At 73.0% G+C, this 57671-nt stretch carries 47 protein-coding genes and 2 pseudogenes (2 of these 49 cut by a window edge); 16 read left to right on the top strand and 33 right to left on the bottom strand.

Features of this window, described 5'->3' with window-relative positions; translation table 11 throughout:
• Positions 1 to 407 carry the 3' portion of a PLP-dependent cysteine synthase family protein gene (locus PSED_RS15610; RefSeq protein ID WP_013675217.1) on the top strand. It extends 985 nt beyond the left edge of the window, so only the last 407 of its 1392 coding nucleotides appear in the window; its start codon lies off the left edge, out of view; the stop codon is at positions 405 to 407.
• A gap of 170 nt (positions 408 to 577) precedes the next feature.
• Here the strand turns inward: PSED_RS15610 and PSED_RS15605 are convergent, their stop codons facing one another.
• The 8 genes from PSED_RS15605 to PSED_RS15570 all read right to left on the bottom strand — a co-directional run bounded on the left by PSED_RS15605 (position 578) and on the right by PSED_RS15570 (position 8882).
• Entirely contained in the window at positions 578 to 1345 is a 768-nt protein-coding gene (locus PSED_RS15605; protein WP_049803417.1) for an FAD synthetase family protein, read from the bottom strand.
• Between the two features lie 140 nt (positions 1346 to 1485).
• On the bottom strand, positions 1486 to 2649 hold the full coding sequence (locus tag PSED_RS15600) for a luciferase domain-containing protein (RefSeq protein ID WP_013675215.1): 1164 nt from the start codon (positions 2647 to 2649) through the stop codon (positions 1486 to 1488).
• A complete protein-coding gene (locus PSED_RS15595) occupies positions 2646 to 3170 on the bottom strand; it encodes a VOC family protein (protein WP_013675214.1) in 525 nt (174 codons plus the stop codon). Before PSED_RS15595 ends, PSED_RS15600 begins: the two co-directional genes overlap by 4 nt.
• 80 nt (positions 3171 to 3250) lie before the next feature.
• Positions 3251 to 3535, bottom strand: coding sequence for a muconolactone Delta-isomerase (locus PSED_RS15590; RefSeq protein WP_013675213.1), 285 nt, complete (start codon positions 3533 to 3535; stop codon positions 3251 to 3253).
• Between the two features lie 2 nt (positions 3536 to 3537).
• Complete coding sequence (locus PSED_RS15585; protein ID WP_013675212.1) at positions 3538 to 4659, bottom strand: muconate/chloromuconate family cycloisomerase; 1122 nt, start codon at positions 4657 to 4659, stop codon at positions 3538 to 3540.
• 92 nt (positions 4660 to 4751) lie between these two features.
• Positions 4752 to 5606: a dioxygenase family protein gene (locus tag PSED_RS15580; RefSeq protein WP_013675211.1), complete on the bottom strand. Its 855-nt coding sequence runs from the start codon at positions 5604 to 5606 to the stop codon at positions 4752 to 4754.
• Positions 5607 to 5717: 111 nt separating this feature from the next.
• Positions 5718 to 6257 (bottom strand): flavin reductase family protein, encoded by a 540-nt coding sequence (locus tag PSED_RS15575; protein ID WP_013675210.1) that lies wholly within the window; start codon positions 6255 to 6257, stop codon positions 5718 to 5720.
• A gap of 75 nt (positions 6258 to 6332) precedes the next feature.
• Positions 6333 to 8882 carry an AfsR/SARP family transcriptional regulator gene (locus PSED_RS15570; protein WP_143770491.1) on the bottom strand — a complete coding sequence of 850 codons (2550 nt, stop codon included), beginning with the start codon at positions 8880 to 8882 and terminating at the stop codon, positions 6333 to 6335.
• A gap of 89 nt (positions 8883 to 8971) precedes the next feature.
• Here PSED_RS15570 and PSED_RS15565 point away from each other — a divergent pair, with 89 nt between their 5' ends.
• Positions 8972 to 9865 carry an IS982 family transposase gene (locus PSED_RS15565; protein ID WP_013672241.1) on the top strand — a complete coding sequence of 298 codons (894 nt, stop codon included), beginning with the start codon at positions 8972 to 8974 and terminating at the stop codon, positions 9863 to 9865.
• Positions 9866 to 9877: 12 nt separating this feature from the next.
• Here PSED_RS15565 and PSED_RS15560 read toward each other — a convergent pair whose 3' ends face one another.
• From PSED_RS15560 to PSED_RS15550, 3 genes are all read right to left on the bottom strand, one after another.
• Positions 9878 to 10309, bottom strand: coding sequence for a hypothetical protein (locus tag PSED_RS15560; protein ID WP_041759705.1), 432 nt, complete (start codon positions 10307 to 10309; stop codon positions 9878 to 9880).
• Between the two features lie 205 nt (positions 10310 to 10514).
• Positions 10515 to 11195 carry an NADPH-dependent F420 reductase gene (locus tag PSED_RS15555; RefSeq protein WP_013675207.1) on the bottom strand — a complete coding sequence of 227 codons (681 nt, stop codon included), beginning with the start codon at positions 11193 to 11195 and terminating at the stop codon, positions 10515 to 10517.
• Positions 11196 to 11271: 76 nt separating this feature from the next.
• Entirely contained in the window at positions 11272 to 12855 is a 1584-nt protein-coding gene (locus PSED_RS15550; protein WP_013675206.1) for a 4-hydroxyphenylacetate 3-hydroxylase family protein, read from the bottom strand.
• 470 nt (positions 12856 to 13325) lie between these two features.
• Between PSED_RS15550 and PSED_RS15545 the strand changes: the two genes are divergently transcribed.
• The 3 genes from PSED_RS15545 to PSED_RS15535 are packed head-to-tail and all read left to right on the top strand — an operon-like array spanning position 13326 to position 17719.
• On the top strand, positions 13326 to 14402 hold the full coding sequence (locus PSED_RS15545; RefSeq protein ID WP_013675205.1) for an S-methyl thiohydantoin desulfurase family protein: 1077 nt from the start codon (positions 13326 to 13328) through the stop codon (positions 14400 to 14402).
• The gene (locus tag PSED_RS15540; RefSeq protein WP_013675204.1) at positions 14395 to 15951 is read left to right on the top strand and encodes a hydantoinase/oxoprolinase N-terminal domain-containing protein; all 1557 of its coding nucleotides are present in this window, start codon (positions 14395 to 14397) and stop codon (positions 15949 to 15951) included. The genes PSED_RS15545 and PSED_RS15540 overlap by 8 nt, the downstream gene beginning before the upstream one ends.
• Positions 15952 to 16009: 58 nt before the next feature.
• On the top strand, positions 16010 to 17719 hold the full coding sequence (locus tag PSED_RS15535; RefSeq protein ID WP_013675203.1) for a helix-turn-helix domain-containing protein: 1710 nt from the start codon (positions 16010 to 16012) through the stop codon (positions 17717 to 17719).
• On the opposite strand, the gene PSED_RS15530 is transcribed toward PSED_RS15535, so the two are convergent.
• Both PSED_RS15530 and PSED_RS15525 read right to left on the bottom strand, forming a co-directional pair.
• Positions 17659 to 19260, bottom strand: a complete 1602-nt coding sequence (locus PSED_RS15530) for an N-acyl-D-amino-acid deacylase family protein (protein WP_013675202.1) — start codon at positions 19258 to 19260, stop codon at positions 17659 to 17661. The genes PSED_RS15535 and PSED_RS15530 overlap by 61 nt on opposite strands.
• Positions 19253 to 20596, bottom strand: a complete 1344-nt coding sequence (locus PSED_RS15525) for a purine-cytosine permease family protein (RefSeq protein WP_013675201.1) — start codon at positions 20594 to 20596, stop codon at positions 19253 to 19255. Before PSED_RS15525 ends, PSED_RS15530 begins: the two co-directional genes overlap by 8 nt.
• Before the next feature lie 142 nt (positions 20597 to 20738).
• Between PSED_RS15525 and PSED_RS15520 the strand changes: the two genes are divergently transcribed.
• Entirely contained in the window at positions 20739 to 21113 is a 375-nt protein-coding gene (locus tag PSED_RS15520) for a YybH family protein (protein WP_041759701.1), read from the top strand.
• Between the two features lie 20 nt (positions 21114 to 21133).
• Here the strand turns inward: PSED_RS15520 and PSED_RS15515 are convergent, their stop codons facing one another.
• The 6 genes and pseudogenes from PSED_RS15515 to pdhA all read right to left on the bottom strand — a co-directional run bounded on the left by PSED_RS15515 (position 21134) and on the right by pdhA (position 26777).
• Positions 21134 to 22027 carry an IS982 family transposase gene (locus PSED_RS15515; RefSeq protein ID WP_013672241.1) on the bottom strand — a complete coding sequence of 298 codons (894 nt, stop codon included), beginning with the start codon at positions 22025 to 22027 and terminating at the stop codon, positions 21134 to 21136.
• A 258-nt stretch (positions 22028 to 22285) separates the two neighbouring features.
• Positions 22286 to 22649: pseudogene (locus PSED_RS15510) on the bottom strand (3-oxoadipyl-CoA thiolase); the annotation flags it as partial.
• 175 nt (positions 22650 to 22824) lie between these two features.
• Positions 22825 to 23370 (bottom strand): annotated as a pseudogene (locus PSED_RS15505) (FAD-dependent oxidoreductase); the annotation flags it as partial.
• Positions 23357 to 24703, bottom strand: a complete 1347-nt coding sequence (locus tag PSED_RS15500; RefSeq protein WP_013675199.1) for a dihydrolipoamide acetyltransferase family protein — start codon at positions 24701 to 24703, stop codon at positions 23357 to 23359. The gene PSED_RS15500 and the pseudogene PSED_RS15505, both read right to left, overlap by 14 nt.
• A complete protein-coding gene (locus tag PSED_RS15495) occupies positions 24700 to 25686 on the bottom strand; it encodes an alpha-ketoacid dehydrogenase subunit beta (RefSeq protein WP_041761320.1) in 987 nt (328 codons plus the stop codon). The genes PSED_RS15500 and PSED_RS15495 overlap by 4 nt, the downstream gene beginning before the upstream one ends.
• 14 nt (positions 25687 to 25700) lie before the next feature.
• Positions 25701 to 26777 carry a pyruvate dehydrogenase (acetyl-transferring) E1 component subunit alpha gene (gene pdhA, locus PSED_RS15490; protein ID WP_013675197.1) on the bottom strand — a complete coding sequence of 359 codons (1077 nt, stop codon included), beginning with the start codon at positions 26775 to 26777 and terminating at the stop codon, positions 25701 to 25703.
• 158 nt (positions 26778 to 26935) lie between these two features.
• Here pdhA and PSED_RS15485 point away from each other — a divergent pair, with 158 nt between their 5' ends.
• Together PSED_RS15485 and PSED_RS15480 are read left to right on the top strand one after the other, a co-directional pair.
• Positions 26936 to 27394, top strand: coding sequence for an Lrp/AsnC family transcriptional regulator (locus PSED_RS15485; protein WP_013675196.1), 459 nt, complete (start codon positions 26936 to 26938; stop codon positions 27392 to 27394).
• Between the two features lie 372 nt (positions 27395 to 27766).
• Entirely contained in the window at positions 27767 to 30136 is a 2370-nt protein-coding gene (locus PSED_RS15480; protein ID WP_013675195.1) for a bifunctional lysylphosphatidylglycerol flippase/synthetase MprF, read from the top strand.
• 65 nt (positions 30137 to 30201) lie between these two features.
• Here the strand turns inward: PSED_RS15480 and PSED_RS15475 are convergent, their stop codons facing one another.
• The 3 genes from PSED_RS15475 to PSED_RS15465 are packed head-to-tail and all read right to left on the bottom strand — an operon-like array spanning position 30202 to position 34023.
• Positions 30202 to 30894 (bottom strand): hypothetical protein, encoded by a 693-nt coding sequence (locus PSED_RS15475; protein ID WP_143770489.1) that lies wholly within the window; start codon positions 30892 to 30894, stop codon positions 30202 to 30204.
• Between the two features lie 4 nt (positions 30895 to 30898).
• The gene (gene ilvD, locus PSED_RS15470; RefSeq protein WP_013675193.1) at positions 30899 to 32605 is read right to left on the bottom strand and encodes a dihydroxy-acid dehydratase; all 1707 of its coding nucleotides are present in this window, start codon (positions 32603 to 32605) and stop codon (positions 30899 to 30901) included.
• A complete protein-coding gene (locus tag PSED_RS15465; RefSeq protein ID WP_013675192.1) occupies positions 32602 to 34023 on the bottom strand; it encodes an MFS transporter in 1422 nt (473 codons plus the stop codon). Before PSED_RS15465 ends, ilvD begins: the two co-directional genes overlap by 4 nt.
• Positions 34024 to 34231: 208 nt before the next feature.
• On the opposite strand from PSED_RS15465, the gene PSED_RS15460 reads away from it, so the two are divergent.
• The gene (locus tag PSED_RS15460; RefSeq protein ID WP_013675191.1) at positions 34232 to 34738 is read left to right on the top strand and encodes a L,D-transpeptidase; all 507 of its coding nucleotides are present in this window, start codon (positions 34232 to 34234) and stop codon (positions 34736 to 34738) included.
• 77 nt (positions 34739 to 34815) lie between these two features.
• Here PSED_RS15460 and PSED_RS15455 read toward each other — a convergent pair whose 3' ends face one another.
• From PSED_RS15455 to PSED_RS15435, 5 genes are all read right to left on the bottom strand, one after another.
• The gene (locus PSED_RS15455) at positions 34816 to 36795 is read right to left on the bottom strand and encodes a DEAD/DEAH box helicase (protein ID WP_013675190.1); all 1980 of its coding nucleotides are present in this window, start codon (positions 36793 to 36795) and stop codon (positions 34816 to 34818) included.
• Positions 36796 to 37089: 294 nt separating this feature from the next.
• Positions 37090 to 39585: a Tex family protein gene (locus PSED_RS15450; protein ID WP_013675189.1), complete on the bottom strand. Its 2496-nt coding sequence runs from the start codon at positions 39583 to 39585 to the stop codon at positions 37090 to 37092.
• A gap of 91 nt (positions 39586 to 39676) precedes the next feature.
• Positions 39677 to 40585: an HTD2 family dehydratase gene (locus tag PSED_RS15445; protein WP_013675188.1), complete on the bottom strand. Its 909-nt coding sequence runs from the start codon at positions 40583 to 40585 to the stop codon at positions 39677 to 39679.
• 25 nt (positions 40586 to 40610) lie between these two features.
• On the bottom strand, positions 40611 to 41807 hold the full coding sequence (locus PSED_RS15440; RefSeq protein WP_013675187.1) for a class I SAM-dependent RNA methyltransferase: 1197 nt from the start codon (positions 41805 to 41807) through the stop codon (positions 40611 to 40613).
• Positions 41804 to 43864 (bottom strand): APC family permease, encoded by a 2061-nt coding sequence (locus PSED_RS15435; RefSeq protein WP_013675186.1) that lies wholly within the window; start codon positions 43862 to 43864, stop codon positions 41804 to 41806. The genes PSED_RS15440 and PSED_RS15435 overlap by 4 nt, the downstream gene beginning before the upstream one ends.
• Positions 43865 to 43963: 99 nt before the next feature.
• On the opposite strand from PSED_RS15435, the gene PSED_RS15430 reads away from it, so the two are divergent.
• Both PSED_RS15430 and PSED_RS15425 read left to right on the top strand, forming a co-directional pair.
• Positions 43964 to 44626 carry a potassium channel family protein gene (locus tag PSED_RS15430; RefSeq protein ID WP_013675185.1) on the top strand — a complete coding sequence of 221 codons (663 nt, stop codon included), beginning with the start codon at positions 43964 to 43966 and terminating at the stop codon, positions 44624 to 44626.
• Positions 44627 to 44631: 5 nt separating this feature from the next.
• Positions 44632 to 45288, top strand: a complete 657-nt coding sequence (locus PSED_RS15425; protein ID WP_013675184.1) for a potassium channel family protein — start codon at positions 44632 to 44634, stop codon at positions 45286 to 45288.
• A gap of 30 nt (positions 45289 to 45318) precedes the next feature.
• Here PSED_RS15425 and PSED_RS15420 read toward each other — a convergent pair whose 3' ends face one another.
• Both PSED_RS15420 and PSED_RS15415 read right to left on the bottom strand, forming a co-directional pair.
• Positions 45319 to 46275 (bottom strand): DUF3159 domain-containing protein, encoded by a 957-nt coding sequence (locus PSED_RS15420; RefSeq protein ID WP_013675183.1) that lies wholly within the window; start codon positions 46273 to 46275, stop codon positions 45319 to 45321.
• Positions 46272 to 46649: an OB-fold nucleic acid binding domain-containing protein gene (locus PSED_RS15415; protein ID WP_013675182.1), complete on the bottom strand. Its 378-nt coding sequence runs from the start codon at positions 46647 to 46649 to the stop codon at positions 46272 to 46274. Before PSED_RS15415 ends, PSED_RS15420 begins: the two co-directional genes overlap by 4 nt.
• A gap of 197 nt (positions 46650 to 46846) precedes the next feature.
• Between PSED_RS15415 and PSED_RS15410 the strand changes: the two genes are divergently transcribed.
• Positions 46847 to 47560 carry an alpha/beta hydrolase gene (locus PSED_RS15410; RefSeq protein ID WP_233899408.1) on the top strand — a complete coding sequence of 238 codons (714 nt, stop codon included), beginning with the start codon at positions 46847 to 46849 and terminating at the stop codon, positions 47558 to 47560.
• Between the two features lie 687 nt (positions 47561 to 48247).
• Here the strand turns inward: PSED_RS15410 and PSED_RS15405 are convergent.
• Positions 48248 to 51433, bottom strand: a complete 3186-nt coding sequence (locus PSED_RS15405; RefSeq protein WP_013675180.1) for a DUF3710 domain-containing protein — start codon at positions 51431 to 51433, stop codon at positions 48248 to 48250.
• Positions 51433 to 51942, bottom strand: coding sequence for a dUTP diphosphatase (gene dut, locus PSED_RS15400; RefSeq protein WP_049803687.1), 510 nt, complete (start codon positions 51940 to 51942; stop codon positions 51433 to 51435). Before dut ends, PSED_RS15405 begins: the two co-directional genes overlap by 1 nt.
• Before the next feature lie 74 nt (positions 51943 to 52016).
• Here dut and PSED_RS15395 point away from each other — a divergent pair, with 74 nt between their 5' ends.
• Positions 52017 to 52508: a DUF3093 domain-containing protein gene (locus PSED_RS15395; RefSeq protein WP_013675178.1), complete on the top strand. Its 492-nt coding sequence runs from the start codon at positions 52017 to 52019 to the stop codon at positions 52506 to 52508.
• A gap of 90 nt (positions 52509 to 52598) precedes the next feature.
• Here the strand turns inward: PSED_RS15395 and PSED_RS15390 are convergent, their stop codons facing one another.
• Positions 52599 to 52901 carry a DUF4193 domain-containing protein gene (locus PSED_RS15390; protein WP_013675177.1) on the bottom strand — a complete coding sequence of 101 codons (303 nt, stop codon included), beginning with the start codon at positions 52899 to 52901 and terminating at the stop codon, positions 52599 to 52601.
• 342 nt (positions 52902 to 53243) lie between these two features.
• Here PSED_RS15390 and PSED_RS15385 point away from each other — a divergent pair, with 342 nt between their 5' ends.
• Positions 53244 to 54335 (top strand): phosphotransferase family protein, encoded by a 1092-nt coding sequence (locus PSED_RS15385; protein WP_013675176.1) that lies wholly within the window; start codon positions 53244 to 53246, stop codon positions 54333 to 54335.
• On the top strand, positions 54332 to 54991 hold the full coding sequence (cei, locus tag PSED_RS15380) for an envelope integrity protein Cei (RefSeq protein WP_013675175.1): 660 nt from the start codon (positions 54332 to 54334) through the stop codon (positions 54989 to 54991). Before PSED_RS15385 ends, cei begins: the two co-directional genes overlap by 4 nt.
• A 54-nt stretch (positions 54992 to 55045) precedes the next feature.
• On the opposite strand, the gene PSED_RS15375 is transcribed toward cei, so the two are convergent.
• Positions 55046 to 55936, bottom strand: a complete 891-nt coding sequence (locus tag PSED_RS15375) for an inositol monophosphatase family protein (RefSeq protein ID WP_013675174.1) — start codon at positions 55934 to 55936, stop codon at positions 55046 to 55048.
• Positions 55937 to 56684: 748 nt separating this feature from the next.
• On the opposite strand from PSED_RS15375, the gene PSED_RS15370 reads away from it, so the two are divergent.
• A protein-coding gene (locus PSED_RS15370) for an RNA polymerase sigma factor (RefSeq protein WP_013675173.1) crosses the window boundary here: on the top strand, positions 56685 to 57671 show its 5' portion. The gene runs 399 nt beyond the window's last position; only the first 987 of its 1386 coding nucleotides appear in the window; it begins with the start codon at positions 56685 to 56687; its stop codon lies beyond the right edge, outside the window.

Raw genomic sequence — 57671 nt, 5'->3', positions numbered from 1 at the left:
TGGGGTTCGTCGACGCCGCCACCGGCCCGTTGGTGCGCGACGTCCTGCCGCCCGCCGCGCCCGGGCTCGCCGTCGTCCCGCTCGGGCGCCGCGTCGGCGAGGTCGCCGCGGCGCTGCCCCCAGGCCCCGACCTCCGCCCCGTCGTCGCCGACCGGCAGACCACCTCGGCCGACCGGGCCTCGGGCGACGTCGTCGGGTCGGTCTCGGTGTCGGCGCTGCGGCACGCTCCCGCAGACGGGTCGGTCGCCGACCACCTGCTGGAGCCGCTGGCGACGATCGGGATCGGCGAGTCCGTCGCCGGGGCGCTGGCCCGCGTCCCCGACGACGGCCGGCCGCTGCTCGTCCTCGACGACGGCCGGGTCGTCCGCTCGACGTCGCGCCACGACCTCACCCGTGAGCGGCGATAGTCGCCAGGGCGGCTATCGCCACCCACGAGCCCTGAGCCGTCCCGGGCCCCCCGCCGAGGCACTGGCGAACACGGACGCCAGCGGCGCAAGGCCCACGGAGTCGGCCGGGCCGCCAAATGCCGCACGTGCCACATTCATGAGGGCTCGACCCTGACGGTGCCGTCGTCGGGTCAGGCCTCGCGCACATGCCTGAGAAAACTCAGACGCACCTGCCCGTCGACCGGTGGCCGGGCGAAAGAGGGAGGCGCGAGGATGCGCGCCGAGCGAGCGGGGCCGATGGTGGCGGCGGTGGTTTGCCGGGTCCTGTTCAGGCTGGTCAAGTCCTCGACGGCAACCTCGTAAACACCCGGCGCGGGTGGCATCACGCCGGCGCGGAAGCGGGCGGTAATGACGTCCTGGCGGTGGGCCGTCACCACTGAATCGAGGCGATGTTCCCGACCGAGAAGGCGCGCGGCGGCATGCACGTGGCCCGCTGCGATGAGTCCCCGGATCCGGGTCGACGAGACGGGGCCCTCGTCGACATCGAGCAGGTCCACGATCAGCACGTCCGTGCCGTGAGCTCGGCCGATGTCGCGCAGCAGCCCGGCGTCTCCTACGGCTTTGTGACCGAACCGGAAGTTCGCCCCCACGACGATCGATCGCGCTTGCAGATCCCGCAGAAGGGTCGTCGTGACGAAGTCCGCCGGCGGGGTCTGAAGCAGCCGGGCCGAGACCGGCAGTGCGACGACGAAGTCCGCGCCGGACTCGACCAGCATCTCGACCTTGTCGTGCAGTGTGCACAACGACGGCGGTTCCTCCAACGGTCTGAGGAGCGAGGCCGGGTGACGGCTGAACGTCACGACACCCGCGGCGACGCCGAGTTCGTCGGCCTTCCTCCGAGCGCGGGAGACGAGTTCGCGGTGCCCACGGTGCACCCCGTCGAACTGGCCGATGGCCACGATCCCGGCTCGCAGAGCCGGTGGCACGTCTTCGACTCCGCTGTGGAGTCTGGCGCCGTTCGGCCCACGCAGGTCGCCGGAACTGGTCGCGCCTGCGCACCTCGGCCGGCCATCGGCGCGCGCCAGAGGGCGGAGAAAGCTCATGGCCGCTGTCCGCCGGAGGCGTACTGGTGCGAGGTGCGGGCGATCCCGGCGACGACTGCGAGCTCCTCGGCGTCGCGGGGTCCGTAGATCAGCACCATCCCCGGAGTGAGCCGGGTACCGGCGAGTGGATGCGCGACCGCCCATCCCTTCTCGACCGCGTCGGCGGCCAGGCGACCGGGTAGCGCGAGGTGCATCGAGCCGTCGTACGACGGATGCAGGTGAGCGAACTCGCCGGCCGGCACGACGAGGAAGGCGTCGGCCGGTCCGTTGCCGTCGGCGAGCATGAAGCCGCGCGCGCCGGGCACGGACAGGACCGACTGCCTGGTGGTCACCCCCGGCAGTGAGCTGAGCTCGGCGAGCAGCTGCTGCTGAATCTCGAGTGGCGCGTTGTCGGAGGTCTGCTGTTGCGGAATCGAGGTCGACACCTGGGGCCGGGGACCACGCCGTGGCGGTAGCGCTTCGAAACCCGCCCACCGGCATGAGTCGTCCGCCGCTGCGCCGTCACCGGTCGACCGCATCGCAAGGTGCGACACCCTGTCCTGGAGCCACCCTGACAAATGCGTGAGTGCCTCCGTTGCGAGTGAGTGACCGACTGCGTCCTTCCGCGCGACGGTCGGTGCGCCCGACTCGGTGGTGAGATAGCGCCAGGTCAGGTCCTGCAGGTCGCGCGGGATCACCGTGTCATCGGCGCCGTGCGCGAGGAAGATGGGCAGACCGCTGAGTCGAGCCGGTGTTGTGGGCACACCGGCGTCGAACGGAATAGTTCCACATAGGATCGCCGCGCCTGCGAACCGGCCGGGATCGTCGAGGACCAGACCACCCGCGAAGGCGGCGCCGCCGCTGAAGCCGATGAGCAACACGGGTCGCTCCGCCGACGCGACGGGCTCGAGCCAGTCGCGGAACCAGTCCATCGTTGCTCGCAACGAGTCCGGGTGGGGGCGTCCGATGCCACGATTCGCGAACCAGGCGAAGCCATGACCCTCGGCGATGGGCGCCCGTACCGCCACGTAGGCGGGGCCGATCGGAAGTTCATCGGCAAGGCCGATCACATCCCGTTCGTCCGCGCCTCGTCCGTGGAGGAGCACCACCAGAGGATCTGCAGCGTGGGGGCTCCCGCCCGTCAGAACGACCGGCGGGGGGAAGGCCGGGGCAGGGGTCATGACGCGCCGCCGATGAGTCCGCTGCCGACGGCGCCGGTGGACACCCCGGACCAACGGGCGACCTCGGCGCCCAGGTTGAGGTGGTCGACCGGAGCGAGCCGTTCGTACTCGCCCCACTCTTCGCGCGGCAACATCCACATGACCTCGAACTCGTTGCCGTCCGGGTCCGTGCCGTAGATGCTCTTGGTCGCGCCGTGGCTCGACTCGCCGGTGTATGCGCCGATCTGGGCGAGGGCGAGGCGTGCGGCCTCGAGGTCGTCGATGGTGTCGACCTGCCATGCGATGTGGTACATGCCGACGGTGCCGGGACGCCGCCGGGGAGCACCGGCGCCGAGACCGAACAGGCCGAGGTCATGGTGGTTGGGTGAGAGCCGAAGACGCAGGAACGCCGCGTTCGCCCGCGGCTCTCGCGCAACCACGTCCATGGCGAACGCAGTGGTCCAGAACGTCACGGAACGCTCGAGGTCGGAGACCATGAGCACCACGTGGTTGGCACGTAGCGCCAGGATCGGTTCCGACATTGTATCCTCCTAGGTCGGGAACTCGAGGAGCTGTACTCGCGGGAACTGCGCGTATGTGGGTGACCTCGAAATAGTGCTCACTATGTGCTCTTCCGGCGCGACGGATGCTCGGCCAGCGGCGTGACATCAATTGTCATGAATGGGAACAGCGGCAGCGTCCACAGGATCTCGTGGAGTTCGTCGGAGGACTGGACGTCGAACACACTGATATTCGAATACTTTCCCACGATGCGCCAGAGATGCAGCCAGGTACCGGCTTCCTGGAGCGCGAGTGCACGCTCCCTTTCAGCAGTGACGAGCCGGGTGCGCTCAGCGGGGTCGATCTGGCGCGGGATCGCGACGTCCATCCTGACGTGGAACAGCATCGCTAGCTCCTGGTGAAGGCGCGGACCTTGTCAGCGTCCAGCTCGACACCCAGGCCGGGTCCGTCGGGGAGGTGCAGCGAGCCGTCCGCGTAGCGCAGCGGTTCGACGAGCATCTCCTCTGCCATGAGCAAGGGCCCGAACAGCTCACTGCCCCAGGTCACCCCGGGATGTGCGCAGGCCAGATGCAAGGAGGCCACGGTGCCCACCGGGCTCTCGATCGAGGTGCCGCCATGGCACGGGATGCCGGCGGCGGCGGCGACGTCGGCAATCGCGCGTGTGGCGCGGAGCCCGCCTGACTTGGTGGTCTTGAGCGAGTAGACGTCCGCAGCGCGCATCCGGGCGAGCCGTAGCGCGTCGCCGGGGGTCCGCAGGCTTTCGTCGGCCATCACTGGAACCGGCAGTGCAGCGTTGATCTCGGTCAGCGCCTCGAGCTCCCTGGCGGGAACCGGCTGCTCGATCAGCTCGACGCCGGCGTCCACGAGTTTCGGAAGGTAGGTGAGCGACGTGAGCAGGTCCCAGCGGGAGTTCAGATCGACGCGGACTCCGGCGACGCCGGCAAGCTTCCCGGCGATCTCGCACACGCGCGCCACGTCGTCTGCGGGTTCCTGGGCACCCATCTTCAACTTGAAGCTGCGGTGCTGTCCGGTGTCGATCTTCCCGAGCGCCTCTTCGACGACGACCGGGGCCGGCTCGGTTCCCAGGGCCCAGGTAACCGGGATCGCGCGCCGACTGAGCCCACCGAGCAGCGCGTGGACAGGGACGTCGAGGCAGCGGGCCCACGCGTCGTGCAGGGCGACCTCCACGGCAGCCTTCGCGTACAGGTTCGCCGCGACAACGTCGTCGACGTCGCGTCGGATACGTGCGACGTCGTCGACGTGGCGGCCGAGGAGGACCGGCGCGACGAACCGCTCCACAACGAGCTGCATCGTCTCCACCGATTCTCCGCCCCACCACGGGCCACCGGGAACCACGCCTTCGCCGACCCCCGTGACGCCGCCCGCGACGTGGACGAAGACATACAGCACGGGTTGTGCGGTTATCGAGGTCCGAGCAAAGCGGTGGGGGCGGCGTAGCGGAATGTCGAGCAGGGCGGTCTCGACCCGATCGATCCGCAGGTCGCTCATGGTGTTCCTTCCAGGATCGGGGTGGCGGAACCAGCTTCCGGTTCTGCCTGGAGGACGCCGGCACGGTGGCTGCTCCGGCCCGGCGACGACGATCAGTCCCGTTCGAGGACGAAGTCGTACTCGGACCGGTAGGTGCCGTCCGGCAGCTTCTCGGGGTCGAGGATCAGCTCGGCCTTGGTTGCGTGCGCCACGTCGTCGTCGACGTATCGACCGCCGCTGAAGTACAGCTGCGTCGTGATGGTGCGATGCTCGGAGGCTCGCACCAGGAGGTGAAGGTGCGCCGGCCGCCATGGGTGCCAGCCAGCGGCTGCGATGAGCTCGCCAGTCGGTCCGTCGGTCGGCACCTGGTAGGGCACCGGCAGGATCGTGGTGATCTCGAACCTACCGTCGTCCCCGGTGACTATGACGCCGCGCAGGTTGCCGTCGGGCAGATGCGGGGCGAAGCCCGAGTAGAAGCCGTCGGCGCTGTTCTGCCAGACGTCGAGCTCCGCACCTGCGACCGGATTCCCGTCGACGTCGCGGACCTGGCCACTGAGCACCCAGGTCGAACCGGGCTCGTCGGGCCGGGCAGGAAGGGCCGCCACCGCCGGCAGTCGTTTCTGGTCCGGAAGGTAGTACGGCCCAAGGATGGTGCCGGGGGTGCCCTGCTGCGATCGCGCAGCGACCTCCTCGACGACGTGCTCGACGAACACGTCGAGGAACAGGGGCCACTCACCGCCCTCGCCCAGGTCCATCAGCCATCGCTTCGCGGCCTGGAACTCCGGATACGTGACCTGGTGGTCTCGGATCACGGCGTGGACGGCATCGAGGACAGCCCGAACCACGGTATTGACCCGCTCGGTGGAGGTCTGCGCCTCGCCGAAAGCGGCGGCGCTGCCCGCACGGAACGACGCGGTGGCGGACGAACCCGCGTCGGACGCGGTGGGTGACTGTTTCATGGTAGTCATCGGACTCCTCATTCCGTCGGCGGTGGCTTTCCTCGCGTGACATTGCTGGCAACGTAATTTCCGGTCCTCAGCGGGGTCGGCCCCGGGGACGGCCGGCCGCTGCCGAGATGGCTAGGAGGAGAAGAACGCGCCGACGCCGGTGGGCGGCGGTACGTGGTCTGGCACCGGGATCGCGCTCCGGACCCGGCCGTAGAAGTCGCCGAAACCCGCCCCGTGATAGACGAGTGGGCGGCGGTCGTAGACCCGGGCGGCGTCCACGTGCCCGATGAAGATCGAGTGGCTCCCGCCGGACATCCGCTCGCGGACGGTGCATTCGAAGTGCCCGAGCGCACCGCGGAGCAGCGGTACGCCGTGCCGGGTGTACTCGACATCGACCCCGTCGAACTTGTCGTCTGCCGGCTTCGCGAACTTCCTCGCGAGCCGTTCCTGGTAGTCGGCCAGGACGTTGACGGCGAACACGCCGCTCGCGGTGATGGCCTGCTCCGTCGGTACCTTTCGGTTCACGCAGATGAGCAGTGCCGGTGGCTCGAGGCTCAGTGAGGTCATCGCGCTCAACGTCATCCCGTAGCTCCGCCTACCTGCCCGCGCCGTCACCACGGTCACGCCACTCGCGAACTGACTGATCGCCTGCCGGAAATCTGATTCGTTCATCTGGTCTCCTTCCGAGGCGGCCCGCGAGCTGGTCCTCGAAGACTCCACCGCCGACGTGAAGAACGCCGAAATGCGCTAGCGGCGCAGCCCTCTGAAGAGCTTCGTCGTCGCTGTGTCGGGCCCGGTACCGAGGTCCTGCAGCGCCAGCTCGCATGACCGGTATGCGGCAAGGACACCGTCCGCGTCGCCCTTGGCGTCCGCGAGGCGCATCGCCAGGCGCCACATGGACTCTCGATAGGGGTCGAGGCGCAGGACCAGTCCCAGATGGGCGGCAGCGGCGTGGTGGTCACCCTCGGCGAAAGCCAACTCTGCGACGGAACAACGAACATCGACCAGGACCGAGTCGAGGTCGCGCCGTCGTTCCTCAGCCCACCTGCTCTTGACCCCCGCGGCGAACGGGCCGCGCGCCGCGATGTCGAGTGCGCCGAGCAGGACCCGGTACCGTGCCGTGCCTCGCAGACTCGAGGCTTCCGCCACGATCCGCTTGACATGCTCCGATTCCGACATCAGGCGTAGGTCGGAGTTGATCCGGATTTTCCGGCCGACACCTTCTACTCCGTCCTCGCCCGGCAGGATCTCCCGCAACCAGCGCACGGCCTGTCGAAGGTAGGACGAGGATGACTCCGTCCTGCGCCCCTCGAACAGTGCATCGAGGAGCTGGTCGCGCGTGGCACTGCGGTCGGGTTGGTGCGCGAGGAAGACGAGCAGCTCGGCGCTCTTCTTGATCTGTGGCCGGACGAGGCGGCCGTCCACTCGGACCTCGATCTCGCCCAAGTCCGCGATCTCGATCGAGGCCCCCACATGATGATCGAGTTCGACGTCGCGCGCGATGAGGGCGCGGCCCAGCCGATGCCAGTCGGACTCGCAGGAACTCTCCGCGTCGAGCCGCCGGGACAGCGTCGAGGGAAACAGCTCGATGGCCTGCAGCAGGCTCTGATGTGATCCTTGGCGGTCCGCGGCGTCGAGCGCAACGTTCATGGCCCGGTCGGCGGCGTGCTCATCGCCGAGCCGCCATGACGCCTCTGCCAGGTAGACGGCCGCGGCCGGGAGCATCAAGACCCGCTCGGTCGTGCGCATGCTCCGCACGGCGTGTTCCAGATGCCGGGCGGCCTGGGCCGCGTCGGCCTGCATGAGGTAGCTCAGCCCGAGCCAGGTCTCCGCCTGCTCGACGATGAACCCGTACGAGCCCCCGACAGGATGTGTCCGGAGTCGACCGAGCACCGCCTGCGCCGCGCCCGGGTCCTGGTTCAGCAGTAGTTCCAGCTCGGCCTGGATGAGGTAGCTGAACGCCTCGAGTAGCGACGAGCCGCTCGCTCGGATGCGTTCTCGGCCGTTCAGCAGCGCCCGCCAGGCTTCCGCGTGGCGGCCCTGGGCTCGGAACAGCTGAACGCTGAACAACGCCTCGGACCACACACCGACCGTCCCGGCGTCGCGTGCCTGCTCGTAGAGCGTGGCCGCCTGCTCGAGCTGCCCCATCGCGAGCCGAGCGCCGAGTTGCCAGGATCGCGCGGCGATGGCGGCCCAGCGCGATGCGGGCTCGTCCAGCATCAACGCGAGTCGCCCGCGGTAGTAGTGCGTGCGCATGATGAGGGCGTCGAGCGGACCGCCGCTCAGCGGGACACAATCACCGGTGATGTCCGGGCCGTCGGCGCCGTCGGCGCCGTCGGCGAGAAGGGTCATGCAGTAACGCATGGCATCGATCTCGAGTCCGGGTCGCGCGACGTCGAGGACCGCACGGATCTCGTTGATCCGGCCGGCGTGGAAGTAGCACCAGGCCATCGCGCTCGCGTACTTGCTGGACGACCGCGCGAGCGCGTCGCGGAGTCCGTGTTCGCGGAGCCGGTCGGCGACCGCAAGGCCACCTCCGTAGTCCTCGGTCGCGAGAGCCATCATGAGCTCGGCGCCGGCGAGTGCCTCGTTCCTCTCGGTCGGCAACGGGCCGAACCGGCTCAGCCAGCCTCGCACTATCGCGAAGTCGCCCCTGTCGACGACGGACTCGACCGCCTTCTCCGCCTGGGCGAGCGCCTCGGGCAGGAGATCCGCCTTCAGCAGCTCCTCCGTCGCCTCCTCGTACCGGTGGGCCACGCCGAGCATGATCGCGTGCCGTCGGTATATCTCGGTGACCTCCGACGCGTCGCGGCGCGCGAGCAGGGTGAGCAGATACTCGCGGAACCGGGGGTGACAGCGCAGAGTGTCCTCGTTGGCGGGTACCCACATGGCCGGGATGTGGGCCGACCGCAACGTGTGGAGGTGCCGGGCCGCCGACGACACACCGAGGGCAGCCGCCGCCGGGCCGGTCACCTCGTCCAGCACCGAGGTGCGGATGAGGAAGTCGCGCTGCTCGGGGCAGAGCTGGTCGAGGATGTGCACGGCGAGGTAGCCGTGCAGCGGATCGGCCTCGCCGTTCAGCCCGGTCGAGTGATCTCGAGAACGCCAGGCTTCGAACAGCACACCGGCGACCCATCCGCCTGTGGCGTGCACGACGGCCGGGATGTCCACGTCGCTGCGACCGAGCCGGGCCAGCGCCGATTCGGCTTCTGCGGCGGTGAAGGCGAGATCCCGCTCGTCCAGCCCGACGATCATGGCGGAGGGCATGGAGCGGAAGTCGAGCTCCTGTCTGCTCACCACGACGAGTCTCGCTCGACCCCCTAGACGAGTAAGTCCTAACGGCGTGCCGGCCCGGGACGTGACAGGAGGGTGTTGAAGATCAGTTTGTGACGACCGACCTCAACACCCTCCTGACCGCACTCTACGTCAAGATCGACGACTGGCTGGGCAAACGCACCCGCCCGGGCAGGCCACCGAAGCTCTCCGACGCCGAGCTGCTCACCCTGGCCGTGGCGCAGGTGCTGCTGGGAGTCCGCTCCGAGGCCCGTTGGCTACGGTTCGTGCCCCGGGCGCTACCAGCCGCGTTCCCGTACCTGCCGGGCCAGTCCGGCTACAACAAGCGGCTGCGCTCGGCGGTGTCACTGATCAAGCGGGTCATCCGCGAGCTGGCCGGCGACACCGACCTGTGGGCCGACCCCGTCTGGGTCGTGGACTCCACCCCGGTCGAGTGCGCCCGTTCCCGGCCCACCGCGAAACGCTCGAACCTGGCCGGGTGGGCCGGCTACAGCTACTGCCCGTCGCACTCGCGGTGGTTCTGGGGGCTGCGCCTGCACCTGGTCTGCACCCCGGCCGGACTGCCGATCACCTGGGCATTGGCCGACCCGAAGCTCGACGAACGCCAGGTCCTGATGGCCGTGCTCGACCACGACCCCACCCTCACCACCGACCGGCCCGGCCTGACCATCATCGCCGACAAGGGCTACGTCTCCCGCGAACTCGACACCTACCTGGCCGAGCGTGGCGTGGTGCTGCTGCGGCCCTCCTACCGCAACCGCACCCCACGCCCGGGCGAACACCTGCTCAAACCGATCCGCCAGCTCATCGAGTCGGTCAACGACACCCTCAAGGGCCAACTCGATCTCGAGCTGCACGGCGGACGCAGCATCGACGGCGTCAGCGCCCGGATCGGGCAGCGCCTGCTCGCCCTGACCGCCGCGATCTGGCACAACCGCGCCACCGGACAGCCCATCACCCGATCCTTGATCGCCTACGACCACTGACCGGGTTCGGACTTACTCGTCTAGGTAGCGTCCGAGCCTGCTGACGAGTTCCAGGGCGTCCGGCGAGGAGGCGATCCGTTCGGCGTTGTCGAGCACGACTGTGACCGGAAGGCTCGCGATCGTGTCGGCGAGGATGCCGGCGACCTCCGGGTGTGGGACCCCGGCACGTAGCGCCGACATCGCCTCGGACGTGTCGTGTCCCGCCTGCGCGAGCGCCGCCTGCAGGTAGGTCAGCAAGCGGCCGGGAGCGGCATCGGTCTCATCGACCGACAACCAGGCGATCGAATTGGGCGAGTCGTCGAGAGCCTGGAGTACGGCCGTTGTCTTCCCCGCGCCGGCGGTGGCGTAGACGCAGACGACCGGGTTGTCGTCGATCAGCTCCCGGAGGACCGCGGCGACCCGCGGGCGCGGGACGACGGACTCCTGCAGGCTCGGCGGCGTCACCTTGCTACGAATCAGGGAGGGACGGTTCCGATCCGACTCCGTCATCGGAACCGGTCTCGACGCCATGGTCACCTCCGCGCATCCGCTGCGCATGCACGCAGCTCCTGATCACCGGGGACAAGCGTCGCGGGGCGACGTACTCGCAGGGGCCCGGCGCCGGGGTGTCCGGCGCCGGGACCGCCGTTGAGGCGCAGTGACCCCCAGATTACGAGGTCGCCACCGCCGCCGGGAACGACAACGACTGCCCGGGCAGGAACTTCACCGCGGACTGGAACTCGAGGCCGTACCTGCCCTGGAGCTCGACGAGCAACAGGGTGAGCCGCTCCAGGGTCGCCGAGTTGGCGAGCGGCCCCGCGTCGACGGGCCGCAGGCCCGAGGCGCCGATCAGCTTGGCGACGTCGGCCTTCGCGCTCTCGTGGTCCGACGCGAGGAACACATCGACATCGCTCCCCCCGAACGACCTGGTCCTCAGCGTCGGCGCGAAGTTGGTGTTGAACGCCTTCACGACAGCAGAACCGTCCAATCGGCGCTGCAGTTCCAGACCCGCGCTGTTGCCGTACTCGGTGATCAGCCCGTCGAAGTTCGGGGTGAAGGGGTTCGAGATGTCGATGACCGTCTTTCCCCGCAGCACGTCGCTGAGGTCGACGGCGAGCCGGGTCGACACCGCGAACCAGGTCGCCAGCACTAGGACGTCCGTCCCCCGCGCCGCGGCCTCCGCCGTGGGCACGGCACTGACCTTGCCCGGTCCCCGCGACGCCAGCTCCTGAGCGGCGGCCTCGGACTTCTCGGGGTCGGAGCCGGCGATGTAGACGTCATGCCCGCCATCGGCGAAAAGACCCGCGATCGCCTTTCCCATATTCCCCGTGCCGACAATCCCGATTGTCACGTCACTATCCTTCTTTCGTCGTCTCGACCCAGCTCGCCGCCGGGTCAGGATTCCCATAAGCCGTGGGGTGTGCGCGTCAGGGTGTTCCGATGCGCTTCCATTCAGGCCAGTCCGAACTCGTCCACCCATTGAGGTCGTACTCGCTCATACATTCGTCGACCATCGAGCGGAAGTAGTTGTTCGTGCCGATGTGCTCGGCGGTGTGGTAGGTCTCCACACGGTTCCCCTCGTAGCTGCCCGAGAAGTTCCGCTCATGGACCTCCGATCGGCCGCCGAACTCCGTGGCGAATTCGTCCCATACCAATCGAATGAGCTTCACGCGCTCTTCCGCCGGAATTTCGGCGCCATTCCAGTACTTGTCCAGCCAGTGCCGGGTGGCAGGGTTCTTGAAATCCTCGGCGGAGGACGGAATCTGAATGAAGCCACCGGCCATGAGGTTGTGGAAGACCGTCCGAATCTTCGTGAAGGTGTCCCCATACATGTTCCGCCACTGCAGCGCGTAGTTCACGTTCGGATGCACGTACGGGCCGCCCCCCGGCGCAGGGTTGGGCTCCGCAGCCATCGCCGTGGCCAGGGCCCAGAGGTTGTGCCGGAGCCCGAGAACTTCACCGATCTGCGCCTGCACTCCGCGGAACGAAGAAATCTTGTTCATGTCGGCGACCTTGAGCAACAGACCGCACAGGAAGTCCAGCTTCACCGCCGTCCGGGTACAGGCGTGGAAGATGAATCGCTGGGCGAACCCGCGAGGAAAGAGACCGTTGACGACGTCGGGGTTTCGATAGGCCGTCACGTTCTCCCACGGAATCAACACGTCGTCGAGAATCACCGAGTAGTCCGACTCGTCGAAACGGCTCGACAGGGGGTAGTCGAAAGGCGTTCCATTTCGCTTCGCCATGTATTCGTACGAGTAGCGGCCGATCAGCTTGACGCCGGGCGCGTCGAACGGGACGAAGAACCCGAGCGCGAAGTCCTTGTCGTCGACACCCAGTCCGCTCGCCGGCAGGTACTGGCTGACGTAGGTGACGTTGCTGAACGCCGCGCCCGTGGAGATCATCCGTGCGCCCCGCACGATGATGCCGTCATCGCGTTCCTTGACGACGTGCATGTACGTGTCGCGCTGCTCCGCGACGGACCGGGTCCGGTCCGCAGACGGGTTGAGCAGACTCAGGTTGACGAACATGACGTCGTCGGTGATCTTCTCGTACCACCGGCGGACGTTGCCCGCGAACTCACCGTAGAAGTCCGCATCCGCAGCCAGACCGGCCACCAGAGCGGCCTTGTAGTCCGGCCCCCGCGACAGGCTCCCGTAACTCATCCGCGCCCACTCGGCGATCGCGTCGCGCGATTCGAAGAGGTCCTGCGAGGACGTGGCCATCTTGTAGAACTTGTGCGAGCGCGTCCCACGTTCGGTGACGTAGGTCAGGACCTCCTGACGGGCCGGGTCGTGGAGCGCGTCGTACATCCGCGCCACCGAGTGCGCCGTCGTGGTGAACGCAGGATGCGTCGTGACGTCGTCGACCGGCTTGCCATCGAAGTAGAAGATGCGTCCGTCGCGAAGGCTCTCCAGGTACTGGGCACCTGTCGGGGGAGGCGTCACTCCGTCGGCTGCGGGTACCCGTTCCGGGCCCGTGGCCACAGCAGGTTCCTTCGTGGTGGTCACAGTCAGATCCCTCCTTCTGCCGCCTCCACCTGATGTGATCCAGGCTTCACAGCGGGCGATGGGCAGAGGGTTCCGGTCGCCCGTAAAGCAGCGCGAAAAGTTGGCACCGATCGGTGCCCGATCGGTCGCGTCCCGCCGCCGCGTGTGCTCGGCGGGTCCGCATCGGTCCGGTCAGAGCAGCGGAACCCCTGAGCTCGCGGCGGGACGAGTCGGACGGGAAGCGTGCGGAAGATCTTGCGCAAGTGGCCTCGAGGGTCCGTGGACCGAGGAACGGCTGTGCGCCGACTTTCGCGGAGGGATGCAGGGCCCGGGGCAGCGGCGAGAACGCCTCAGGGACCTGTGCCCGTCCGGGCCGGAACCGCCGTACATGTGCATTCCGTACACCGATGAGTCCGCCGTTGTGCGAGCTGCCCGATGAAGGCACCATGCGACGCCTGCTTCGCTGGGGAACCCGGAGGTCAGGAGTCGACTTGGACGAGATCACGATCGACGACATCCCCGCGCTCACGCTGGGTGCGGGCGTGCTCGCCACCGGCGGTGGTGGCGAGCCGTTCGTGCCCCGGCTGATGGTCGAGGAGGCGCTGCGTCGGCACGGCCCGGTCCCCCTGGTGCAGCCCGGTGACCTGGACCCGGACGGGTTGTTGCTGCCGCTGGCGGTGGTCGGTGCGCCGACCGCGTTCGCCGAGCGGTTCTTCAACGGCAGCGAGCCGCGTGCCGCCCTCACCGCGCTCGAGCGCCACCTGGGCCGCAAGGGTGTCGGAGTGCTGCCGATCGAGGTCGGCGGCGGGAGCACGCTGCTGCCGATCGCCGCTGCGGCCGAGCTGGGCCTGCCGGTCGTCGACGCCGACACCATGCGCCGCGCCTTCCCGCGCGGCGAGCTCACACATTTTCACCTCGCGGGCATCTCCGCCTCGCCGATCGTGCTCGTGGACACCGCGGACAACCTGGTGATCGTCGAGGCCACGGACAACCCGACGGCAGAACGGCTGGCCCGCGCGGCCACCACGGCGATGGGGATGATCGCCGTCGGCGCCCTCTACCCGGTCACGGCGGCGCAGGCCGCCGCGCACGCCATCCACGGCTCACTGTCCTACTGCGCCGAGATCGGCCGCCACGTCCGTGCGATCCAGGAGGGCGCCGCGGACGGCTACACCGCGCTGCTCGCCGCCACCGGCGGCCGGATCGTGTTCACCGGCAAGATCGTCGACCTGAACCGGCGCACCGAGGGCGGCTGGGCACGCGGCACCGTCACCCTCGACGACCTCGACGGTGCGAACCGCACGCTGCGCGTCGACTTCCAGAACGAGAACCTCGTGGCCGGCGAGGACGGCCTTCCGCTCGTGACCACGCCGGACCTGATCAGCCTGCTCGACGTGGAGACCGGAACCCCCATGACCACCGAGACCCTCGGTTACGGGCAGCGGCTCACCGTGCTCGCGCTGCCGGCCCATCCGCGCTGGCACGAACCCGACGGCATCGAGCTCGCCGGTCCGCGGGCCTTCGGCTACGACCTCGACTACGTGCCGTTCGGAGGACACGGTGAGTGAGCTTCGGATCGGGATCGACGTCGGCGGCACGAACACCGACGCCGTCGTCGTCGACGAGGCCGGCACCATCCTGGCCGCGGAGAAGCTCCCGACGACCGCCGCCGTCTTCGAAGGCATCCGCGCCGCCCTCGACGCCGTGCTCGGTCAGGTCGACCCCGGCGCCGTCGGCCAGGTGATGCTCGGGACCACCCACCCCGTCAACGCGATCATCGGGCGGACCGGACTCGGCAGGGTCGGGGTGCTACGGGTCGCCGCGCCCGCCACGACGTCCGTGCCCCCGTTCGCGGGATGGCCCGAGGACCTGACCGCGCAGGTCCGCGGCCCGGTCGCGATCGTGCGAGGCGGCCACGGCTACGACGGCGCCCCCGCCGCCGCGCTCGACGAGGACGCGGTGCGGCTGTTCGCGAAGGACTGCGCCGGGACGGTCGACGCGATCGCCGTGACCGCCATGAGCAGCCCGGTCAACGACGAGCACGAGCGCCGGGCCGCGGAGATCGTCGCCGACGTCCTGGCGGGCACCGTCGCGGTCACCGAGAGTCGGGAGGTCGGTGGGATCGGCCTGCTGGAGCGGGAGAACTCGGCGATCCTCAACAGCGCCCTGGTCGGCATCGGCCGGACAGTGGCCGAAGGCCTGATCACCGCGCTCGGCGAGCGCGGCCTGTCGCCGGATCTCTTCCTGACCCAGAACGACGGCACGCTGCTCACCGTCGAGGAGGCGCTGCGCCGCCCGGTCCTGACGATCGGCTCGGGCCCCACCAACTCGATGCGCGGCGCCGCGTACCTCTCCGGCCTCACCGACGCCGTGGTGATGGACGTCGGCGGCACCTCCACCGACGTCGGGCTGCTGGTCGGCGGGTTCCCACGGGAGTCCGCGCTGGCCGTCGAGATCGGGGGCGTCCGCACCAACTACCGGATGCCGGACCTGATCGCCGTCGGGCTCGGCGGCGGCACGGTCGTCGACGTGTCCGGCGCGGGAGCACCGGTGATCGGACCGCGCAGCGTCGCGCACCGGTTGACCAGCGAGGCGCTCGTCTTCGGCGGCACCGTGCTGACGCTGAGCGACGTGAGCACGGCAGCCGGGCGCAGCGCCATCGGCGATCCCGCCCTCGCGCGCGTCGACCCGCCTGCGGTGCACAGGGTCCTGGCCTCGGTGGACCGGCAGATCGCCGCCCTGGCGGACCGGATCAAGGCATCCCGGGGCACGCAACCGCTGATCGCCGTCGGAGGCGGCGCGCATCTCGTCCCGGAGCACATCGAGGGGATCAGTGCGGTCCACCGGCATGAGCACGGGGGCGTCGCGAACGCCATCGGCGCGGCCATCGCCGAGGCCTCCGGCTCGGTCGACCGAACCTTCGCCTACGCCGACGGCGGTCGCGAGGCCTGTCTGGACGAGGCCCGCAGGCTCGCCGTCGAGCAGGCGGTGCGGGCGGGCGCGGACCCGGCGCGCGTGCGGATCACGATGATCACCGAGGTGCCGATGAGCTACATGCCCGGCAACAGCGTCCGGGTGCAGGCCAAGGCGGCCGGGCCACTGCTCGCCCGGCGGTAGGCTCGCGCTCCCGGAGCGGCCGAGGGCCAGGACAGGGCAGGGCCAGAAGGGGGACGTCGTGTCGATCAGGCTCCAGCGCCTCCTGTCCTCCGACGCGCTGCGGGGGCATCGGATCGTCGCGGGCCGGGGAGGGCTGACCTCGGTCGTGCACCACGTGGTCCGCGGGAGCTCCGCCGGCGGTGTGCGCGAGGCCTCGCCCGGAAGCCTGGTGGTGCTCGGTCGTGGACAGCTGCGGGTGGAGGGCCCCGAGGCGGACCTCGCGATCCGGTTCGGTGTCGGCGCGCGGATCGCCGGGCTCCTGTTCTGCGGGACAGGTGGCGAGGTCATGCTGTCGACGGCCCGGTTGGCCGACCGCCACGATCTGCCCCTGGTGCTGGTGTCCGGCAACGACGTCGACGCGCTCGTCGCGGAGCTCGAGGCCGAGACCCAGGCCCCCGAGATCGCGGCCACCCGTCGGCTGCGGACGCTGCTGCGTGCCGTCGGCCCGCACACCGAGCCGGGCGAGCTGCTGCGCCTGCTGCACGCCGAGCTGCGGGCCCCGGTCGCGCTGCTCGACGCCAACGGCCATCCGCTCGAGGGCGACCGGGCCACGGACTGGGCCGCCCTGCTGGGCGCGGCGGGCGCCGAGCTCGGCGCGGACGTCCCCGTCGCCCGGATTCTCGATGCTCCGGACGGTGCCGAGGTCGTGCTGCTCCCGGTCGTGCTGCCGCCCGGGCGACGGGCCGGGATGTGGTTCGCCGCGCTCGCCGCGGCCTCGGACGCCCTGCCCGGAGAGCAGGTGAAGGACTGCCTGGCTGTCGCGGCGCTCGCGTTCACCGCGCACCTCGCGGGCCGCTCGTTCGCCCGGGTCCATGAAGGACGCGAACGGGCCCTGCTGCTCACCGAGATCCTCGAGACCTCGCCCTTCCCCGACCGCGAGACGGTGGAACGCGCCGCCGTGCTGGGCTGGCGGCTCTCGGGCTGGCACACCGCGGTGCACCTCGCGATCACCGGGACCCGATCGGACCGCCGACCCGTGGGTGCCCTCACCGTGCTCGAGGACGCGCTGGGTCGCGCCGGGCTCCCGGTCGCGATCGTGGACCGCCCGGACGGCTGGATGTTCTGGCGTACCGAGGATGCTCCACCGGACCGCGCAGCCGTAGCGGCGCTGGTCAAGGCGGTGCGCAGCGCGCTTCTCGATCCGGCGGTCCGGGATTCCCTGGGCCGGGTGTGTGCAGGGATCGGGCTCGCGCACACCGGAACCGAGGGCATCGCCGAGTCCGCGGAGGAGTCCCGCCGGGCGGCCATGGTGGCGCGGGCCCGCGAGGTCGACGGCGCGGTCGAGCTCACCGATCCCGTCGGCCTGCGCCGGCTGCTGCACGCCTGGTACGCCCACGAGCCGGTGAAGGAGCTGGCCACCGAGGTGCTGGCGCCGCTGCGCGAGGCCGACCCGACCGACCAGCTCGGCCGCACCCTGGCCTGCTTCCTGGACCACGAGTCCTCACTCGTCACGACGGCGGCCGTCCTCGGCGTGCACCGCAACACCGTCGTGCACCGGCTCAGCCGGATCCGGGCCGCGCTCGGCGTCGACCTCGCCGACCCGGACGACAGGCTGGCCGCCCACCTCGCGACCCGGGCGGTGGTCCTGCCCGACCGCGCCGGGTCAGACGATCAGGGCGGTGATCCGGGCGGTTCGTGGCAAGGCGGAGCCGGGTCGGCACACCGGGCCTATTCGGGCCCGGCGACAAAGCGGGCAGGGGCGTCGGGGCGCCGAGACCGCGGCGAGTGATCCGTCGGACGCCCCTGAGCGCGCAGCACCCGGCCGGCACGCGCGCCGGTCACCTGACCGTCCTCGACCGCAGGCACGCCGGCGACCAGCACGTGCAGGATCCCGGTCGGTTCACCGAGCGGATCGGGGTGCGCCACGCGTTCCGGGTCGAACACGCACACGTCCGCAACCGTCCCCGGCTCGAGCCGCCCGCGCCCGGTGAGGCCGAAGCGGTCGGCGGTGACCGAGGTCGCCTTCCGGATGGCGGTGGGCAGGTCGAGCGCCCCATGTGTCCGGACGACCGTTGCCAGCAGCTCGGGGAAACAGCCGCGGTTGCGTGGGTGCCCCGGCCCGGCCGAGGGCGTGCTGTCCGAACCGATCCCGATCAGCGGATCGGCCAGGATCGCCAGCACGTCGGGCAGGGCCATCGCCTCCAGTAGCACCGTCGCCCCGGGATCCGCCGCGACCAGCCCGCACAGCGTGGTCCAGGGATCGCCGCCGACCTCGGCCAGCGTGCGCCCGCACACCCCGGGGTCCGCGTGTTGCATCAGCCGAACGCCGGCGGGATCGGCCGCCGTCCACAGTCCTTGTCCTGCGTCGGCGGCCGCGCGCAGCCGCTCCCGCGCGCACGGATCGGCGAGCAGCTCCACCAACCGGTCGGTGCCCCCGGCCGTCGCCGCGGGCGGCAGGAGCGCGACCAGGACCGTCGCCCCGCTCGTGTACGGGTAGGCGTCGCCGGCCAGGTCGATCCCGGCCTCGTGCGCGGCGTGCAGCCGGGCGAGCAGGTCCGGGGCGCCGCCGTGGTTGCGCCGGCCGGTGACCTTGCAGTGCGAGACCTGCAGCCGCACCCCGGTGGCCTCGGCGACGGCGATCGCCTCGTCGAGGGCCCGTGGGAGCCGATCGCCCTCGTCGCGCAGGTGGGTCGCGTAGATCCGCCCGTACCGCTGCGCGACGGCGGCCAGCGCGGCCATCTCGTCGGGTGCGGCGTGGCTGCCGGGCGGGTAGACCAGCCCGGACGACAGCCCGGCCGCCCCGGCGTCGAGCGCCTCCGCGAGCAACGCACACATCTGGTCAAGGGCGCCGGGGGCGAGCTCCTCGTCCATTCCGTTGGCGGTGGTGCGCAGGGCCGCGTGCCCGACCAGCGCCATGACGTTCGTGGTCGGCCGGGCCGCCTCCACCTCGTCGAGGTAACCGGCGAAGGTGCGCGGCCCGACCGGCACCCCGCACGTCAGGTCGCCGTAGATCCCGGCGAGGTGCCCGGCGGCGGCCTCGTCGAGCGGGGCGAAGGACACCCCGCAGTTGCCGACGATCTCGGTGGTCACGCCCTGCCGCAGCTTCGTCGCCTGCTCGCCACCGGCGAGCGGGACGAGATCGGAGTGGGTGTGCGCGTCGACGAACCCGGGAGCGACCACGAGGCCGTCGACGTCGACGATCCGGCGGGCGGGACCGAGGTCGCGCCCGACCGCGACGACCCGGTCCGCGGCGATCGCGACATCAGCGGTGACGGGCGGCGCACCGGTGCCGTCGTGGACGTTGCCGCCACGCAGCAGGAGATCATGCATCGGCGCCGACCCCGCCGATCGGCGCCGGTACCGAGGTCGGCTCCGACCGGGCAACCCCGATCCCGCGCACCAGGCCCGCCTTGCCCGCGACGACGTACAGCACGAATGCCGCCACCAGCGCGTTGATACTCGGGAAGCCGACCGGCACGAACGCCCCGATCAACGCCGCCGCCACCCACACGACAAGGGTGGCCGGCACCCAGCGCGGCGCCGTCTCCGGCGGGGCGCCACCCCCGCGGCTCGCGTCGAGGTCGCCGCGCCAGCGCTTGACCACGAAGTACTCGGCCAGCATCACCCCGGCGACCGGCGGGAACACGTAACCCAGCACGCCGAGGACGGTGGAGAACTGGTTCAGCACGCCGAGCGCGGCGGCGAGACTGCCGACGACCCCCAGCACGCCCGTCACCACGGCCCGGGAGGGCTTGCGCCCCGTGATCGACTCCAGGAAGGCCACCGTGCCCAGCCCGGCGCTGTAGAGGTTCCAGTCGTTGATCTTCAGCGTGGCGGCGACGATGATCAGCACACCGACCCAGCCGACCGACGACACCACGATCGCGACGACGTCGCTGGATCGGCTCGCGTGCGCCAACAGCACGCCAGCCAGGCCGATCACGTACTCGCCCAGCGTGATCCCGACGACGGTCTGCTTCACCACGTCGCCGACGCTGCGGTTGAAGCGGGTCATGTCGGGCGTGATCACCGCACCGACGATGAAGCTCCCGGCGACGATCGTCGTTCCCTGCACCAAGGTCAGCGCCGGCCCGGGTGGCGGCGAGGAGAGCAGCTCGCCGACCGGGTGCGCGGACAGCGCGCTCACCACCGACCAGCCGACGAGCACCAGGAAGATCGGGACCGTCAGGTACGCCGTCCACGCCATGGACCGGATGCCGACCACGACGATGGCCGTCACGACCAGGCCGAACACCAGCGACCAGGCCCAGCTCGGGAGTCCCCCGAAGATCGCCACCAGCCCCTCGGCGGAGACCCCGGACTGGATGCCGAACGCGATCGTCACGCTCAGCCCGACGAGGAGTCCCAACACGGCGCCGCCGGCCTGCCCGAAGCCCGTCCAGCGCGCCACCAGCGTGGTGGAAAGCCCCTCGCGCATCCCGATGACGCCGATCGCGATGGCGACGATCTCGAGGATGACCGAGCCGAGCGTGAGCGCCCAGAACGCGGTCCAGAAGTCCATGCCGAAACCGAGCGTGGCCCCGACCAGGAACTGGATCAGCGCGGACAGCTGGCCGAAGCGCTGGACGGCCAGGCCGGCCCACGATCGTCGGGCACCCGGTGGGACGCGGGTCAGGGCGTAGTCGTCGTTCGCGGTAGCCGCCATCGAAGCTCCTCGGGTCCGGAATGACGGGCACGCTACGAGTCCGGGTGAGGGAACGGGGATGGTCGGGAATCACAACGGAGGGCGGCCTGGTTGGCTGGAACATCCAATCGAGGCGCGCACCGCCTGCCCTAGCGTTCCGTGCATGGACCGTGCTCCTGCCGCAGCCCTCGAGACCGCCCGCGCGTGGATCCTCGCCGCCCAGGCCCGCGACGTCGACCGCGTTCTCGCGCACGCCGTGGACCTGGGCGGGGTGCACACCTTCGCCTCCGGCCCGGACACGAACCTGACGCTCGACGAGCTGGTCGCGCACCTGCGGGCCCATCCCCCGGTGCCGATGGACGCCGTCGAGGTCGAGGGCCGATGCCGTGGCGACGTGGCCTGGGTGTTCGGGACCGCGCAGGTGCGGCTCCCCGAGGGCCCCCCGCTCGCGATGCGGATCAGCACCGTGCTCGTCGACGAAGGGGGCTGGAAGGTCGTGCACCTGCACCTCTCCGAGGGCGTCGCGCACGAGGTCTAGACGAGTAAGTCCGAACCCGGTCAGTGGTCGTAGGCGATCAAGGATCGGGTGATGGGCTGTCCGGTGGCGCGGTTGTGCCAGATCGCGGCGGTCAGGGCGAGCAGGCGCTGCCCGATCCGGGCGCTGACGCCGTCGATGCTGCGTCCGCCGTGCAGCTCGAGATCGAGTTGGCCCTTGAGGGTGTCGTTGACCGACTCGATGAGCTGGCGGATCGGTTTGAGCAGGTGTTCGCCCGGGCGTGGGGTGCGGTTGCGGTAGGAGGGCCGCAGCAGCACCACGCCACGCTCGGCCAGGTAGGTGTCGAGTTCGCGGGAGACGTAGCCCTTGTCGGCGATGATGGTCAGGCCGGGCCGGTCGGTGGTGAGGGTGGGGTCGTGGTCGAGCACGGCCATCAGGACCTGGCGTTCGTCGAGCTTCGGGTCGGCCAATGCCCAGGTGATCGGCAGTCCGGCCGGGGTGCAGACCAGGTGCAGGCGCAGCCCCCAGAACCACCGCGAGTGCGACGGGCAGTAGCTGTAGCCGGCCCACCCGGCCAGGTTCGAGCGTTTCGCGGTGGGCCGGGAACGGGCGCACTCGACCGGGGTGGAGTCCACGACCCAGACGGGGTCGGCCCACAGGTCGGTGTCGCCGGCCAGCTCGCGGATGACCCGCTTGATCAGTGACACCGCCGAGCGCAGCCGCTTGTTGTAGCCGGACTGGCCCGGCAGGTACGGGAACGCGGCTGGTAGCGCCCGGGGCACGAACCGTAGCCAACGGGCCTCGGAGCGGACTCCCAGCAGCACCTGCGCCACGGCCAGGGTGAGCAGCTCGGCGTCGGAGAGCTTCGGTGGCCTGCCCGGGCGGGTGCGTTTGCCCAGCCAGTCGTCGATCTTGACGTAGAGTGCGGTCAGGAGGGTGTTGAGGTCGGTCGTCACAAACTGATCTTCAACACCCTCCCGTCACGTCCCGGGCCGGCACGCCGTTAGGACTTACTCGTCTAGAGGTGTGAGACCGGGCAACGGTTCCCGGACCGCACGTTGAGCTCGTTGACGCGCACCGCGATCCCGCCGCGCCACAGAGGCGCCGGCCGCGAAGCCGCCCGAGTGGCTCACGTCGCTGCGCAGCAGCGGGGCGGTTGCGGTCGCCGGGGTGACGGAGGGCCGGTCAGACGGCTGCCAACAGCAGGGCGGCGCCTGGCCGACGCCGACGCACAGTGCCGCCAGGCCGCGGCGGCCGCCCTCCCGACGGAGCCGGTTGGCCAACGTGACGGTGATGCGAGCGCCGGAGCACCCCAGCGGGTGGCCGAGGCGATCGCCCCGCCGTCCGCGTTCACGGTCTCGGGGTCCAGGCCCAGACGCCGCACGCAGGCCAGGCTCTGCGCGGCGAAGGCCTCGTTGAGCTCGACAGCGTCGAGGTCGTCCACCTGCCAGCCGGCCGGAGCGCCTTCCGCGCGGCCGGCACCGGCCCGAGGCCCATGACGTGCGGGGCGACGCCGGCGCCGGCACCGGTCACGATGCGCACGATCGGCCGCAGGCCGTGCTTCTCGACCGCCCGCTCGCCCGCCACGGCGCCTCCTCGGCGGTCTCGCCCATCGAGAGCGTCGTCAAGCTCTTTGGTCTCGGTGTGCTCCTCGGGTGCCGCGCGGTCCAGGGCCGTGAACCGGGGGTGGGTGAACCGCCGGGTCCAGGGAGGTGTCGGCGACCTCGCCCGGCTCGGCCCACGGGGTGCGTGGCTGGGGGCCGGGGACGACGTCGCCGACGGCGCGGACCCCGTCGAGGTTGGTGTGCGGTCGGGAGTCCCCCGAGACGAAGCCGCGCCGTCCATGGCCGGGCCCAAGGCCTCGTGGTCGGCGCCGCTGGTGTTCGGCCCACGCCCGACGGCGACGAGCGGTAGATCGCCCTCGATCTCCTCGCCGGAATCCAGCGAGACGGTGACGGCGAACTCGACACCGATGACACCACCGCCGGGCACGACGACACGGCGCACGACCTCGTCGTGGGCCGATGCCTGGTCGGACGTGCGAATCCGGCCACCGATCTGCAGTCCGGGAGGCTCTTCGGCTACGAGCCGGTGGCCAGGACGACGTGTCGACCGATGCAGCAGACGCCCTCGACCTCGACCGACAGCGGCCCGACGTGCAGGTACCGCCGAGAGCGTCCTTCTCCACCAGGACGACCGACGGGGCCGGCTCGGCGGCACGCAGCGCGCAGGCATGTCCGCCCGAGCCGCCGCCGAGCACGACCAGGTCCACGGTCTGCCCGAGATCACAGGTCGGCAAGTGCCGAGGTCGGGGACTCGATGGCGTCGGCGACGAAGCGCAGGAACCCGCCCGCCGTGCCGCCGTCGCACACCCGGTGGTCGAACACCAGCGACAGCTGGACGATCTGCCGGACGACGATCGCGTCGTCGACCACCCAGGGCCGTGCGATGATGCGGCCCAGGCCGAGGATGGCGACCTCGGGATGGTTGATGATCGCAGCGCTGCCGTCGACCCCGAGCACGCCGTAGTTGTTCAGGGTGAACGAGCCGGAGGTCAGCTCGGCCGCGGTCGCGGTCCCCTCGCGGGCCGCCGTGGTCAGCCTGCGGATCTCGGCGTCGAGACCGCGCATGGTCAGGCGGTGCGCATCGGAGACGGCCGGAACCACGAGGCCACGGTCGGTCTGGGCGGCCAGGCCGAGGTTGACGCCGTCGAGGTGGACGACCTCGCCGCGCTCGGTGTCCACCCGCGCGTTGAGCTCGGGGTGCCGGGCCAGACCGGCCACCACGAACCGCGCGACCATCGCCAGGACGCCTGGCGCCCGGCCGGTCGCGTTGAGCTCGAGCTGTGCGCGCAGATCCAGCAGCGCCGTCGCATCCACGTCCACCCAGGTGGTGGCCTCGGGGATCTCCGAACGGCTGCGCGACAGCGTCTCGGTGACGGCCTTGCGTAGGCCCGTGAGCGGCACCCGGGTGCGGATCGGCAGCCCGGTCCGGCGGTCCACGCCGTCCTCGGCCCTCGGTGACTGCTGCGGCTGCGCGGCGCGGGACTCACTCGCCGTGACGGTCGTTTGCGCCGCAACGGCGGACTCGACGTCCCGGCGGGTGATCAGCCCGTTCGGGCCCGTCCCGGCCAGCGTGGTGAGGTCCACGCCCGCACGACGGGCGAGTTGGCGCACGATCGGCGAGATCACCGGGGGTCGCTCGCCCGCGGGGCGGCGCCCGGGTCCGTTGGTGGCGGTGGCGGTGGCGGTGGCGGTGGCGGTGGCGGGCGTTGCCGAGCCCGTGCGCCGACGCCGCGACGGGGCGGCCTCGGACGTGCCGTACCCGATCAGGACGTTGCCCGACCCGGCTCGCTCCTCTTCCACATAGGTCTGCGCGGCCCTCGACACGCTCTCGGTGGTGACGGAGATCAGCGGCGCGCCGACGCTCAGCGTGGCGCCCTCCTCACCGTGCAGCTCTGCGATCACGCCCCCGAACGGCGAGGGCACTTCGACCGTCGCCTTCGCTGTCTCGACCTCGGCCACGGGTGCGTCGACCGCGACCGTGTCGCCGACCTCGACCAGCCACCGGACCAGCTCGGCCTCGGTGAGCCCCTCCCCCAGGTCGGGAAGGGTGAAGATCTGCGTACTCACGCCGTGACCTCCCGGCTGTCCGGCCACTGCAGGGTGTCGACTGCGTCGAGGATGCGGTCGACCCCGGGCAGGAAGTGGTGTTCGAGCTTGGGAGCCGGGTAGGGCACGTCGAAGCCGGTCACCCGGCGCACCGGGGCCTCGAGGTGGTGGAAGCAGCGCTCTCCGAGCCGGGCGGCGATCTCCGAGGCCACGGACGCGAAGCCCGGCGCCTCGGCGATCACGACGGCCCGGCCGGTGCGGCGGACCTCGGCGCAGACGGTGTCGTCGTCGAACGGCACGATCGTGCGCAGGTCCACCACACCCAGGTCGCGCCCCTCGGTCGCGGCCTGCGCCGCGGCGCCCAGCGCCACCGGCACGGACGGGCCGTAGGCGATCAGCGTCGCGTCCCGCCCGGGCCGCCGCACGACCGCCCGGCCGATCGGCAGCACGGGGGACGCGAGGTCGACGTCCTCCTTGGCGAAGTAGTGCTTCTTCGGCTCCAGGAAGATCACCGGGTCCGGATGCTCGATCGCTGCCCGGAGAAGGCCGTAGGCGTCCGCGTTCGTGGCCGGCGCGACGACGGTCAGACCCGGGGTGTGCGCGTAGTAGGCCTCCGAGGAGTCGCAGTGGTGCTCGACACCGCCGATGCCCCCGGCGTAGGGAATGCGGATGACCACCGGGACCCGCAGCCGGCCCCGGGTGCGGTTGCCCAGCTTGGCGACGTGGCTGGTGATCTGCTCGAAGGCGGGGTAGGCGAACGCGTCGAACTGCATCTCCACGACCGGACGCATCCCGTTCATGGCCATCCCGACGGCCACACCGACGATTCCGGACTCGGCCAGCGGCGTGTCGAAGCACCGGCTCTCGCCGAAGTCCCGGTGCAGCCCGTCGGTCACGCGGAACACCCCGCCCAGGGCGCCGACGTCCTCTCCGAACACGACCACCGAGTCGTCGGCGGTCATGGCGTCACGCAACGCGGTGTTGATGGCCTGGGCCATGGTCATCTTCGACACGGGTGTCAGGCCTCCTCGCCGTCGAGCTCGATGCGCAACGCGGCACGCTGCTCGACCAGCTGCGGGGTGGGCGTGCCGTAGACGTGGGCGAAGAGCTCCTCCGGATCGACGGGTGCCTCCGTGCCCAGCCCGGCCCGGACGGAGGCGGCCATCTCCTCGGCCGCGGCCGTGATCCTCTGTTCGCGCGCCTCGTCGAGCGCGCCCACCGCGGTCAGGTAGGTCTTCACCCGCACCACCGGGTCGCGGCCGACCCACTCCGCGACCTCGTCGTCGGTGCGGTACCGGGTCGCGTCGTCGGCGTTGGTGTGGGACTCCATGCGGTAGGTGTCCGCCTCCACCAGGGTCGGTCCCTGACCCGCGCGCGCCCGGCCCACCGCCTCGGCCAGCACCTGTTCGAGCACGACGAGGTCGTTGCCGTCCACCCGAACCCCGGGCATCCCGTAGCCGATCGCCTTGGCCGCCAGGGATGGCGCGACCGATTGGCGGGCCAGCGGAACCGAGATCGCGTACTTGTTGTTCTGCACGAAGAACACCACCGGCGCGGCGAACACGGCGGCGAAGTTCAGTGCCTCGTGGAAGTCGCCCTCGCTGGTGGCACCGTCGCCGCACAGCGCCATGACCACGGTGTCCTCGCCCTTGAGCCGGGCGGCGTGCCCGACCCCGACGGCGTGGAGCAGCTGGGTTGCCAGCGGCGTCGCCTGCGGGGCCACCTTGTGCACCGTCGGGTCGTAGCCGCAGTGCCAGTCCCCGCGAAGCATGCTCAACACCTCCACCGGGTCCACGCCTCGTGCGGCGATCGCGGCGGTGTCGCGGTACGTCGGAAACAGCCAGTCGTCGTCCGCGAGCACCGATGCGCACGCGACCTGGCACGCCTCCTGCCCGCGCGAGGACGGGTAGACCGCCAGCCGGCCCTGCCGCACGAGGGCACCCGCCTGTTCGTTGAGCCGGCGGGCCGACACGAGCCGTCGATAGCCCTCGACCAGGGCGTCCGCGTCGGGTGCGGCAGTCCCTGGCACGAGACGACCGGTCTCCTCCAGCGCGCGGGCCACGGTGATGGCCTGCGCCAGCTCGTCGGCACTCATCTGCACCTCCTACGGCAAGACGTCTGGTGACACTCTGGTCTCTCGACCAACCATCCGGCTATTGTCGAGCAGAATCATGAGACTTTTGGCCGTGCTGGACCCGCTTGCCCGCGCGGACGGCTCGCAGACCTCGACCTGCGCCGGGAGGGACGAGACGAGTGGACGCCCCCCTGGACGCCATCGACCGTCGAATAGTGGCCGCGCTGGAGGCGGACGCCCGCCTGTCCGGACGAGCGCTCGCCGAGCGCGTGATGATCTCGCGGGCGAACGCCTACGCCCGGCTCGAACGACTGATGGCCGATGGCGTGATCACCGGCTTCGGCGCTCGCGTGGACCCGGTCAAGATCGGTCTCACGACCTCGGCATACGTCACGATGACGGTTCGTCAGAACAACTGGCGGGACCTGCAGGAGCGCTTGCGGGCCATCCCGGAGGTCCGACACATGGCCCTGCTGGGCGGAGAATTCGACGTCATGCTGCTCGTGCGGGCCGCGGGGAACGATGCTCTGCGCCGCGTGGTGCTCGAGCAACTCCAGGCCATCCCCGGAGTGCTCGCCACCCGCACCTTCTTGATCTTCGAGGATGCCGAGAACGTGCCCGCGCCACCCGGCAGCTGATCAGGCCTCGTTGCGCGTTCCTCCCGGTCCTCGGCCCCGACCCCGACCCCGGCACCTGCAGGTGCCCCCGAGCGCAACCTCACGGTCGTGCCGAGCACGAATCCGAGCAGTGAGGTTGCGCGCGGAGGGGCGGCCCGCGCCCCGGACCCGGACCCGGACCCGGACCCGGACCCGGACCCGGACCATCGCGAACGCGTGAGGACCGGATCGGGCGTAACGGTCGCCCGGGTGGTGGCGAGTCCCGCCCGGGGACCTTGCCGCCACGCCGCACACGCGGCACGCTGCCTGGCGGAGAGATCGGCCCGGCACGAGTGCCCTGACGTCGCCCGACCGGGTCCGGCGACGTCGCCGGTGTACGACGAGGGGGCGGGAATGTCCGAGGCCGCGGTGCAGGAGCCGGACACGACGGGCGGCCCGTCGCCGGCGACGACCGCGCCGGGCGTGCTCGGCGTCCTGCGGCGGGTGCCGTTCACCGCCACGTGCGCGGTGCTCATGATCGTGGTGGGCCTCGCGACCGGCACGCTGTGGTCGGCGGTGGAGGACCGTTCCTGGTACCCCCAGGTCGGATACGGGCTCCCGAGCCTGCTCGACGGACACGTCTGGACGCTGCTGACCGGCCCGTTCTTCGCCGTCGGTCCCGTCTTCTACGTCCCGATGGTGCTCTCGTTCGTGCTCTTCGTGGGCTGGGCGGAGTGGCGGATCGGGACGGGCCGCGCGGCGGCGGTGACGATCGTCGGACACATCGTGGGGATCGCGGGCGCAGCCCTGATCCTGCTGGTCACGCGGCCGACCGGCTGGCCGTGGGCGCAGATGCTGGGGGGCGAGCTCGACGCCGGGTTCTCCGCGGGCGCGTTCGCCGCGCTCGGCGTCACCGCGTCGACGCTGCGCTCGCCGTGGCGGCTGCGGCTGCGCCTGGGCATCGGCATCTACCTGCTCGTCGCGTTGATCTACGGCGGGAACCTCGCGGACCTGGAGCACTTCGTCGCCGGTGGCGCGGGTCTGCTGGCGGGGCACGTCGTCACCCGCGACCTGGGCACCCCCCGCACCGGCCGGCCCAGCCGCCGCGAGTGGCGGCTGCTCGCGGTGGCGGGCGTCCTGGTCATCCTGCTCGGCACGGTCCTGTCGTGGCTCATCCCGTCGGACGGGCCGCTCGGCCCCACGGGCGACACCGAGAGCGACTGGGTCGACGTCCTCATCACGCTGGTCCTGGCGTTGCTCCTCGTCAACGGCCTGCGCAAGGGCAAGCGGACGGCCTGGCGGTGGGGGGTCGGCATCGGGATCCTCAACGTCGTGCTGGGGCTGGTCGTGGCGGTCGTCGTGATCGTCGCGGTCGTGCTCGGCGAGCCGTGGGAGATCGTCGGCGGGCCGCTGTTCATCGCCGACCGGCTCCTGTGGCTGATCCTGCTGGTCGTGCTGATCGTCGGCCGGCACGCGTTCCGCACCCCGTCCCGACGGCGCATCCGCAAGCGGCGGGAGTTCGCCGCCGACCGCGCCGACGCCATCGCCGCCCTGCACCGCTACGGCGGCGGCACGATCTCGTGGATGGCGACGTGGCCGGCCAACCGCTGGTTCGGCACGGGCCCGGTCGAGGACACCGACGCCGGCCCCGAGGCGGCCGAGCCCTCCGCCGCGCCCGAGCCCTCCGCCGCGCCCGAGGTCGTCGCGGCCGCGGACCCCCGCCCCGATGCCGCCTCGGACGCCCCCGCGGACAGCGCTTCCGGCACCCCGTCCGACGCCGCTCCCGACACCGCGGACGCGGCCGCACCGGACCCTGCCTCGGACTCCCCGGACGCCGCGGACTCCCCGGACGCCGCGGAACCCGACCCGGGCATCGTGATCGCCTACCAGGCGCACGCGGGCGTCGCGATCGGCCTCGGCGACCCCATCGGCCCCGCGGGCTCGCACATCGACGCCGTCGCCGCGTTCTCCCGGATGGCCGACCGCGCCGGGCTGGTCCCCTGCATGTTCTCCGTCGGCGACGCCACGGCCGCCGCCGCCGAGACGATCGGTTGGAAGTACGTCCAGGTCGCCGAGGACACCCTCATCGACCTGCCCGGCCTCGCCTTCACGGGCAAGCCGTGGCAGAACGTCCGGTCGGCGATCAACCGGGCGAAGAAGGAGGGGATCGAGTTCCGCATGGTGACCCTCGCCGACGAGCCCTGGTCGCTCGTCGAGCGCATCCGCGGGATGAGCGAGGAATGGGTCGGCGACAAGAGCCTGCCCGAGATGGGCTTCACGCTCGGCGGGGTCGACGAGGCGCTCGACCGGGACGTGCGGGTCGGGATCGCGCAGGACGCGCACGGCACGCTGCACGGGGTGACGTCGTGGCTGCCGGTGTACGGCCCCGGGGGCCGGATTCACGGCCGCACGCTCGACCTGATGCTGCGCAGGCCCGACGGGTTCCGCCCGGTCGTCGAGTTCCTGATCGCGCAGAGCTGCGCGACGTTCCGCGACGAGGGCGTCGAGATCGCCTCGCTGTCGGGCGCGCCGCTCGCCCGGTCGGAGGGCGACGGGCCGGTGCACGGGCTGGCCCGGGTGCTCGACCAGATCGGCGACGTGCTGGAGCCGCTCTACGGGTTCCGCTCGCTGCACGCGTTCAAGGCGAAGTTCCAGCCCCGCTACGAGCCCATGCACCTCGTGTACCGCGACGAGGCGGACCTCGCCCGGATCGGTGTCGCGATCACCCGGGCCTACCTGCCGGACACGCCCGTCACCGAGCTGGTGAAGCTGACGCGCGCCTGACGTGGCGTGGCCCTGGGCCCGGCCGCGCCCGCCCGTCCGGAGCGCTCCGGGCCGCGGCTCGGCCGTCAGCCGGCGGCGCCGGCGGCCAGCCAGATCAGCGCCGTCACCGTCTGTGCGTCGGCGTGGGCCGTGGGGACGGTGACTGCGGCCCGGGCCTGCGCGGCGGCGTCGGCGCCCAGTTGCGCCGCGACCCAGGCGAGCGCCCGGTCGGAGGCGGTCGGGCCGGCGGCCGGACCTCCCTCGGCCGAGCGCTCCCGCAGCACCTCGGCCGCCAGCCCGACCGCACGTCCGGTGCGGCCGCCGTCGACCGCGACCAGGATCGCGACCTCCTCGCGGGCGGGCTCGGCCGACCGCGTCGCGACGGTGGCCGCGATCGCCGCCTCCAGCCGGTGGTCGACGAGGTCGACGACGCAGGCGTGCTCGTCGAGGTCCGCGGCGAGGATCGCCGTGTGGTGCCGGTTCACCGCCGCCGTCCACTCGACGAGCTGCTCCTGCGGGTGGGCCGCCGGGTCCGCGACGGGCGGGATGCGGTAGCCCAGCTCCTGCTCGGCGCGGGCCTGCGCCAGGGCGAGCCGCAGCTCCGGGACGCCGTCGGTGCGTTCGACGTCGGGCAGGTCGTCGGGGCCGTAGCCGTCGAGGCCGGGCAGGGTGAGGATCGGCCGCAGCCCACCGGCGGGCCGCGACACCCCGCCGCCACGCCGCCGCCGCGCCGCGACCTTGTCCGCCCGCCGCTGTCCGGGAGGCCGTTTGCGCGCCATCCCGTCAGCCGCAGACCGCGCCGCCGGCCGCGGAACCGACGAGCTTCGCGTACTTGGCCAGCACGCCGGTGCGACGCGGGGGCTCCGGCGGCGTCCACTCCGCACGCCGCCTGCGCAGCTCGGCGTCGTCGACCCCGATGTCGAGGGTGCGGGCGGCCATGTCGAGGGTGATCGGGTCGCCGTCGCGGACCAGCGCGATCGGGCCGCCGTCGGTCGCCTCGGGGGCGATGTGCCCGACGCAGAGGCCGGTCGTGGCGCCGGAGAAGCGACCGTCGGTGATCAGCAGGACGTCCTTGCCCAGACCGGCGCCCTTGATCATCCCGGTGACGGCCAGCATCTCGCGCATGCCCGGGCCGCCGCGCGGGCCCTCGTACCGGATGACCACGACGTCGCCCGCGGTCACGGTGCCGTCGGCGACGGCGTCGAGCGCGCCCTGCTCGCCGTCGAACACGCGGGCCGTGCCGGTGAAGGTCGCCGAGTCGAACCCGGCGCTCTTGACCACGGCGCCGTCGGGTGCGAGCGAGCCGCGCAGGATGGTCAGCCCACCGGTGGGGTGGATCGGGTCGGACAGGGCGTGCACGATCGTGCCGTCGAGATCGGGCGGGTCGATCTCGGCGAGGTTCTCCGCGACGGTCCTGCCGGTGACGGTGAGGGCGTCGCCGTGGAGCAGTCCCGCGTCGAGCAGCGCACGCATCACGACGGGCACGCCACCGACCTGGTCGACCGACGACATGACGTAGCGCCCGAACGGCTTGACGTCGGCCAGGTGCGGGACGCGGTCGCCGATGCGGTTGAAGTCGTCGAGGGTGAGCTCGACCTGCGCCTCGTGGGCGATGGCGAGCAGGTGCAGCACCGCGTTGGTGGAGCCGCCGAACGCCATCACGACGGCGATCGCGTTCTCGAAGGCCTCGCGGGTGAGGATGTCGCGGGCGGTGATGCCCTGGGCGAGCATGCCGATCACGGCCTCCCCGGAGGCGCGGGCCGAGCCGTCGCGACGCCGGTCGACGGCGGGCGGGCTGGCCGACCCCGGCAGCGCCATGCCGAGCGCCTCCGCGGCGCTGGCCATGGTGTTGGCGGTGTACATGCCGCCGCACGCGCCCTCGCCGGGGCAGATGTTGCGCTCGATCTCGGTGAGCTCGTCGCGGGTGATGAGCCCCTTGATGCAGGCGCCGACGGCCTCGAACGCGTCGGAGATGTTGACCTCGCGGCCGTCGACGTGCCCGGGCAGGATCGAGCCGGCGTACACGAAGACCGATGCGAGGTCGAGCCGCGCGGCGGCCATCAGCATGCCGGGCAGCGACTTGTCGCAGCCGGCGAGCAGGACCGTGCCGTCGAGGCGCTCGGCCTGGACGACCGTCTCCACCGAGTCGGCGATGATCTCCCGGCTGACCAGCGAGTAGTGCATGCCGACATGGCCCATCGAGATGCCGTCGGACACCGAGATCGTGCCGAACTCCATCGGGAAGCCACCCGCGGCGTGCACGCCCTCCTTGGCGGCCCGGGCGAGGCGCTGCAGCGACAGGTTGCACGGGGTGATCTCGTTCCAGCTCGACGCGATGCCGATCTGGGGCTTGGCGAAGTCCTCGTCGCGCATGCCGACGGCGCGCAGCATCCCGCGGGCGGCCGTGCGTTCGATGCCGTCGGTGACGTCGCGGCTGCGCGGTTTGAGGTCGGCGGTCGCAGGGGCGGACCGGTCCGCGAGCTCGGTCATTCGGCGCTCCAGTCGGTGCGGGTCACGTGGCGGGGGGGTCGCGTGCCGGGGTGGTCGGGCGCGACCAACCTATCCCCGCCGCCGCCCGCCCCGGCAGCCGCGGGCCGCCCGGCCTCCCGCACCGAGCGGCCCAGTAGCAGCACGATCACCGCCGACAACGTCATGAACCCCGCGACGCACCACATCCCCGCACGCAGCGACCCGGTGAGGTCCTCCAGCCAGCCGGTCAGGTACGGCCCGACGAACCCGCTGAGGTTGCCGAACGAGTTGATCAGCGCGATGCCCGCGGCCGCGCCGACACCGGTGAGGAACGTCGGCGGCAGCTGCCAGATCACGGGGATCGCGGCGAACACCCCGCACGCGCACACCGTCACGGCGGCGATCACGAGCGCGGGCGAGTCGAGGTAGAGGGCGACGGCGACGGCGGCGGCGCCGAGCAGCACCGGCACGGCGACGTGCAGCACCCGCTCCCCCGTGCGGTCCGAGCTGCGGGCCACGACGACCATGACCACCGCCGCGACCGCGTACGGGATGGCCGTCACCAGCCCGATGACGGTGGCCGACAGCGACGTCGAGAGCTCGTCGACGACCTGGGGCAGGAAGAACGCGAGCACGTAGAGCCCGAACACGACACCGAAGTAGACGACCGACAGCGCGATCACCCGCCGGTCGGCCAGCGCCGCGCGCAGCCCGGGCGCGTGCGGCACCTCCGCGGCGTCCTCACGGGCGATCGTGTCCTCCAGCGCCGCCGCCTCCTCGCGGCGCAGCCAGCGGGCCTTGCGCGGCCGGTCGGGCAGCACGAACAGCACCACGATGCCCAGCAGGAACGCGGGCAGGCCCTCGAGGAAGAACATGAACCGCCAGCCGGCGTCGAACCCGAGGACGCCCTCGCCGTGGTCGATGAGCAGCCCCGACAGCGGCCCGCCGACCACCGACGACAGCGGCACCGCCAGGAAGAACAGCGCGACGACACGGGCCCGCTGCACCCTCGGGAACCAGTACGTCAGGTACAGGATGATGCCGGGGAAGAACCCCGCCTCGGCGAAGCCCAGCAGGAACCGCACGACGTAGAAGCTGGTCGGGCCCTGCACGAACGCCGTCGCCGACGCGATGATCCCCCAGCTGATCATGATGCGGGCGATCCAGAGCCGGGCGCCGACGCGGTGCAGGATGACGTTGCTCGGCACCTCGAAGAAGAAGTACCCGATGAAGAACAGCCCGGCCCCGAGGCCGTAGGCGGTCGCCGAGAGGCCCAGGTCGGGGCGCATCGTCACCGACGCGAACCCGACGTTGACCCGGTCGACGTAGTTGAGCAGGTAGCACAGGCCCAGCAGCGGCAGCAGCCGCCACATCGCCTTGCGGATCGCGCCCTCGGTCGGGGTGGTGACGGCCCCCGGCTCGGGCTCGGCTGCGGACACGGGCGTCTCTCCTCGCGGTCGGCACCGCGCCGCCCCCCGACGACGCCTTGCGCTTCTACCCCGCGGACGTCGCGCCGACAACTCGGGACGCGCCGGGCGAACCCCCCGTCCCGGACTCGCGACGGGTTCGGGACACCCCCGGCACCGCCCGTCACCTCCCGATCTGCTGCTCGTTGGCTGCTGCGGACGACCATTCGGAAGGACACTCATGGGCGAGCACAGCACACGACGCACACCCCGGTTCCGGGGTGTCGCACGCGTCGGTGCGCTGATCGGGGTCGGCGTCGTCGCGGCGGGGGTGCTCACGGGCACCGCGCTGGCCGCCGATCACACCGGTGGCGGGGACGGCAGCGCGCTCGTCGCCGGGACACCGTGCACGGTGACGGCGAAGGCGTGCGTGGACCTCGCCGCGAACAAGGCGTGGCTGATCGACGACGGCGCCGTCACCGTCGGGCCCGTCGGCATCAGCCACGGCGGCCAGGGCGAGGAGACCCCCACCGGCACCTTCCAGGTGCAGTGGAAGGACAAGGACCACAAGAGCGCGGAGTTCAACAACGCGCCGATGCCCTACGCGGTGTTCTTCGCCCCCGGGGGCATCGCGTTCCACCAGGGCAACCCGCAGAACCCGTCGGCGGGGTGCGTGCACCTCGCGCACGACAACGCCGTCACCTTCTACAACTATCTGCAGGTCGGCGACGAGGTCCAGGTCCACTGACCACGCCGCGGACACGACGACGGCCGGCCCCCGTACCCGGGGACCGGCCGTCGCCGTTCGTGGGGCGTGCCGTACCGCTACGGGCGGGCCGTCGCCCGGTCGCGGCGCACGTTGGCGCGGCGGCCCTTGAGCGTGGTGACGCCGCGCAGCGCGCGCAGCACCTCGTCGGCGGCGTGCTCGGGCACCTCCACGAGCGCGTGCCGCTCGTGGATCTGGATGGCGCCGATGTCGCGACCGGAGAGCCGGGACTCGTTGGCCAGCGCGCCGACGATGTCCTGCGGGCGCACACCCGCGGCACGACCGGCGGAGACGAACAGCCGGGTGGTACCCGCCTTCGGCGGACGCGGGCCCTGGCCGCGGCTGCCCCCGAACTCGCGCCGTCCGGCCGGGCCGCCCCGGCCGTCGCGCTCGCGACGGCCTTCGCGCGGCGCCGACACCACCGGGATGTCGATCTCGTCCTCGGGGGCACCGGAGACGTCGCGGGCGATCCGCACGGCGGCGGCCGCGACCTCGACGGCGTCGAACTCCTCGGCGAGCGAGGCGATCATCGCGGCGACGCCGTCGTCGGCGCCGCGGCCGGCCGACTGCCGGTCGGTCAGCAGCCGCTCCCGCAGCGCGACCTTGGTCCGCTCGACGCGCGCACCGGCGAGGTCGGCCACCGTCGGCACGGGGGCGACGGGCACCGGCGTGCCGGTGAGCCGCTCGATGTTGCGCAGGTGCCGCACCGACGCGGGCGCGACCAGGGTGATCGCCACGCCCTCGCGGCCCGCCCGGCCGACCCGGCCGATGCGGTGCACGTAGGACTCGGGCGACTTGGGCACGTCGTGGTTGACGACGTGGGTCAGCTGGTCGATGTCGAGGCCGCGGGCGGCGACGTCGGTGGCGACGAGCAGGTCGGTCCGCCCGTTGCGCAGCCTGTCGACGACGCGGGTGCGGTGCTCCTGGTCCATGCCGCCGTGCAGCGCCTCGGCACGCAGCCCACGGCCGGTCAGCGCCTCGGTGACGGCATCGACGTCGGCACGGGTGCGGCAGAACACGATCGCCGCGGTCGGCCGCTCCAGCTCGAGGATGCGGCCCAGCGCCGCCGTCGTGTGGCTGCGCGGCACCATGTAGGCGGTCTGGCGGACCCGGGGGGCCTCGCCCTCCGGGACCTCCTCGCGCTGGATGCGCACCAGCACCGGGTCGGTCAGGTAGGTGCGGGCGAGCACCTCGATGCGCCGCGGCATGGTGGCCGAGAACAGCACGGCCTGCCGGGTGTCGGGGGTGGCCTGCAGGATCGTCTCGATGTCCTCGACGAAGCCCATGTCGAGCATCTCGTCGGCCTCGTCGAGCACGACGACCTCGAGCTCGTCGAGGCTCAGGGCACCGCGGTTGATCAGGTCGATCGCGCGGCCCGGGGTGGCGACGACGACGTCGACGCCACGCTTGAGCGCACCGAGCTGCGGGCCGATGGGAGCGCCGCCGTAGACGGCCAGCACCCGGGCACGCAGCCCCTTGCCGTAGCGGGCGATCGCCTCGGTGACCTGCATCGCGAGCTCGCGGGTCGGGGCCAGCACCAGGCCGAGCGGGGCGGTGCCGCGGCTGCCGCGGCGCTCCTGCGCCAGGCGCTGCAGCATCGGCAGCGCGAAGGCCGCCGTCTTGCCGGTGCCGGTGGCGGCCTGGCCGATGAGGTCACGGCCGTCGATCAGTGACGGGATGGCCTCGGCCTGGATCGGGCTGGGCCGCTCGTAGCCGAGCTCGTCGAGCGCGCGCTGCAGCTCGGGAGCCAGCCCGAGGTCGGCGAAGCGCACGCCGCCCTCGTCGGGGTCGTCCGTGTCGTCGGAGTCGTCGGAGTCGTCGGACTCGTCGTTCGAGTCCTCGGCGGAGTCGTCAGCGAACTCGTCGACGTCGCCGGTGGACTCGACGGAGTCGCCGATGGACTCGTCGGAGTCGCTGTCGTGGGAGGCGTCGGTCGGGGCGACGTCCTCGACCGAGTCGATCTCGGCCGCGAGCGCGGCGTCGTCGAACTCAGGGGTCTCGGGGTGGTCGTTCTCGGGCAGGTCGAGCAGGGTAGTCACACACGTCCTCTGTCGCGGCAGGGTGAGCGCGTCCCACTCTGGACGCGGGCACTCACGGAGATCACTCACGGAAGCCCGCGGGGCCCTGCGGCGTGCATACGTGGACCATCTGGGGCTCTCGGACCGCCATGAGCGGCGGACCGACGCACCAGTGTCCCATGCCGCATTCCCGACGATCACGCCGGGGCCGGGTCTCGCCGGTCACGTGGTTCCGTCAGGGATCAACGCCCCGGACCGCCGGGCTGTTCCCCCGTCCGGCGCCGGCACCCGTCGCCGGCGCCGGACGGGCCGGGCCTACTTGCCGAAACCGGCGCGGCGCAGCGCCTCGGCCATCGCGTTGTTGGCCGGTTCCGGGCGCGGCCGCGCCTGCCCGCCGGAACGACCAGCTCGCTGGTCGTTGCCGCCGCGCTCGCCGCCGCGCCGGTCGCCGCCGCGGGCACCGCGCTGGTCACCCTTGCGCACGTCCCCGCCGCGCCGGTCGCCCTGGCGCCGGTCCCCCTGGCTCCGGTCCCCCTGGCTCCGGTCACCGCCGCGGCCACCCCGCTCACCGCCGTCGCTCCGGCCGCCGTCGCCCGTGCGCCGACCGCCGGTGCGGCCCGCGCCGGGCTCGTCGTCGAGACGCAGCGTGAGCGAGATGCGCTTGCGCGGCTCGTCGACGTCGAGCACCTTGACCCGCACGACGTCGCCGGACTTCACGACCTCGCGCGGGTCGGACACGAAGCTCGTCGACATCGCCGAGACGTGCACGAGGCCGTCCTGGTGCACGCCCACGTCGACGAACGCGCCGAACGCCGCGACGTTGGTGACCACGCCCTCCAGCAGCATCCCGGGCCGCAGGTCGCCGATCGTGTGGACGCCCTCGGCGAACGTCGCGGTGCGGAACGCCGGGCGCGGGTCACGGCCCGGCTTCTCCAGCTCGGCGAGGATGTCCGTGACCGTCGGCAGGCCGACGGTGTCATCGACGAACCGCTTGGGCTGCAACGTCTTCAGGACCCGGGTGTTGCCGATCAGCTCGCCGATCGGCGTCTTCGCCGCCTCGACCATGCGCCGGACCACGGGGTAGGACTCGGGGTGCACGCCGGAGACGTCGAGCGGCTCGTCGCCGCCGCGGATGCGCAGGAAGCCCGCGCACTGCTCGAAGGCCTTCGGGCCCAGGCGCGGCACGTCGGACAGGGCGGTGCGGGTGCGGAACGGGCCGTTGGCGTCGCGGTGCGCGACGATCGCCGCCGCCAGCGACTCGCTGATCCCCGAGACCCGGCGCAGCAGCGGTGGCGACGCCGAGTTGAGGTCGACGCCGACGGCGTTCACGCAGTCCTCGACGACGGCGTCGAGCGAGCGCGACAGCGACGACTCCGGCAGGTCGTGCTGGTACTGACCGACGCCGATGGACTTCGGGTCGATCTTGACGAGCTCGGCGAGCGGGTCCTGCAGCCGGCGCGCGATCGACACCGCGCCGCGCAGCGACACGTCGAGGTCGGGCAGCTCGGCCGACGCGTAGGCCGACGCCGAGTACACCGACGCCCCGGCCTCGCTGACCATGACCTTCGTCAGCTTGAGGCCGGGGTTGGCGGCGATGAGCTCGGCGGCGAGCGCGTCGGTCTCGCGGGACGCGGTGCCGTTGCCGATGGCGATGAGATCGACCTCGTGCGCCGCCGCGAGCCGGGTCAGCGTCGCGAGCGAGCCCTTGCGGTCGTTGCGCGGCGCGTGCGGGTAGATCGTGTCGGTGGCGACGACCTTGCCCGTCGCGTCGACGACCGCGACCTTGACCCCGGTGCGCAGCCCCGGGTCGAGGCCCATCGTCGCGCGCGTGCCCGCGGGTGCCGCGAGCAGCAGGTCGCGCAGGTTCATCGCGAACACGCCGATGGCGGCCTCCTCCGCGGCGGTGCGCAGCCGGACCCGGATGTCGATGCCCAGGTGCAGCAGGATGCGGGTGCGCCAGGCCCAGCGCACGACGTCGGAGAGCCAGCGATCGGCCGGGCGGCCCTCGTCGGCGATGCCGAAGTTGGCGGCGATGAGCCGCTCGTACTCCGTCGGCACGCCCGGCTCGGCGGGCTCGGCCGCGGGTTCCAGCGCGACGTCGAGCGCCTCCTCCTTCTCGCCGCGGAAGACCGCGAGGATGCGGTGGCTGGGCAGGCTGGTGAACGCCTCGGAGAAGTCGAAGTAGTCGGCGAACTTCGCGGCGGCCTGGTCGTGCTCCTTGCCCTCGCGCACCTTCGACACCAGCCGGCCCTGGTTCCACATGCGCTCCCGCAGCCCGCCGATCAGGTCGGCGTCCTCGGCGAAGCGCTCGACCAGGATCGAGCGGGCACCCTCCAGGGCGGCCGCGGCGTCGGCGACCTCGCCGGTGACGTAGGGCTCCGCCGTGGCGGTCGGGTCGAGCGCCGGGTCGGCCAGCAGCGCGTCGGCGAGCGGTTCCAGGCCCTGCTCGCGGGCGATCATCGCCTTGGTGCGGCGCTTGGGCTTGTAGGGCAGGTAGATGTCCTCGAGCCGGGCCTTCGAGTCGGCGGCGAGGATGCGCGCCTCGAGGGCCTCGTCGAGCTTGCCCTGGCCGCGGATCGACTCGAGGACGGCCTCGCGGCGCTCCTCGAGCTCCCGCAGGTAGCGCAGCCGCTCCTCGAGGGTGCGCAGCTGGGCGTCGTCGAGCGCTCCCGTGGCTTCCTTGCGGTAGCGGGCGATGAACGGCACGGTCGCGCCGCCGTCGAGGAGGTCCACCGCGGCGGTGACCTGGTGCGGGCGCACGCCGAGCTCGTCGGCGATCCGCTGCTGTACCGAAGCTGCCTTGTCCGTCACGTGACCATCGTCGCGAACGGGGCACCACGGGTCACCGCCGGGTCGCCCGACGGTGCGGACCGGGAATCCGCTACCGAGGGCCGCGGTCCGCTCACCGGAAGCGGACCGTGCCCGTGATCGAGGGCGGGCCGTCGGCGGTGCCGGCCGCGAGGTCGGCACGGTCGGGGTCGCCGTCGACCAGGCCGCCGGCGGCGAGCACCGTCGTCCCGGCGAACGCGGGTGCACGCAGCCGGTACTCGAAGCTGCGCACGGTCCGGTCGGGCGCGTGCCGGCGTGGCAGCTCCAGCAGCAGCAACGCGAGCAGCGGTCCGTGCACCACGAGCCCCGGGAAGCCCTCGACCTGGGTGACGTAGGGGAAGTCGTGGTGGATGCGGTGGGCGTTGTAGGTCAGCGCACTGAACCGGAAGAGCAGGACCTCGTCGGGCTCGAGCCGGGCCGTCCACGGGCCGTCGGCGGTGTGCGGGCCGGGCTCGGCCGCCGCCGCGACGGCGACACGGCGCTCCTCCCCCGGCTTCTGCGTGCGGTAGACGAGGTCCTCCTCCTCGGCGAGCAGCAGCTCGCCGTCGCGGCGGAACTCGTGGCGCAACGTCACGAACAGCATCTCGCCGCTGCGCCCGCTCTTGGGCGTCAGCGACGCGATCTCGCTCCGCCGCACCACCTCGTCGCCGACGCGGACGGGCGAGTGCCACTCGACGCGACCGCCCGCGAACATCCGGCGCCGGTCCGGGATCGGCGGCAGGAAGTGCGACTCCCGGACGTGCCCGTCCTCCCCGAGCTCGTGCTGGGCGGCCCGCTCCAGGAAGTGGAAGCGGTGCCACAGCGGAGGCAGCGCCGCCCCGTCGACGGGCCCGGTGCCGCCCACCCCGGCCGGCTCCACGGGTGAGGGCTGGTCGAGGACGTCGGCGAACGCGCGCGCGGCCCAGGCGCCTATCCGATCGGTCTCCTCGACGGGCCCGGGTGCCCAGTCGGCGACGTGCTCGGCCAGTTCGTTCGCTGCCATGTGCCGGTTCTAGCAGCCGGCCGGCTCAGGGCTCGAGCAGGGCCACGCACTCCATGTGGTGCGTCATCGGGAAGGCGTCGAAGGCGCGCAGCGCGGTGAGCCGGTAGCCAAGTGCGGCGAAGAGGCCGACGTCGCGACCCAGTGCAGCCGGGTCGCAGGCCACGTGGACGACGCGGCGGGGCCCCCGCGCGCAGATCGCCTCCACCAGCGCGCGGCCCAGCCCGGAGCGCGGCGGGTCGGCCACGACGACGTCCGGGTCGGCGAGCGCGGGCAGCACCCGTTCGACGCGCCCGACCTCCCACGCGACCTGCGGGAGGTCGGCCAGCGCCGCCTCGCCGTCGGCGACCGCGCCCGCCGCCGACTCGACGACCGTCACCGCACCGTCGCGCCCGACCTGCTCGGCGAGCACCGCGGCGAACAGGCCCGCTCCCCCGTAGAGGTCCCACGCCGTCGCACCGGCCGGCGCCGCGGCCCATTGCCCGACGACCGCGGCCAACGTCGGTGCCAGCGCCGGGTGCACCTGCCAGAACGCGCCGGGCCGCAGCCGCCACTCCCGCCCCGCGACCCGCTGGACGACGGGCGCGCCGTCGCGCTCGTCGTGCACGGTGCCGTCGGCGTCGACGGTGATCTCGAACTCCTCGCCCGGGCGATGCCGGCGCGCGAGGACCGGCGGCAGGACGCCCTCGGGGGCGATGGGGCAGTCGGCGACGGGCAGCACCTCGTGGCTGCGGTGCGCGCGCAGCCCGGCCCGGCCCTCGCCGTCGACGGCGAGCCGCACCCGGGTGCGCCAGCCCAGCGGGCCACCCGGCAGCTCCTCGACGGTGACGTCGCTGTCGATCCCCGCGAGCCGCGCGAGCTGCTCGCGCACGACCACGGTCTTGAGCTCGCGCTGCAGCTCGGGGGTCGCGTGCTGGAAGTCGCAGCCGCCGCAGCCGCCCGCGCGGGCCCATGTGCACGGCGGCGCGACCCGGCCCGTGTGCGCCGTCCGCACCGAGATGGCGTCGGCCCGGCAGAACGAGCCCCCGCCGTCCTCGGTGACGACCGCGAGCACCCGCTCCCCCGGCAGCGCGTGCCGGACGAACACGACGCGACCGTCGTGACGGGCGACGCAGTGCCCACCGTGCGCGACCGCCCCGATCTCGAGGTCGAGCACGCGGTCGGTCCAGTCCGTGGTGCCACTCCGGTCGCCGGCGCCGACGCGGGGCGCCGCCCGCCCGCTCATCGGGCCTTCCCCGACGGGCTGCCCGGGCGCTTCTCGGTGGTGGCCCCGGACTGCTCACCGGGCAGCTGCTCCATGGACGGGTAGCCGCGGCGCGTCGCGCCCGCGGCGAGCTGCGGGCCCCGTGCCGCGGCCCGCTCCGACGACTCCAGCTGCCACGGGACGCTGGTCACCATCACCCCGGGCTGGAACAGCAGCCTGCCCTTGAGCCGCAGCGCGCTCTGGTTGTGCAGGATCTGCTCCCACCAGTGCCCCACGACGTACTCCGGGATGAACACCGTCACGACGTCGCGGGGGTTGTCGCCGCGGATGCGCTTGACGTAGTCGAGCACCGGCTTGGTGATCTCCCGGTACGGCGACTCGACGACCTTGAGCGGGACCGGGAGCTTGCGCCGGCTCCAGTCGTCCATCAGCCGCTTCGTGTCGGCGTCGTCGACGTTTACGGTCACGGCCTCGAGCACGTCCGGCCGGGTGGCGCGGGCGTAGGCGACCGCGCGCAGCGTCGGCTTGTGCAGCGTCGAGACCAGCACGATCGCGTGGTTGCGCGACGGCAGCACCGCGTCGGCCTCGCCGGCCACGAGCTCGGCCGTGACCCGCGTGTAGTGCTTCTGGATGGCCAGCATCAACACGAAGAAGCCCACCATCGCCGCGATGGCGATCCACGCCCCGAGCGTGAACTTCGTGATGAGGACGGTGACGAGGACGACGCCCGTCATGCCCGCGCCGAAGCCGTTGATGGCCTGCGACCGGCGCATCCGGCGTCTGGCCGCCGCGTCGGTCTCGGTGGCGAGCTTGCGGTTCCAGTGCCGCACCATGCCGAACTGGCTCAGCGTGAACGAGACGAAGACACCGACCGTGTAGAGCGGGATCAGTCGGGTGACCTCCGCCTGGAAGCCCACGACCAGCAGGATCGCGAACCCCGCCAGGACCAGGATGCCGTTGGAGAAGGCGAGGCGGTCGCCGCGGGTGTGCAGCTGCCGGGGCAGGAACCGGTCCTGCGACAGGATCGAGCCCAGCACCGGGAAGCCGTTGAAGGCGGTGTTGGCCGCGAGCACGAGGATCAGCGCCGTGGTCACGACGACGAAGAAGAACCCGGGCCGGAAGTCGTGGAAGACGGCGTCGGCGAGCTGGGCCACCATCGTCTGCTGGACGTAGCCGGGTGGCGCGTCGGGGAACTGGTGGGCCGGGTCCGCCGCCATCTTCGTGCCGGTCAACTCGGCGAGCGCGATCAGCCCGAGGAACATCGTCACCGACAGCAGGCCGAGCATCAGCAGCGTCGACGCGGCGTTGCGCGACTTCGGCTTGCGGAACGCCGGCACCCCGTTGCTGATGGCCTCGACGCCGGTCAGCGCCGCGGCGCCCTGGGTGAACGAGCGCAGGATCAGCAGCACGAGCGCGAGGCCGGTGAACGCGTCGCCCTCGGCCAGCAGGTGCAGGTTCGCGCTGGCGGCCTGCACGTGGTCGCCGAGCAGCAGGATCCGGACGAGACCCCAGACGATCATCGCGCCGATGCCGAACATGAACGCGTAGACCGGGACCGCGAACGCCGCCCCGGACTCCCGGATCCCGCGCAGGTTCACGGCGGTGAGCAGCGCGATCGCGACGACGGCGAACGTCACCTTGTGCTCGGCGACGAACGGGATCAGGGCACCGATGTTCGCCGCGGCCGACGAGATCGACACCGCGACGGTCAGCGTGTAGTCGACGAGCAGCGCGCTCGCGACCGTGAGCCCCGCGCGCCTGCCCAGGTTGACCGTCGCGACCTCGTAGTCGCCGCCGCCCGACGGGTAGGCGTGCACGTTCTGCCGGTAGCTCGTCACCACCGTGAGCAGCACGATCGCGACGGCGACGCCGATCCACGGGGCGAGGGTGAACGACGTCACCCCGGCGACCGAGAGCGTCAGGAAGATCTCCTCGGGCGCGTAGGCGACCGACGACATCGCGTCCGAGGCGAAGACCGGGAGGGCGATCCGCTTCGGCAGCAGATTATGGGCGAGACGGTCGCTGCGTTGCGGCCGGCCGACCACGATGCGCTTCACCGCGACGGCGAGCTTGGGCACGAGCGGAAGCCTATGCGGTGCTCGTGGGCGGCACGCGATAGCGTCTCGCCGACATCGGCGAACGCGGTCCGCGGCAGGCGGACGAGGAGGACCACCGCGATGTACGTGGTGATCATGGGGTGCGGCCGCGTCGGGGCGTCGCTCGCGGCCGGACTCGAGCGGTTGGGACACGAGGTCGCGGTGATCGACCGCGACCCGCAGTCGTTCCGGCGACTCGGCCCGGAGTTCCGCGGCCGGCAGGTCGTCGGCGAGGGCTATCACCGCGACGTGCTCACCGGGGCGGGGATCGAGAAGGCCGACGCCTTCACCGCAGTCTCCTCCGGCGACAACTCCAACATCATCGCCGCCCGGGTGGCCCGGGAGACCTTCGGCATCGAGCGGGTCGTCGCCCGCATCTACGACCCCAAGCGGGCCGCGGTCTACGAGCGGCTCGGCATCCCCACGGTCGCCACGGTGCCGTGGAGCACCGACCGGCTGCTGCGCATGCTGCTGCCCGACGGGGTGGCGTCCGCGTGGCGCGAGCCGTCGGGCACCGTCGCGGTACTGCCCCTGCCCGTCCACGAGGACTGGATCGGCCACCCGATCCGCGAGCTCGAGGAGGCCACCGGCGCGCGCGTCGCGTTCATCGTGCGGTTCGGCACCGGGGTGCTCCCGCGGGCCGACACGGCCGTCCAGGCCGAGGACACCGTCTACGTGGCCGCGGTGTCGGGCACGGTCAGTGACGTGACGGCGGCCGCCGCGGCGCCGCCGCAGGAGGGATGAGCCCCATGCGGGTCGCCATCGCCGGGGCCGGCGCGGTCGGGCGCTCGATCGCCCTCGAGCTCGTCGAGAACTCCCACCAGGTCATGCTCATCGAGCGCGACCTGGCCAACGTCCAGCCCGAGACGGTCGAGGCCGCCGAGTGGGTGCACGCCGACGCCTGCGAGCTCGCCTCACTGGAGGAGGCCGGCCTGGAGCGCTGCGACGTCGTCATCGCGGCCACCGGCGACGACAAGGTCAACCTCGTCGTCTCGTTGCTGGCCAAGACGGAGTTCGCGGTGCGACGCGTCGTCGCCCGGGTGAACGACCCGCGCAACGAGTGGCTGTTCGGGGAGAACTGGGGTGTCGACGTCGCCGTCTCGACGCCGCGGCTGCTGGCCGCGCTGGTCGAGGAAGCGGTCGCGGTCGGCGACCTCGTCCGGTTGCTGACGTTCCGTCAGGGCCAGGCCAACCTCGTCGAGGTCACGCTGCCGACGTCGACGCCGCTGGCCGGCAAGCCCGTTCGTTCGCTGCGGCTGCCGCCCGACTCGGCGCTCGTCGCGATCCTGCGCGGTGGCCGGGTCATCGTCCCGCAGGGGGACGAGGGCCTCGAGCCGGGCGACGAGCTGCTGTTCGTGGCGACGACCGCTGTCGAGGAGGAGATCCGGGCAGCGCTGGGGCACTGAGCAGGCGCCGCGCCCGAGGGCGTGGCCCGGTCAGGCCTTCTCCGCGGTCGGCTGCCCGGAGCGGGCGTGCCGCACCGCGAGGACCGTCCCGAGCAGCGCCACCCCCATCAGCGGATAGCCCATCAGCAGCCGCGCGACGCCGAGCCAGTCGGCCTCGTCGACCTTGTACAGCCAGCCCTGCACGACGACCCGCGCCGCGAACACCAGCGTCCACAGTCCGGTGGCGAACATGTAGGCGCGCAACAGGCGGCGGTCGGCACGCCAGGCCTGACCCTCGCCGTTGATGCCGTGCCAGATCACGCCCGCGAGCGGCCACCGGACGACTATCGAGACCAGGCACGCCAGGCCCAGTCCCGCCGAGAGCAGCAGCCCGGGCAGGTAGAAGTCGCGGGCCTCACCGGAGCGGTTCGCGATGAACGCGCACACCGCGACCCCGATCAGCCCGGAGATCGCCGGCTGCAGCGCCTCCTTGCGCACGACCCGCACGATCGCGATGGCGACGGCGACACCCAGCGCCGCGAAGATCGCGGGCCGCAGCGAGGTCAGGATGTTGACGACGATGAACACCGCGACCGGGACGGTCGAGTAGACGACGCCGGGGATCCCACCCATCTGCTGGAGCAGCGTCTGCGTGGGGCGGTCGTCGCCGTCGGCCGGGTCGTCGCCGTCGGCCGGGTCGTCGCCGTCGGCCGGGTCGTCGCCGTCCACGCCATCGGTCCGGCCCGTCGCGTCGTTCCGGACGGCCGGGTCGATCCGGCCGGTTGTCGCCGCGCGGGCGTCGGGGTCGGTGGCGGCACCGCCGGCGTCGGCGCTCGCGTCGCGGGTGGGCGCGGGGCCGTCCACCCGGGGCATCACGTCGGTCGGGCGGTCGTCCGGGCGCGGCCCGCCACCGACGACCGGGAACGTGTCGGTCGGTGCGTCGTCGGGCCGGCCGAGCGCGTCGAGGCGCTCCGGCACCCGTCCCGCGTGCCGGGGGGAACCCGTCACGTGCCCTGACAGATCTCGTAGTACGGGTTGTAGAGGACCTTGCGGCCGTCGCGGATCGACAGCCGGCCCCGCACCCGCATGGTCCGGCCCGGCACGATGCCGGGGATGCGCCGGCGCCCCATCCAGATGAGCGTGACGCCCTCGGTGCCGTCGAACAGTTCGGCCTCGAGGGAGGCGTCGGCATCCTGGGGGCAGAACTCCACGGACCGCAGCCTACCGAGCATCGTGACCTCCTGACCGCAGGCGCACTCACTCGCGCGCTGGGCTCCCGAACGCTCGGAGTCCTCGGTCAGGTCGTCGGCGTCGAGCACCTCGACGTCGCTCGTCAGCCTCTTGAGCATGCGGCGGAAAGCCCCACCGTCCGTGCTGCCCATGTCTCTCCTCGGCGCAAGGGCGCGGGCCGTTGCCGACGGACTCTCCGGGGATCCGGCCGCTACCCTGCAGATGGTAACGCGCAGGAAACACCAAAGGTGCCCGGAACCGTCCGGTCGTGCGACGAACGGGATGGCCTCCGTCGGATGTGTGAGCTGTGATGTCGCCCTGCGTGTCGTGCGGGCCGCCGGCCGCCACGGTGGCGGTCGTTCTGCCTGGTTCCGGCTCTGATGCGGAGTTCGTCCGGTCGTCCTTCGCCGAGCCGCTCGGCGCGCTGGGGATACGGCTCGTCGCACCCCGGCCGCGGGCGTCCGGTGCGGTCGTCGCCGGCTATCTCTCGGCGCTCGACGACGCGCTGCGCGCCGCCACCGCCGCGCGCACCGCGCTGCTCGTCGGCGGGGTCTCCCTCGGGGCCCACGTCGCCATCCGGTGGGCCGCCGCTCTCGACGACCCGCGTCCGCTCGCCGGGGTCCTGCTCGCGCTGCCGGCCTGGACCGGATCGGCCGACGCGGCCCCCGCTGCCGTGACCGCGGCTGCGACCGCCGCCCGGGTCCGCGCGGCCGGGCGGGCCGCCGCGGTCGCCGACGCCCGCGCCGGCGGCGCGCCCCCCTGGCTCACGGCCGAGCTCGAGCGCGCGTGGGCCGGCTACGGCGCCGGCCTGGCCGGCGCGCTCGACGAGGCCGCCCGCACCCCCGGCCCGGCGCCCTCGGAACTGACCCGGATCCTGGTCCCCGCGGGGATCGCCGCGCTTCTCGACGACCCGCTGCACCCGGTCGAGGTCGCGCGCCGGTGGGCGGAACTGCTGCCGCGTGCGGGCGTCGTCACCGCGCGGCTCGCTGCGGTCGGCGCCGATCCGGCGACCCTCGGCCGTGCCGCGGTCCTCGGCTGGCTGCATGCCGGCGGTCGCGTGTAGGACCGTCCGCGACCCGCGCCGCCGCGCCAGGCGGTGGCGTCGGACCGGGCCGACGCGGCGACGGCCTCCCGCGTCCGGCAGCGTCGGGGCGCCCGGCGGGTCGAGGCGCCCCGCGGCTCGAGGCGCCTGACGGGGTCGAAGCGCCTGACAGGGTCGAAGCGCCTGACGGGGTCGAAGCGCCCGGCGGCGTCGGGCCGCACCCGGTATCGGAGTCGGGCCGGACCGGCCGCGTTCGTGGCCGCCGAGGCCGCGCCGGGCGGGCGGTGACGGCGTCCCGCACCCGGCATGACGGCGCCCCGCGCCCGACGGCGCCAGGCCGCCCGGCGGCGGCGTCGGACCGAGCCGACCGCGCCGTTCGCGTCCCGCGCCCGGCGGGGTCGGGCTGCGCCCGGCGGGGGTGGGAGTACGCCCGGTAGCGCGTCGGGCGGCGTCGGCCGCACTCAGTGACGGTGTCGGGTCGAGCCGGGCGGACGGCGACCGCGTCCCGCGCCCGACGGCGCCGGGCTCGTGTCCGCGTCCGCGCGAGGCGTCGAGACCGGGCGGGGCGAGCGGCGACAGCGTCCCGGGTCAGCGCGGGCCGCGGTGACGCCCGCGCGGGACCCCCGGGCCCACCCGCCGGCGACGAGACCCGGCCCGGCGAGCGGCGACGACCTCCCGGATCAGCGCGCCGCGAGCTCGTCCCGCGGGTCAGCGCGGACGGTGGTGGCGCCCGCCGACTCGGTCGTCCTCGGCGGCCTCGAACATCGTCGTGGGGTCGCCGTTGAGGAACGCGAGGGCCGGACGGTCCTCGTCGGGGTCGGCTACGGGGTGTCCGCCGCCGTGGCGCCCGGGGCGCTCATGACGACCCGACGGGCCGTCGCCCGCCGCAGTCCGGTCGTGCGGGGGACGTCCGGCATACCCGGAGGGCCCGAGGCCGCCGGCCTCGTCGTGCCGCGACCCGCCGTACCCGGGGCCGTCGTACCGGGGACCGTCGTACCGGGGACCGCCGTGCCGCGGACCGGCGCGCCCGGGCCCGTCGCCGACGACGTTCTCGTACCGACGGCCGTCACGGTCGGGGGCGCCCCCGTGCCGGGGCCGGTCGTACCAGGCGTCGCCGTCGTGGCCGGTGCCTCCGCGACCGTCGTCGGTGCCCGGCCCGCGCCGGGCCTCGGCACGGTGGCCACCGGAGACGGGTCCGTCGTACCGGGCACCGGGGGCATCCTCACCGTGGGCGGGATACGCGCCGGTCCCGGAACTCCCGCCGAGGTCGCGGGGCCCGCCGGACGCGACCGGACCGGGCCCGCCGACCGGGCGGCCCGCGCCGGGCGGAGGTCCTGCGAGCGTCCCGCGCGGGTCGACGTACTGCGGACGACCCGGGTCGTCCGCGCGGCGGCGACCGCCCGGACGTGCGCCTGCCGGCGGCCGGAACGCCTCACGGCCCCCGTCGGCGGCGCGGCGTCCGCTGCGCGGCGGCCCGTCGAGGGGGCGGCCGGCGAACGGGTCGACGGTCTCGCGGCCGGGTGCCCGATGCGCGGGCTGCTCGGGTGCCGCGCCGGCGGGGCCGCCGTGCCGCGGCCCGGAACCGCCGGTCCAGCCGGCCTCGAACGGGCGGTCGGCGCGACCGGCCGGACCGGGCCGCATCGGCTCGCCGGGCCGGGCCGGGTCGCCGGGACGACCGAACGCGCCGCCGTCCGCGGCGGGCCGACCGAACGAACCGCTGTCCCCGCCGGGCTGGGGGAAGGCCTCACTGTCCCCGCCGGGTCGACGGAACGACCCGCTGTCCCCGCCAGGCCGCGCGAACGTGCCGCTGTCCGCAGGCCGACCGAAGGTGCCGCTGCCGGCAGCCGGCGAGGCGTACGTGCCACTGTCCGCAGCCGGCCGGGCGAACGAACCGCTGTCGCCCGCGGGCCGACCGAACGAACCGCCTTCCGCAGCCCGACCGAACGAGCCACTGTCCCCCGCGGGCCGACCGAAGGTGCCGCTGTCGGCGGCCGGGCGGGCGACGGGGCCGCTGTCCCCGGCGCGCGGACCGCGCGGGACGGCGCGGGGCGCGTCGGGCGAGACGCCGTTCCGCGGGGCCGGGTCCTCGCGGCGCGCGAACGCACCGGAGTCGCCACCGCGTGCGGGGAACGGGTCCGGGGCGCCGGCGCGGCCGAAGCGACCGCTCTCGGGCGTGTACCCGTTGCGTCCGTCGGGCACGTCGCGCACCCGCGGGTCGGGAGCAGCCGGGTGCTGTCGCGGCGCACCGTTGTGACCGTTGGCCTCCGCGCGCTGCGGAGCGCCCTCCACCGGGCCGAACCCGTTCGCGGGTCCCGGCGGCACGGGAGCGTTCCCGGCGGGACCGTCGGGCGCGGAGCCGCCCGAACCGTTGGGCGCGATGCCATTGGACGCGACGCCGTTGGGCGCGAAGCCGTTCGGGGCGAAGCCGTTCGGGGCCGTGCCCGTCGGAGCGGAGCCCGCGAGCGGCCGACCGTTCGGCGGCGGCGCGTCGCCGACCGGCCCCACATCCCCTGGCCGGCCCAGGGCCGCGGCGCGGCCGTCGACCGGCGGCCGCCCGTTCGCAGGACCGAACCCGTTGACCGGAGCCGAGCCGTTCACCGGAGCCGACCCGTTCACCGGACCGGCGCCGTTCACCGGGGCACCGTCGACCGGAGCCCGGCCGTTGACCGGAGCTCCACCATTCACCGGACCGCGCCCGCCCCGCGGCGCGACCGGGCGCGGCTGGGCGTCGGGGCCGGGCGCGCCGTTGCGCGCCGCGGGGCGGCCACGCACGGGGTCACCGGGACGCGGACCCTCGGGCCGGCCTGCGGGACCGCGCCCGGGAGGCGCGGCGTGCGGCGGGCGGGGCCCGGCGGGCCGACGCCCGTCGGGACGGTCCACGTCGTACGGCACGGGACGGTAGGGCGCCGAGCGCACCGGAATCGCGGCCGTGACCGGGTCCGGCGCGGGCGTCGGGGCCGGGGACCCGCCCGCCGCCGCGGTCTTCTCGGCGGCGGCGACCTGCTCCTGCTGACGCTTCTTGAGATCCTCGGGGAGCTCGAGCGGCAGGACGGTCCGGGGCGGGTACGGCAGCCGGCCGCGGACGACGACCATGCCGCGCAGCAGCAGCCGCAGCGCCCCGTCGAGCTGCGCCGTGGAGGCCTGCGGACCGGTCGCGACCCCGTAGACCATCCAGCGCGGCCCGTCGACACCGACGAACACGGACTGCGCGACGTCGGTGTGGGCGTGCAGCTCGAGGCCCCACTCCCCCTCGGTCCGCCGCACCGTGGCGCCGCCGTCGCGCAGCGACGCCTCGATCTCCGACGCCAGCGTCGGCCACAGCTCCTCGGAGCGCGGCGCCGCGAGCGCACTGACCGACAGTTTGCCCTGCGGCACCATCACGTGGACGGCCTGCATCGTGCCCGACGGCGGGACGGTGAGGTCGACGTTGCCGTCGGCCGGGACGCGGATCCGGACGGCGCCGAAATCGGTCAGCCCGTCGAGGACGGAGGCCGCCCAGGCCTGGTGCGCGGGCGAGAGGGCGGGCGTCGCCGGGTGGTCGCCCGCGAGCCTGTTGTACTCACGGGGGTCGACGTTGTCCTCGCCGCCCGTGCTCGGCGCCGGACCCTCGACGTCCTCGACGTCGTACGGACCGGGCGCGTCCGGGTCGAACGACGGACGCCGCGGGTCGTCGGCGTGGTCGTCGTCGTAGTCGTCGTCGTAGCCGTCGTCGTAGCCGTCGTCGTACTCGTCGTCGTACGCGTCGTACTCGTCCTCGTACCCGTCGTCGACGCGGTCGTCGAAGTCGTCGTACTCGTCGTCGTAGTCGTAGCGGTCGTCGGCGCGGTCGGCGTACCCGTCACGCTCGGCGGCGGGCGCGGCGGAACGCAGCCCGGTGCGGTCGCGTCGTGCCACTACGCGATCTCCTCGATGGCATGCTGGGACAGCCGGTCGTGGCCCCCGGTGGAGCCGTAGCCACCGGCTCCGCGGACGGAGCCGGGCAGGACGTCGGTCTCGACGAACCTGACGTGTTCCACTCGTTGAACGACCAACTGGGCTATCCGGTCACCCTTTCTCAGCACGAGATCCTCGCGGAGGTCGTGATTGATCAGACACACCTGGATCTCGCCGCGGTATCCGGCGTCGATGGTGCCCGGGGTGTTGACGACCGACAGCCCCGCGCGCGCGGCCAGCCCGGAGCGCGGGTGCACGAAGCCGGCGTAGCCCACGGGCAGCGCGACGGCGATCCCGGTGCCGACGACGGCCCGCTCCCCCGGCGCCAGCACGACGTCGGCCGTGGTCACCAGGTCGGCCCCGGCGTCGCCGGGACGGGCGTAGGACGGCAGCGGGACATCGGGATCCAGCCGGACGAGAGCCACCTCGAGCGCCGGGCCCACGAGCGGCTCGGGGAACGGCTCGGGCAGCGGCGCGGCGGGGGGCTCGGGCTGGGGAGCGTCGAGGGAGCCGGGCACGACGGTCGAGGCTACCCTCGACGTCCGTGAGCGAGCACCCGTCACCCCCGCCGTCTGCGACGTCCGGCCGTGTTGCGTTCGACGAGCGGTTGTCCGTCCCACTCTGGTGGTACCTGGTGGCCGTCGGCGTCGGGGTCCTGCTGGGTGCCGAGATCCACATGGGCTACCCGGGCGTCCGGTCGTGGATCGGCTACGTCGTGCTGGTGCCGCTGTGCGTGGGCGCCCTGTACTGGCTGGGCCGCACCCAGGTGCGGGTGGCCGACGGCGTGTTCAGCGTCGCCGACGAGTCGGTCCCGCTCGCGCTGGTCGGGCGCACCGACACCGTCGAGCGCCGCGACAAGCAGGTCGCGCTGGGCCCCGAGCTCGACCCGCAGGCGTTCCTCATGCACCGGGCCTGGGTCGGGCCCGTCGTCCGCGTCGAGATCCTCGATCCCGCGTCCGACGTGCCGTACTGGATCGTCAGCACGCGCCATCCCGACCGGCTGCGCGCGGCACTGGCCGCCGGCAACCCCGGATAGGCCTGCCACCGACGACGCGACGGCGCGGTTCGACGACACGGGCCCGGTACCGCTACCCGTGTGGGTTGCGGTACCGGGCCCGTCGTCGTCTCAGGCCGCGCAGTCGCGGCAGATGAACTGGGCTCCGCGGGTCTCGGCCAGCCGGCTGCGGTGGTGGACCAGGAAGCAGCTCGCGCAGGTGAACTCGTCCGCCTGCTTGGGCAACACCTTGACCGTGAGCTCCTCGCCCGACAGGTCCGCCCCGGGCAGCTCGAAGCTCTCCGCAGTGTCCGACTCGTCGACATCGACCGCGGACGACTGCGCCTCGTTGCGACGGGCCTTGAGCTCGTCCAACGAGTCCTCGGCCATGTCGTCGCTCTCGTTGCGACGCGGAGCGTCGTAATCGGTCGCCATCGTTCCCACCCTCAACTTCTGCACTGTGTCTTCGCCGTGCCGCGACAACGTCACGGCAGCGGGGTTTGTGCCCGGTCCCGACGTGACGCCCGTCTCAATCGAGAGCATCACAGCGGCGCCCCCGGTAAACGCCCGACGCGGCACCGGCGCAGCACGGGACTGTCCCCCCGGGGCCGAGAGGGTAGCTCAGGGTGCAAGCCCGTGCCGCGTCGGCCGACCAGTCGTCGCCGAGCGGTTGCACCCCAGGTCGGCACGCGGATGATGCACACGCCTGAACTCGGTCCGTGACACCCGTCGCGGCGTGGGCGTCGCGGACCGTCGGTGGCACTAGGGTCTGCGCTCGTGGCTGACCAGACCGTCGCGGGGCGGCACCCCGGGGCCGATCCGACGACCGTGGGCCGCTGGCTCGCCGACCGGCTGGGCGAGTCCGCCTGGGCCGACTGCACACTGGAGATGATCGGGGCCGGCCGGTCGAACCTGACCTACCGGGTGAGCTCGGCGGCCGGAGCGGTCGTCCTGCGCAGGCCCCCCGTCGGCGAGGTCGCGGCCACGGCCCACGACATGGGACGCGAGCGCACGGTCATCTCCGCGCTGCGCGACACCGCCGTCCCGGTGCCCCGCGTCCTCGCGCACTCCGACGGCGGTCCGCCGGTCGACGCGCCCTGCTACGTCATGGACATGGTCGACGGCGTCGTCCCGCTCGCGACGCTGCCCGACGGGTGGGCCGGCGATCCGGCCGACCGTGCCCGCGCGGGCGCCGCGCTCGTCGACGTCCTCGTCGCGCTGCACGCGGTCGACATCGACGCGGTCGGGCTCTCGTCCTTCGGGCGGCCCGACGGCTTCATGGCCCGCCAGGTGCGGCGCTGGGGCGCACAGTGGGACGCCGCTCGCGACAGCGGACTCGACAGCGTCGGGCAGGCCACCGAGGAGTCGCTGACCGCGCTGTCGGCACGCCTGGCGGCCGCCGTGCCCACCACGCAGCGCAACACGATCGTCCACGGCGACTACCGCATCGACAACTGCGTCTACGACGCCGCCGACCCCGGTCGCATCCTCGCCGTCCTCGACTGGGAGCTCTCCGCCCTCGGGGACCCGCTGGCCGACCTGGGGCTGATGCTCGTCTACTGGTGCGAGGCCGACGAGCACCCCGTGTGGCGGGCCGCGCAGCGCATCCCGTCGCCCACCCGGCTGCCCGGCTTCCCGACGCGCGCCGGGATCGCCGCGGCCTACGCCGCCGGGTCGGGCCTGGACCTCGCGCCGCTGCCCTGGTACGTCGGGTTCGGGGCGTTCAAGCTCGCCGTCGTCCTCGCGGGGATCCTCGCGCGGGTTCAGGCGGGCTCGGTGCCGGCGGAGATGGCCGACGGCCTCGACGGCGCGGTCGACCCGCTCGTCGCGCTGGGCCACCACGTGCTCGACCACGGGATCGACCGATGACGGCGCGGCCGCTGCGGCCCTACCAGCGACGGCGCACCCGTCCGGTCGCGATCCTGGTGAGCGTGCTCGCCGTGGTCGCGCTCGCCACCTGGACGACGGTGCTGATCACGTCCTCGGGCGGCGCCGGGACCACGTCGTGTCCGGCGCCCGCGGCCGGGACGGCCGGGACCGTCGTCGAGGCCTCGTCGCTGGAGTCGGTGACGCCGGCCGCGGCCGCCGCGTCGAAGGTGCGGGTACTCAACGGTGGCGGCCAGCGCGGGCAGGCCAACCTCGTCGCCGCCCAGCTCGGCGACCTGGGGTTCGCCGAGGCGGGCGCGCCCGGCAACGACCCCCTCTACCCCGACGGCGACCTCGACTGTCGCGGCCAGATCCGCTTCGGCGAGGCGGGTGCCGCCGCCGCGGCCACGCTGGCGATCGTGGTGCCCTGCACCGAGCTGGTGCGCGACGCGCGCGGCGACGACAGCGTCGACCTCGCGGTCGGGACCGCGTTCTCCGACGTCAAGCCGAGCTCGACGGCCCGCGACGTGCTCGACCAGCTCGCCAACCCGTCGGTCGGCGACGGGTCCGGCAACGCCGACGAGAGCGGTGCCGGCACGCCGCCGGGTCCCGCGGTCGATCCCGCGCTGCTGCAGAAGGCGCGCGACACCCCCTGCTGAGCGCCGGCCCGCTCCCGGCGAGGCCTGCCCCCGCGGACACCCGTGCCCTCGGACTCAGACCTCGGCCGCGCCGTGCTCACGGACGAGCGCGGCGAGCGCGGCGGCGATGCCGGGCGCGGCGACGAGCACCGCGTCGGCACCGAGACCGTCGTCGGGTGGCGCGGCGCCGGGCGGGCCGGGGACCCGCACGACAGCACCGGCCTCGGCCGCGATCAGTGCCGACGCGGCCCAGTCGTACCAGTTCAGCCCGTGCTCGACGTAGCCGTCGAGCCAGCCGGTGGCGACGGCGCACGCGTCGAGAGCCGACGAGCCGCCGCGGCGCAGGTCCCGCACCCGCGGCAGCATCCCGGCCGCCATCCGCGCCTGCCGGGCCCGGCGCTGCGCGCGGTAGGAGAAGCCGGTGGCGACCAGCGACTGCGCGAGGTCGGTCTCGACGGTGACGCCCAACGGCCGCCCGTCGAGCGTCGCGCCCCCGCCGCGGGCCGCGCTCCACGTCCGCCCCGACACGGGATCGACGACGACCCCCGCCAGGCTGACGCCGTCGCGCACCGCGGCGACCGAGACCGCATACGCGGGCAGGCCGTAGAGGTAGTTGACGGTGCCGTCGATCGGGTCGACGACCCAGCGCGCCCTGGCCGCGTCGCCGCCGTCCTCCTCGCCGAGGACGTGCTCCCCGGGCCGCAGCTCGCCCAGCCGCGTCCGGACCAGCGCCTCGACGGCCTCGTCGGCCGCGGTCACGACGTCGGTGGGCGACGACTTGGTACGCACGGCACCCCGGACGTCCCCACCCCCGTCCCCGTCCGCGGACGACCTCGGCGGCGGCAGCGACCGCAGGTGCTCGGCGGCCTCGCGGGCCACCCGCTCGGCGACGGACCGCAGCACGGCGGGGTCGTCGCCCGCGGCGTCGGCGTCGGGGTCGGGGTCGGCGTCCGGTCGAGCCTGCATGGGCGCAATCCGACCACACCCCTCGGGACACGCGCAGGCTCAGGTCGGGTGCCGCGATCGGACAGGCGGCCCGGGACCGGGTCGACCGGCCCGCTCGTGAGCGATGACCGGGCGTCGGATCGGCGGGCCACGGTCGTGAACGCCGGGCCGCGGTCATCGGCGACGGGCCGGAGTCGTCGGCGACGGGCCGGAGTCGTCGGCGACGGGTCGACGGCGACGGACGCGGGGTCGTGAGTGCCGATGGTCGCCGGGCGACCATCGGCACTCACGGGGGCTCGTCGGCGGCCGGGGCGCGCCGGGCCACGCGATGGCACGGGAGACGGCACGGGAGGCGGCACGGGAGGCGGCACGGGCGGCGGTAGGGGCGGCGGTAGGGGCCGCGCTCGGGCGCCGGACGCCCGCCCTCGTGGCCTCCTGGCGCAGGAGCGGGCCCGTACGCAGCGCCGATGCGGCGCGGAGCCCGCGGCGGGGACGCCGGCGACGACCCGGCAGGAGCCCTCCGAAAGCGCCACTGGGGGCGCGTCGGCGACCGTCCGGCGCACTGCGACGGCACGCGACGCATGCGACGTGCGAACTCTCGGCGCAGACGTAGTTACAATGACGCGGTACCCCGCCCCGTGAGGCCGGCCGAACCCAGACGAAACGGCGACCCACGACGAAGCGAGGTCATCGACAGTCTCGACATCATGACAGCCGGATCCTCCGTGTCTCCGGCGACGAGCAGAGCGCACGCAGCGAGAGGGCCTAGGTGGCAGCCGCAGACTCCGCAACCCGCACCGACACGACCGTCGACGAGGCGGTGGCGTCGGCTCCGGCCCGCCGGCGCAAGGCGGGAACGACGGGAGCCCCCAAGAAGACCGCGACGAAGTCGACGCGTGCCCGGTCGGGCCCCGCGGCCAAGCCGGCGACGAAGAAGGCCGACGGCGACGCCGACGGCGACGAGGTCGACCTCGAGGGCTCGCCCGAGGCCGGTGAGCTCGAGGACGTCGAGCTCGACGACCTCGAGGTCGACGACGAGCCCGAGACCGCCGACTCGGACGACTCCGACGACGACGATGACGAGGACGACGAGGAGGAGGAGCCGACCAACACCGGCGCGAACCGTCGTGCTCCGACGACCCGTAGCTCGCAGCAGAAGCAGTCGGGCGACTTCGTCTGGGACGAGGAGGAGTCGGAGGCGCTGCGGCAGGCCCGTAAGGACGCCGAGCTCACCGCCTCGGCCGACTCCGTCCGCGCGTACCTGAAGCAGATCGGCAAGGTCGCGCTGCTCAACGCCGAGGAGGAGGTCGAGCTCGCCAAGCGCATCGAGGCCGGCCTCTACGCGGCCGAGCGGCTGCGCCGGGCGATCGAGTCCGGCGAGAAGGTCTCCCCGCAGCTGCGGCGCGACCTGCGCTGGATCGTCCGCGACGGTGAGCGCGCGAAGAACCATCTGCTCGAGGCCAACCTGCGTCTCGTCGTGTCGCTGGCCAAGCGCTACACGGGTCGCGGCATGGCGTTCCTGGACCTGATCCAGGAGGGCAACCTCGGCCTGATCCGTGCGGTCGAGAAGTTCGACTACACCAAGGGCTACAAGTTCTCGACGTACGCGACGTGGTGGATCCGCCAGGCCATCACCCGCGCGATGGCCGACCAGGCCCGCACCATCCGCATTCCGGTGCACATGGTCGAGGTCATCAACAAGCTCGGTCGCATCCAGCGCGAGCTGCTCCAGGACCTGGGCCGCGAGCCCACCCCG

This window comes from Pseudonocardia benzenivorans CB1190, assembly GCF_000196675.2.
In the GTDB taxonomy this organism is placed as follows: Bacteria; Actinomycetota; Actinomycetes; order Mycobacteriales; family Pseudonocardiaceae; genus Pseudonocardia; species Pseudonocardia benzenivorans.
Note: the sequence above shows the minus strand (reverse complement) of the source record. Positions and strands in the feature narration are given on the sequence as shown.

What these genes read in the sequence shown, in the direction of transcription:
- PSED_RS15600 (WP_013675215.1), bottom strand. Translation starts at nt 2,649, where the DNA reads ATGACCCCTGCCCCGGCCTTCCCCCCGCCGGTCGTTCTGACGGGCGGG.
- PSED_RS15595 (WP_013675214.1), bottom strand. Translation starts at nt 3,170, where the DNA reads ATGTCGGAACCGATCCTGGCGCTACGTGCCAACCACGTGGTGCTCATG.
- PSED_RS15590 (WP_013675213.1), bottom strand. Translation starts at nt 3,535, where the DNA reads ATGCTGTTCCACGTCAGGATGGACGTCGCGATCCCGCGCCAGATCGAC.
- PSED_RS15585 (WP_013675212.1), bottom strand. Translation starts at nt 4,659, where the DNA reads ATGAGCGACCTGCGGATCGATCGGGTCGAGACCGCCCTGCTCGACATT.
- PSED_RS15580 (WP_013675211.1), bottom strand. Translation starts at nt 5,606, where the DNA reads ATGACTACCATGAAACAGTCACCCACCGCGTCCGACGCGGGTTCGTCC.
- PSED_RS15575 (WP_013675210.1), bottom strand. Translation starts at nt 6,257, where the DNA reads ATGAACGAATCAGATTTCCGGCAGGCGATCAGTCAGTTCGCGAGTGGC.
- PSED_RS15530 (WP_013675202.1), bottom strand. Translation starts at nt 19,260, where the DNA reads ATGCATGATCTCCTGCTGCGTGGCGGCAACGTCCACGACGGCACCGGT.
- PSED_RS15525 (WP_013675201.1), bottom strand. Translation starts at nt 20,596, where the DNA reads ATGGCGGCTACCGCGAACGACGACTACGCCCTGACCCGCGTCCCACCG.
- PSED_RS15520 (WP_041759701.1), top strand. Translation starts at nt 20,739, where the DNA reads ATGGACCGTGCTCCTGCCGCAGCCCTCGAGACCGCCCGCGCGTGGATC.
- PSED_RS15495 (WP_041761320.1), bottom strand. Translation starts at nt 25,686, where the DNA reads ATGACCATGGCCCAGGCCATCAACACCGCGTTGCGTGACGCCATGACC.
- pdhA (WP_013675197.1), bottom strand. Translation starts at nt 26,777, where the DNA reads ATGAGTGCCGACGAGCTGGCGCAGGCCATCACCGTGGCCCGCGCGCTG.
- PSED_RS15480 (WP_013675195.1), top strand. Translation starts at nt 27,767, where the DNA reads ATGTCCGAGGCCGCGGTGCAGGAGCCGGACACGACGGGCGGCCCGTCG.
- PSED_RS15475 (WP_143770489.1), bottom strand. Translation starts at nt 30,894, where the DNA reads ATGGCGCGCAAACGGCCTCCCGGACAGCGGCGGGCGGACAAGGTCGCG.
- ilvD (WP_013675193.1), bottom strand. Translation starts at nt 32,605, where the DNA reads ATGACCGAGCTCGCGGACCGGTCCGCCCCTGCGACCGCCGACCTCAAA.
- PSED_RS15460 (WP_013675191.1), top strand. Translation starts at nt 34,232, where the DNA reads ATGGGCGAGCACAGCACACGACGCACACCCCGGTTCCGGGGTGTCGCA.
- PSED_RS15445 (WP_013675188.1), bottom strand. Translation starts at nt 40,585, where the DNA reads ATGGCAGCGAACGAACTGGCCGAGCACGTCGCCGACTGGGCACCCGGG.
- PSED_RS15440 (WP_013675187.1), bottom strand. Translation starts at nt 41,807, where the DNA reads ATGAGCGGGCGGGCGGCGCCCCGCGTCGGCGCCGGCGACCGGAGTGGC.
- PSED_RS15430 (WP_013675185.1), top strand. Translation starts at nt 43,964, where the DNA reads ATGTACGTGGTGATCATGGGGTGCGGCCGCGTCGGGGCGTCGCTCGCG.
- PSED_RS15425 (WP_013675184.1), top strand. Translation starts at nt 44,632, where the DNA reads ATGCGGGTCGCCATCGCCGGGGCCGGCGCGGTCGGGCGCTCGATCGCC.
- PSED_RS15415 (WP_013675182.1), bottom strand. Translation starts at nt 46,649, where the DNA reads ATGGGCAGCACGGACGGTGGGGCTTTCCGCCGCATGCTCAAGAGGCTG.
- PSED_RS15390 (WP_013675177.1), bottom strand. Translation starts at nt 52,901, where the DNA reads ATGGCGACCGATTACGACGCTCCGCGTCGCAACGAGAGCGACGACATG.
- cei (WP_013675175.1), top strand. Translation starts at nt 54,332, where the DNA reads ATGACGGCGCGGCCGCTGCGGCCCTACCAGCGACGGCGCACCCGTCCG.
- PSED_RS15375 (WP_013675174.1), bottom strand. Translation starts at nt 55,936, where the DNA reads ATGCAGGCTCGACCGGACGCCGACCCCGACCCCGACGCCGACGCCGCG.